Origin of the sequence: Collimonas sp., assembly GCF_035566375.1 — a bacterium.
Taxonomy (GTDB): Bacteria; Pseudomonadota; Gammaproteobacteria; order Burkholderiales; family Burkholderiaceae_D; genus Collimonas.
This window is the reverse complement of sequence record NZ_DATMRK010000084.1, coordinates 112,662-170,332: the sequence shown is the minus strand read 5'-3', so window position 1 is coordinate 170,332 and position 57,671 is coordinate 112,662. Positions and strand designations below refer to the sequence as shown.

The window sequence follows — 57,671 nt, the reverse complement described above, 5'->3', positions numbered from 1 at the left end:
GTTCGAACGCTTTCTCGCGCTCCTGGGCCCAGCGGTTCACTGCCGCTTGCGGCAGGCTGAAACAGGCAAAGCGCTGCAGGCCGGCTTCTATCAGGTGATCGTAGGCCAGCTTGACCAGTTTGAAATTGTCGGTTGCGACATACGGTGTGTCTTGCGGATAGTCGCCATCGTCGGCATACGATCCGCCTACCGCCACCACCGGCAGACTGACCCGTGACAAGGCTTCGCAAGCGGCCGGATCGTCAAAGTCGGCGATGATGCCGTGGCCCTGCCAGCGTTCTATGCCTTGCAGGCGGCAACGAAAATCTTCCTCCAGAAACAAATCCCAGGAAGCGCGCGTGCTGCTCAGATATTCGCCGATGCCGGCGATGATGTCGCGGTCGAAAATTTTGTTGCCGTTGAATAGCAGGGCGATGCGATGCACGGTTGGTATTCTTGTCATCCTGCAGTCTCCTGGGAGAGCCACGCAGCTTGCCGGCTCGTCATTTTGTCAATTTGTCACTACTAGGGACCGGTTCCGGTCCATGCGTCACGATTGTAGCGAAGCGTGCCGCCAGCGTCAGGCCAAATAGCGTTTTGTGCACTTGCAATAGAAAGAATCGCTAGTGCGCCTGGTGGATTTCGTAATTGTGGAGCGCCAGCCGCGGTTGCTAGTATTGCCCTCACCAATTGCCCACAGCAAGCCGCACCACCACCCGACAGGAGATCCGCAATGAGTTATTTCCCTTCCGTTACACCGATCCGCTTCGAGGGAAAACAGGCGCAAACGCCGCTGGCTTTCCGCCACTATGACGCCGATAAGCTGGTGCTGGGCAAACCGATGCGCCAACACTTGCGCATGGCGGCATGTTACTGGCATAGCTTTGTCTGGCCCGGTTCCGATGTGTTCGGCGCTGGAACCTTCCGCCGTCCCTGGCAAGAAGGCGGCGACGCCATGCAACTGGCGCACAAGAAGGCTGACGCCGCCTTCGAATTCTTCAGCAAGCTGGGAGTCGACTATTACACCTTCCATGACACGGATGTAGCGCCGGAAGGCAGCAGCCTGGCCGAGTATCGCAATAACTTCGCGCAGATGCTGGATGTGCTGGAGCGCAAGCAGGAACAAAGCGGAGTACGCCTGCTATGGGGCACCGCCAACTGCTTCAGCCATCCGCGTTTTGCCGCCGGCGCCGCCAGCAATCCCAATCCGGAATTGTTTGCCTACGCTGCGGCACAGGTATGCACCGCGATGAACGCGACTCAGCGCCTGGGCGGCGCCAACTATGTGTTGTGGGGCGGCCGCGAAGGTTATGAAACCTTGCTCAATACCGATCTCAAGCGTGAGCGTGAGCAACTGGGCCGCTTCATGCGGCTGGTGGTGGAGCACAAACACAAGATCGGTTTCAAGGGAACGCTGCTGATCGAGCCGAAACCGCAGGAACCGACCAAGCATCAATACGATTACGACAGCGCTACCGTCTACGGCTTTCTCAAGGATTACGGCCTGGAACGCGAAATCAAAGTGAATATCGAGGCCAACCATGCGACCCTGGCCGGACATAGTTTTCATCACGAAATCGCTACCGCCGCCGCATTGGGAATCCTGGGCAGCATCGACGCCAATCGCGGCGATCCGCAAAACGGCTGGGATACCGATCAGTTCCCCAACAGCGTCGAGGAAATGACGCTGGCCACCTACGAAATCCTGAAAGCCGGCGGCTTCACCAGCGGCGGCTATAACTTCGATTCCAAGGTAAGGCGCCAGAGCTTGGATGAAGTCGATCTGTTCCACGGCCACGTCGGCGCCATGGACGTGCTGGCTTTATCGCTGGAGCGCGCTGCCGGCATGATCGAAAACGACCTGCTGGCAAAGTTCAAGGCCGAGCGTTACGCCGGATGGGATGGTGCTTTTGGGCTGGATGTATTGGGCGGCAAGCTGAGCCTGAGCGACATCGCCGAACATGCTTTTGCCAGGCAGCTCAATCCGCAAGCTGTCAGCGGCCGTCAGGAAATGCTGGAGAACCTGGTCAATCGGGCCATCTTCGGCTGATGTGAAGTGTTGTTGCAGTCGAAGTTAATACGCCGAAGTTAATACGTTTATGCCACAAGCAGCTAAATCAAAACCAATGACAGGAGACGCCGCAATGAACAAGATCATGAGAAAGAGTCTATTGACAGCAATGTCGGTAGCCGTATTTGCGTTGAGCAGCACGGCCGCCATGGCCGATTCCAAGAATCCCAAGATCGGTTTTTCGATTGACGATCTGCGAGTGGAGCGCTGGGCCAGGGACCGCGATTTTTTTATCGCTGCTGCGGATAAACTGGGCGCCAAGGTATTTGTACAATCGGCCGACGCTAGCGAACAGCGGCAGATTGCGCAGATCGAAAACCTGATTTCACGCGGCGTTGACGTCATCGTGATCGTGCCGTTCAACGCCACCGTGCTGAGCAATACCGTCAAGGAAGCCAAGAAGGCCGGTATCAAGGTGGTGTCGTATGACCGCCTGATTCTCAACGCCGATATCGACGCCTATATTTCGTTCGACAATGAAAAGGTCGGCGAGATGCAGGCCGAGGGCGTGCTCAAGGCCAAGCCTAAAGGCAATTACTACCTGCTGGGAGGTTCACCCACCGACAACAACGCCAAGATGCTGCGCGAAGGTCAGTTGAAAGTACTCAAGCCATCCATCGACAAGGGTGATATCAAGATCGTCGGCCAGCAGTGGGTGAAGGATTGGAGCGCCACGGAAGCGCTGTCCATCGTCGAGAACGCACTGACCGCCAACAATAACAAGATCGACGCCATCGTCGCTTCCAACGACGGCACTGCCGGCGGCGCGATCCAGGCGCTGGCTTCGCAAAAGATGGCAGGCAAGGTGCCGGTCTCGGGGCAGGACGCCGATCTGGCTGCGGTCAAACGGGTGATTGCCGGCACGCAGTCCATGACGGTGTACAAGCCGCTCAAGCTGATTGCATCCGAGGCGGCCAAGCTGTCGGTGCAACTGGCGCGCAACGAAAAACCCTCCTATAACGCCCAGTATGAAAACGGCGCCAAGAAGGTCGACACCATCCTGCTGAAACCGACGCCGCTGACCAGCGCCAACGTCAAGCTGCTGGTGGATGACGGCTTCTATACCGAAGCCCAGATCAGCAGCAAATAAGCCCGGACGCATGAGCTGAGACAGCGGAGACGGCGGCTGGCGCTGCGGACTTTGGTTCGTGCGCCGGCTGGCTTTTTCCCATTCGCCCATTCAATTACCGCGAGAGCAAACATGTCCGACTATTTGCTGGAAATGCGCGGCATCGTCAAGGAATTCGGCGCCGTCCGCGCGCTCGATGGCATCGATATCAAGGTCAAGGCTGGCGAGTGCCTCGGCCTGTGCGGCGAAAACGGCGCCGGCAAATCGACTCTGATGAAAGTGCTGTCCGGCGTTTATCCGCATGGCAGCTGGCAAGGCGAAATCCTGTGGCAAGGGCAGCCGTTGAAATCGCAATCCATGCGCGATACGGAGGCTGCGGGCATCATCATCATCCATCAGGAGTTGATGCTGGTGCAGGAACTGTCGGTGGCGGAAAACATTTTCATGGGACACGAGCTGACCTTGGCGGGCGGCCGCATGAACTATCCCGCCATGTACCGGCGCGCAGCAGAACTCATGCGTGCATTGAAAATGCCGGACATCAATGTGGCGCTGCCGGTGATGCACTACGGCGGTGGCCATCAGCAACTGGTGGAGATCGCCAAGGCGCTCAACAAACAAGCCAGGCTGCTGATCCTGGATGAACCGTCGTCATCGCTGACGGCGTCTGAGATTGCGGTATTGCTGGACATCATCCGCGATTTGAAAGCCAAGGGTGTGGCCTGCGTGTACATCTCGCACAAGCTGGATGAAGTGGCCGCAGTGTGCGACACCGTGGCCGTGATCCGCGACGGTCAGCACATCGCCACCACGCCGATGCAGGCAATGAATGTCGAGCAGATCATCACGCAAATGGTGGGCCGTGAAATCAGCGCCATGTATCCGGATCAGGAGCACCAGATCGGCGAGGTGATGTTCGAAGCGCGGCATGTCACTTGCCACGATGTCGACAATCCGCAGCGCAAACGGGTCGACGACATTTCCTTTTCGTTGCGGCGCGGTGAGATCCTCGGCATCGCCGGACTGGTTGGCGCCGGCCGCACCGAGTTGGTGTCGGCCTTGTTCGGCGCCTATCCCGGACGCAGCCAGGCCGAGGTCTGGCTGGAAGGCGTCAAGGTCGATACCGGCACACCGCAGAAGGCGATCCGGCTCGGCTTGTGCATGGTGCCGGAAGATCGCAAGCAACATGGCATCGTGCCGGATCTCAATGTCGGCCAGAACATCACCTTGACCGTGCTCAAGGAGTTTTCACGCCACACCCACATCGACGCCGAAGCCGAACTGAAAACCGTGCAGGCTGAAATCAGCCGCCTCCAGCTCAAGACCGCTAGCCCGTTCTTGCCCATCACCAGTCTCTCCGGCGGCAATCAGCAAAAGGCGGTGCTGGCGAAAATGCTGCTGGCGCGGCCCAAGGTCTTGATCCTGGACGAGCCGACGCGCGGCGTCGATGTCGGCGCCAAGGCCGAGATCTACCGGCTGATGGCGGACCTGGCGCGGCAGGGCGTGGCGATCATCATGGTGTCCTCCGAGCTGCCGGAAGTGCTGGGCGTCTCCGACCGCGTGCTGGTCATCGGCGAAGGCAAGTTGCGCGGCAATTTCATTAATCGCGATTTAAGCCAGGAAACCGTGCTGGCGGCGGCCATCGACCAGTCGGCGCAGTATCTGGCCTCACAGCAGCATCTGCAATAGTCTGGAATTACTTCGGGAATTAATATGCGCACGATCAGCATCAAACAGTTATTCCGGCAATACAAGATCATGGCTCTGCTGATTGCGATCGCCATCATCTGGGCGTTTTTCAGCTGGAAAACCGAAGGCGGTTTTGTGACGCCGCGCAATCTCTCCAATCTGCTGCGCCAGATGTCGATTACCGGCATCCTGGCCTGCGGCATGGTGCTGGTGATTATCGGCGGTGAAATCGATCTCTCGGTCGGCTCCTTGCTCGGTTTGCTGGGTGGCGTCGCCGCCGTGCTGAACGTCAGCCATCACTTGCCCTTGCCGTTGAACCTGTGTCTGGTACTGCTGCTGGGACTGGCGCTGGGTTTGTTCAACGGTTATCTGACGGCGTATATGCGGATTCCATCGTTCATCGTCGGCCTTGGCGGCATGCTGGCGTTTCGCGGGATTCTGCTAGGCGTCACCGGCGGCCTGACCATCGCCCCGGTGTCCAGCGACCTGGTGTATCTGGGGCAGGGTTACCTGCCGCCGCATTTTGGCGTCGTGCTCGGTTGCGGCTTGTTTGCATTGGCGCTGGTGTTGAGCTGGCGCCAGCGCAGCAATCGCCTGTTGCATGCGCTGCCGGTGCCGCCGTTGTGGCGCGATGCACTGCGCGTGCTGCTGATCGGCCTGATATTGCTGGCGTTCGTATCCACCCTCAACACTTACGACGGGATTCCGGTGCCGGTGCTGTTGCTGCTGGCGTTGCTGGGGCTGTTCAGTTACATCACCACGCAGACCGTATTCGGCCGCCGCATCTATTCGGTCGGCAGCAATATGGAAGCGACCCGTTTGTCGGGCGTCAACGTGCAAGCGGTGAAGCTGTGGATCTTCGGCATCATGGGCGTGATGTGCGCGCTGGCTGGCCTGGTCAATACCGCGCGCCTGGCCGCAGGTTCGCCGTCGGCCGGCAACATGGGTGAGCTGGATGCAATTGCCGCCTGTTTCATCGGCGGCGCCTCCATGCGCGGCGGCTCGGGCACGGTATATGGCGCGCTGATCGGCGCGCTGGTAATGGCCAGCCTGGACAACGGCATGTCGATGCTGGATGTCGACACCTACTGGCAAATGATCGTCAAGGGCAGCATCCTGATGCTGGCGGTGTGGGTCGATGTCAGCACCCGTTCTGGCCGTTAGATGCATAGCCGTTTGTCGAATTGTAATCATTTGTAATGCTGGTCAACAGCATCCGCACGGCGGTCGTTTATTGCTCAAGCCCTCGGGAAATTCCTGAGGTAACCAAGACAATTTAAAGGTGCAAAAATGAACAAATTACTCGTTACCCTGATCGCTGGCCTGTTCGCTACTTCCGTTTTCGCTCAAGCCGCAGCTCCTGCTGCACCGGCTGCACCGGCAACTCCAGCCGTAACAACGGCACCTGCTGCAAAGGCGGATGTGAAAGCAAGCACAACCGAGACCACGGCTGCAGCGAAGACTGACGCCAAGGTAACAACTACCAAAGCCAAGGCCAAGAGCAAGAAAGCGAAGGCCCACCACACTGCAGCAAAAGCCAAGGCCGAAGTCCAGCCGGCTGCGGCCAAGGCAGACGTCAAGGAAGCCGCGCCTAAGTAATCAGGTTAGTGCGCATCACGAGAGACAGGGCAACCTGTCTCTTTTGTTTTCAGGTTTCAATGCGGGATGGTCGTGGAGAATCTCTGGCTATGGCGGCTAACGCTCATGCTATGATCGATCGCGCTGTTCTGCGTGGCTGAAAATTCATTTGTTGGATATTTTTCAAGGAGTAGATCATGGGCATACTGGAAGAAGTAATTGGTGCGGTGGTAGCGGTTGAAGGCGTGAAGAAACTGGATCCGAATGCATCCATATTGACCGAGGGCATCGCTGCGGTTGCCGGTTACAAGGGTGTGGAAATGGTAACGGAACGTCTGGAAAACAAAGAAGAAGAGAACAAAGAGGGCGACGACACCCCTCAACAACCAGCTTAAAGTTTTAGGTAAGCGTTTTAAGTAAGTCAGGATATGAGGAGGCTTCTCGATCGGGAAGCTTCCTCTTTTTTTTTCAATTCCCCTAACATTTCGTCACTTTCGCAGGCCTTTTCCGTGACGAACTTGAAAGACAAAATCCGCAAAATATGTCACTGTAAGCCCCGGTCCCGATTTCGTATCTGGATCCAGCCACGGCTGTGCAACACGACCGTGGTAACGACAACAATTCGAATCGACGCAGGGAGAAAAGATGAAGATGACTTATTGGATTGCCGCGAATTTAAGAGGTGACAAGAGCGACGCCATCATTGCTAGAACAAAGCATGACTGCGAACAAAAAGTCATCGCTTACGGCAGCTCTTCCGAGTACGGCCAGCCAGTAAAAAAATCCTTCCTCTACGGCGATGCATTTGATTTGTTTGAGATGGCGACGGCTAAAGATGGCGGACGGGGCATGGGCTAGGCTGGTAGTATCCCTGGCGCCGCAGGAGTTAGTACAACAAACGGATTTTTCTCGCAATCTTTTATCCTATTCCCATGCTCTCCACTCTCGTTACTGTCTTTTTTCTTCATGTTGCGGCAATGATGACTCCTGGCGCCAATGTTCTGCTCATTTCGCAATTGGCGGCAAGTGATCGTTCTCGCAGCGCGGCGTTCGCGGCATTAGGTGTGACGACTGGTGCGGCCATTTGGGCAACTTGCGCAGTGCTCGGGATCAATGCCATATTCAAGGCATTTCCTTGGCTGCATCTTGTGCTTCAGATTGCAGGTGGTCTGTATCTCTTGTATGTTGCCAGTCGTCTGTGGCGATCGGGTGGTGTGGCTTTGAATGGCGGTGCGTCGCATGTGTCCGGTAGGGCTGCATTTCGCCTCGGTTTTTTGACAAACATCACCAATCCAAAATCCGCACTGTTCTTTGGCAGTGTCTTTGCTGCTTCATTCCCGGTCGCGCCGGCGCCGTTATTGCAGGTGGCGGCGGTGACGATGATTGTGCTCAATTCATTGTGCAGGCATTCGCTGCTGGCTTACCTGTTTTCCCGGAATCGGGTTCGGCTTGCGTATTCACTTGCGAGTCGTGGCTTCAATCGTGTTGCTTCAATCGCTGTTGGGACCTTGGGTGTCGGCTTGCTGGCGGCTTCAGTACGAGAGGCCAGGTCGTAGATCACGAAGCCAGTATCAGCCTTCAAACCTGACCGGCTCCGTGCCGCCATTTTTCCGTCGCACCACGACGGTCCCGGCGAGCTTGTCATGCCAGCCCTGCTTGCGCTTATCGATTCCCACCCAGATAAGCCCGAGGCAAAGAGGAATTGTCGAGACGAAGTAGCCCACATAGCGGATCGCATTCTGCTGCAAGCTTGGTGCTGCTCCGGTCTTTGCATCGACGATGCGGGCTCCTATTGCCATCTTTCCCGGCGTTGCTTGCCTTGCATACCAAAATGCGATGACGACGGCCGCCGGCAATATATACGAAATCAAAATATTAGCCGGCCCGCTTAGCGTCACGCCGGATGCCAATTCTTCACGTCCGTAGACGGCGAACAATATCGGGAAAATCACGATCAGCATCAAGACAGTGTCAATCAAGCTGGCCCAGACTCTTAGCCAGAATCCGACATATTCGAATTCGGTCGATTCATTCATTCTCATATCCTGTCTTTGTCCTGTGGGCGCTCTTCTTGATAGATGTATCACGCGTATGTCCAATTGTAATGGATTGTAAGGGAGGTCAACAGCATCATCACAGCAGGCGTTGATAGCACAAGGCCTCAGGAATCTCTTGAGGAAATCAAGATAACCAAGATAACGCAAAGGTACACAAATGAATAAATTACTCGCTACTCTGATCGCTGGTCTGTTCGCAACTTCAGTTTTTGCTCAAGCTACTGCGCCAGCAGCGCCTGCAGCCGCTGCTCCGGCCGCAGTAACCGCACAAGCGGCAAAGGCCGATGTAAAAGAAAGCAAGGCTGACGCCAAAGCCAATGCAAAGGAACTGAAAACCGACGCAAAAGCTGATGCAAAAGTAGCGGATGTCAAGGCCGATGCCACAGCAAGCAAAGCGAAGGCTCACCATGTTGCTGTAAAGGCCAAGACCAAAGCAGCCGCCGCAGAAGCCAAAGTGGATGCGAAAGAAGCCGCACCTAAGTAAGCAGTTCGATGTTGATTCAAAGAGGCAGGCTGGTCCTGCCTTTTTGTTTTAGGAGAATCAAAATGAAAAAATTTCTAGCCGTAGCTGCAGGATTGATCGCAGGCGCTGCACTTATGAGCGCGACAGTCCCTGCCATGGCGCAGGTTGATGTCGGCGTCAATATCCGGGTGCCGGGTGTGTATGTCGCGCCTGCGCCAGTCTATGTTCAACCGCGTCCGGTATATGTGGAGCCGCGCCCGGTATACATAGAGCCGGAACGAGAAGGCGAATGGCGCGAACGTCATGGGCGAGCCCGCGAATGGCGAGAAAATGAAGCGCGCCGTGAACACCACGAGCATGACGAACATCGTGATCATGATCGTGGAGAACATCGCGGCGACCGCCGTGGCCACGATGATTAACAGCGTTAACTGCGCGCATCGTGCGGTTACAACCGGTTACGACAAAAACATTTTGTATTGTAGGCGCGGCGACGCGAGCTGGCGTTAATCGAGGGCGGCACCAGTTAATTCAATGTTCAAAACCAGATACATTCATTCAAGGGGATACATCATGTTCAAGCTTAATCGCTCAGGAAAAGCAGTCGTTCTCACCGCATTGGTCGCTGTGTTTGCCAGTGCCGCCGGCAGTGCAATGGCCGACACAACATGGCAAAAGAATCATCCGCGCCGTGAACAAGTCAACAACCGGCTGAATAACCAGAACAAGCGTATCAAGAACGAAGTTAAAGAAGGCGAAATGAGCAAGGCGCAAGCCAAGACCTTGCACAAGGAAGACCATGCTATCCGCCAGGAAGAACGCGATATGGCCAGACAAAACGGCGGCCACATCACCAAGTCTGAACAGGCAGTATTGAATCAACAGGAAAATGGCGTCAGCAAACAAATCGGCAAGTAATAGACAACTGAGTGACAACCGAGCGCCAACTCGGTGATGTCGGCGGATAGGGCATCGTTGCTGCCCTATCCGCCGTTATTCATTTATGCCTGCAGATCAATGACGCCGCTGATGCCTGGCGCGTATTGATGTGTTTCTGCAACAAGAGACGGATGGTGTCGGCTGCTTTGCGTTTGTCATCCTTTTGTCACATGGCTTGTAGAGAATCCAGGTTTGCAGGGTTTGTTGTGATAAACAATGCGATTGAATCGCAATCTTTTAACAAGAGTGTCGACATGAGAACGTTTTTACATTTGTACCGCTACTACCGGAAGGGTGGTTGCCGCATATTTCCAGCAATGAAAAGAGCGAATCGCGCCTGGAACCACGGATTTTAAAATTCCTTCTATCGAGTTGTTACAGTGTGTAATACCAGTCAACGTTACCCTGATGCCGGTCGTTTATAGCTCAAGCCCTCGGGAATCTCCTGAGCTTTTTAAGATAACGTTAAGGTGCACACATGAACAAATTACTTGCTACTCTGATCGCTGGCCTGTTCGCAACTTCTGTTTTCGCTCAAGCACCGGCAGCTCCGGCTAAACCAGCAGCAGCGCCAGCCGCTGTAACCACCCCGGCTGCAAAGGCCGACGCGAAAGAAGCGAAAACCGACGCCAAGGCGAATGCACAGGAGTCGAAAACCGACGCCAAGGAAAATGCGAAAGTAACGGACGCTAAAAACGACGCGATGGAAGCCAAAACCAAGGCTCACCATAAAGCTGTAAAAGCCAAAACCAAAGCGAAAGCTGCCGCTACAGAAGCCAAGGAAGATGCGAAAGAAGCTGCTCCTGCAGCGAAGTAATCAAGTCGCTCAGTAAAAAAAGACAGGCTCTGCCTGTCTTTTTTTTCGTCCGCATCTATGTGCCGATTTCCCGCTGATTGCAGTTCAAGAGTTTAATGAGATTGCTATCTCGCAGGGCGATGACTATTATGAAACAACGCCAGATTGATGGGTTGCATCGACTTCAACTGACAAGTAATAGCAATGGGTGGCGCCAGCAAAGGTACTTCCGCAGGTGGCAAGCCCGGCCAGGAGTTAGCACTGACAAGACAGCGGGGTGATTGCGATGAAGCATGTATTTCTGTTTCCAGCGTTGTTCCTGGTGGCAATGACAACGTTTGCCGAGGACACGACGTTTCTGAACCCGCAAGACTTGAAATGGGGAACGGCGCCACCGTCAGTCCCGAAGGGGGCGAAGCTTGCGGTGTTGTATGGCGACCCGTCCAAAGAAGGCGCATTTTCGTTTCGCGCCAAGCTCCCTGCGGGCTATGTCCTGCCTCCGCACTTTCATACGAAAGACGAGAATTTGACCGTACTGTCGGGCGCCCTATACCTGGGGATGAGCGACACCTTGGACAAGAAATCGGCGCATGTACTGACGAGCGGCGGATTCCATCACCTGCCGGGCAAAGTCCACCATTATGCCTACACGAAAACCGCAACGCTCATACAGGTTAGCGGCGACGGTCCGTTCGACATCAACTATCTGAATCCGGCAGACGATCCACAAGCCAAAAAATAGCGCAGGGGCTGTGATCCTTCCTCTGTGGCACGGGCGCTGTGGCACCAGGTTGCGCCTTGTCATTGGGGCATGAACCAGCATCCAGAAAATAGAATGCTCCGCTTATCCCCTCGAACCACGCCAATATGTGTCAGGGAGGTTTCATGATTATTCGCCAATTGTTTGAGCCTTTGTCCAGCACTTACACCTATCTCCTTGGCTGCGAGGAAACCGGCCAGGCGGTGTTGATCGACCCGGTGGTTAATGCGATGGAGCGTGACCTGGCAGAGCTTAATCGGCTTGGCCTTACTCTTGCCTATAGTCTCGACACCCACGTTCATGCAGACCACATTACCGCAGCGCTGCACCTGAAGACAGCGGTGGGAAGCAAAATTGCCGCACCGGCCTGTGATCGGCTGCCGTGCACCGACTTCGGCATCGAAGAAGGCAAGCCATTTCAGGTTGGCAGTATTTCGCTGGCTCCCTTGTACACACCTGGCCATACCGACGGCCATTTCGCCTATCTGCTCGGGGACAGGGTATTTACCGGCGACGCCCTCCTTATCGAGGGTTGCGGCCGGACGGATTTCCAGAATGGCGATGCAGAAGCTTTATACAAAAGCGTAAGAGAGAAGCTGTTTACTTTGCCGGATGACGTCCTGGTATACCCGGCGCACGACTATCAGGGCCGGCGCGTTTCCTCGATAGCGCAGGAAAAGAAGCGTAACCCTCGGCTTGGGGCGGAGCGCACTCTGGAGGAATTCAAACAGATCATGGCAAATCTGAAGCTGCCCTATCCGAAGTTCATCGATTACGCCGTGCCAGGAAATAAGCAATGCGGCGTTTGTCCGACCGGTCTGCCAGAGGATCTTGAAAAGTATTGCCGGCATATGACCGTAAGCCCGCAGGGTTAGAAGCCTTCCTAAGCAATATAACTATGTGCCGGCCATCGGCGCCAATTGAAAGGATCACCAATCATGTCCAGACTCCGTGTTCACGCTTTCTCCATATCTATTGACGGCTACGGCGCCGGCCCCAGCCAGAGTCTCGACAATCCGCTCGGCGTCGGCGGCATGGCGTTGCACGAATGGGTCCTCGCCACCCGGACCTTCCAACAGATGTTTGGGAAAGGTGGCGGCACGACTGGCGTAGATGACAGCTTTGCGGCGCGCGGGTTCGAGAACATTGGGGCCTGGATCATTGGGCGCAATATGTTCGGTCCTGTCAGAGGCGCCTGGCCCGACGATACATGGAAGGGATGGTGGGGTAACAATCCGCCGTACCACACTCAGGTCTTCGTGCTGACCAACCACGCCCGGCCGTCGATCACGATGGATGGCGGCACCATATTCCACTTCGTTACCGATGATATCCATGCCGCACTCCAGCGCGCCAGCGACGCTGCCGACGGCCGGGATATCCGGCTCGGCGGCGGAGTCGCCACGATCCGGCAATACCTTCGTGCGGGACTCATCGATGAGCTGCACCTTGCCATTGCTCCGGTCCTTCTTGGCTCTGGAGAGCACCTTCTTGCCGGCATCGACTTGCCAAAACTCGGCTATCAATGCACTGAATACGTCCCCACGCCGCATGCGGCCCACGTGGTCCTGACGAAGACTCAATGACGTACGGGATGTAAGTGAAAGAGGGTTCGCTTAATTTGAAGATGCCCCTGTCGGCATTTCTGCTGACGAGTGGGCCACGAACTAAGAGTCCGTTACTCAAGTAAATAAATCGTGCCATATTTTGGCTCAATTGAGCCAAAATATGGCTCATGAGTAAAATCAGCGAAGCACTTTTCTCCAAGGCGACCAGGGCCATTCTGAGCAATGTATTCGCGCGTCCAGATGGCGTGCACCTGCGTGCGCTCATGAGCCATACCGGACTTGGCTCTGCTTCGGCTCAGCGCGAGTTGGGAAAGCTGACGGAGGCGGGACTATTAACCAGGCAAGAGCTTGGCAAAGTCATCCTTTATAAACCCAACACAAATTCTCCAATTTATCCGGAGTTGAGCGCGATCATCCGCAAGACCGAGGGCGTGGAACAGGTCTTGAAGGAGATGCTTTTACCGTTTGAGAGCCGTATCGAATCTGCCTTCATCTACGGCTCGGTTGCCAAAAATGAGGACACCGCGTTCAGCGATATCGATTTGTTTGTGCTTGCCGATGAGATTGGTAGCGCAGATCTTTATCCGAAACTGGTCGAGGCTGAAGAAAAGTTAGGCCGAAAGATAGGGCTTACTGTCTATCGTCCGATGGAATACCGGAGGAAACTGGAGGGGAGAAATCATTTCCTCGTTTCCGTCATGGACGGGCCTAAGATCCAGCTAATTGGTAAACCTGACTAATTTTCCCGGGCACCCCGACAGATCGGAAATCTGCCTCCGCGTGGAAAAGAGCTCTATTTAAAGTTCAAGAATTATTCTCAAAAAACCCATTCATGCTGACGAGCTTGCCCTGATCGTCATACTCGCCATAACTGATCCCGGTGCCGATAGTTATGTTCTCCTGCGTTTTCATATCCCAGTTAGCGATGCTTTTTTGATGGTGCGACATGAAATAGGTCGTGACGAAATGGGCGCCGGGAATCTGTTGATGCAAATTCTCCATGTAATTGATGAGCTCGTCCCATGACGCCGCTTGCACCAGCGGGTCTGTGTACACGGCGTTATCGGCGAGTACTTCGGAAAATGTCGCCAGCCTTTCCGCCTTGCTTGTCATTTTCCAGGTGGAGGTATATTTTTCCCAGGTGTTTTTAAGATCTGCATTCATGTTTGCTTCTCCTGTCGTGATCAATTGATTGGAATGGCATAGTGCATGACCGATTCATTCGAGCTGGGGTTATAGCTTGCGCCATAGAACTCCAGATCGGCCGCAGCGGAGTGTCTTCTTCCGCTGCGCGGCAGCCAGGTCGAATAAATATAGTTGATGCTGTTGTCGATCAAGCTGACGGCGCCGTTGTGCGTAAATTTGGCATAGGTGCATGCCGGGATTTCAATCGCCAGCATTCCGTCCGGGATATCCGTGAGCGCAGTCACTTCAATCGCACAAAAATATTCCAGTTCGTCGCTGTTCTCCGTTATCTGCCTGACGACGCCGTAACACGTACCGCCAACCCTGTTCTTGATTTCGGACAGCCGTGAAATGAATTGCTGCCACAGAGGCGGAAGTTTTTCGCCGATATTATTTTTCTCTGAATCGGTACCAAAGAAACTTGTCCTTAGCCCTACAAGGTGCATTTCCTTTTGCGTATAAATTTCGGGGACGGTATTCATCCTCTGGTTGATATGTTCAAGATAGTCTTGATCGAACTTTACCTTTTGCGGGAATGGCCGTCTCTTTCCTGCTTTGCGATATTCGGCCGGGGTAGTATCAAACGCGGATTTAAACGCCCGTGTAAAGCTTTCCTGGCTTTCAAAATCCGCTTCCATTGCGATGTCGATGATTTTTTTGTCGCTGTTCAATAACTGCTCTAGTGCTTTCCCGAGTCTTCTCGAACGGATGTAGTCCTTGACGGTATCGCCTGTCAGTCCTTTAAAGATACGTTGAAAATGCCATTGGCTCAGGCCGGCTCCGCTTGCCACTGCACTGATGGAAATCGACTGTTCAAGATTGGCTTCGATATAGTCGACGCCGCGTTGAATTTGATCGAGATAATTCATCGGTTCTCCTTAGTGAATGGATGAATGATAAGAGAATTCAAAGCCGGGGTTTTGATATTTTGTGCTCGATTTTGATCAGCATTGATCAGCATGACGGCCGATAGGAAGTCTTGTTGAAGCGCATTGCCGGCGTTTCTCTGAAGTTGACGGGCTGAACATCACTGAGAAATGTGTGGACGAAAATGCAAGTAATTCGGACCTCAATCTTGCGATTGGAGCATTTCGTCATTTTCCCGGGATTTGCTTTTTCTCTGGCCGATAACCATCATTCAGCGTCTTCAGGAACGCAACAACGTCCTTGATCTCATCATCCGTCAGCGCAGGCGGCGCCCCCGGCTTGCTATCAAACGGCGCGTCGGTCACGTCCACATTGGCGTGATACGCCGCAGGCAAATCGTCGTACTTTTTCAGCTTGCCATGCTGGTCGCGCGAGTACCATTTTTCCGGCTGGGTTTCGCGCTCGACGTAAAAACGCACGACCTCTTCCAGCGAATGAAACACCCCATTGTGAAAATACACCTGGCGGGTGGCGACATTGCGCAAGGTCGGTGTCTTGAAGTAGCCGCAGTAGTTCAACTGTTCGGCCATATCCTTGCGCCACGGGCCGCACATGCCCAGGTCAACATACCTGGGATCGCGGTTGGCCAGGATGGCCTGGTTGCGCGGCGCCGCCAGCGCTTCAAACTGATAATCGGTAAACACCGGCGGGAAGCGGCCGTTGTGCGATGGTTTTTCGCTATGGCAGGTCGCGCAGTTACCCTTTTTAGTATCCTTGAATAGCTTGAGCCCACGCATTTCCTGCTCGCTCAGCTGCACTTTCTCTGCCAGGTAGTAGTCGTATTTGCTGTCGTAAGGATGGAAGCTGCGATCCTCTTTCTGGTACAGCGCCAGCGCGTAATAAGCTTCGCCCAGCGCCAGATTGGACGAGGTGAATACGGCGGGACCAAACAATTGCAGCATGTCGCTGGCATAGGGCGCAGCCTTGAGTTTCGCCAGCAGTTGCGCCGCGCTCTTGTTGGCCATTTCATTCGCGGCTAGCAAAGGACCGCCAGCCTGGTCTGTCAGGTTGCTTGCCCGTCCGTCCCAGTCGAAGCCGCCTTGCGGCACCACTTCCTGCACTGCTGCGGCCGGCTGCAGCGTCGCCTTGGCTACCGCTGGCGCCGCAGGGCTGACCTTGGCCGCTGCCACTTGCAGGAGGGCGCCTTTATCGTCTTCATCAGGTTTGCTGTCCGGGCCGATAGAAAATGCCGGCGCGTGTTCGTGATAGCGCAGCGACGGCACAGCGCGGCCTCCTTGGGCTTGCAGATGCATGCCGCCGAGCTGTACTGCGAGGCCGTTGGCCGGCGCGTGGGCGTTATCCGGGTTATGGCAGGATGCGCAGGAGAGCTTGCCGGACGCAGACAGGGATTTATCGTAAAAGATCTTTTTTCCGATCTCGGCCACGGCGCTTAAGGGCGCCACCGGCGCATTCAGGCGCGCCAGCGCTGCCTGGGCAGTGGTTGCCGGCAGCGGCGTTACAGGTGCAGCTGCTGGCGCAACTGTTGGTGCAACCGCAGCTGGCGCAATACCAGTACCTGCCTTGTCTTGACGGTTACAAGCGCTCAAGAGAAACATCAGCGTTGCGAGCAGCAGGATCGCTGTATGCGGCGAAGCTGGGACAGCGCGAGCAGGGTGCGGCTGAAACCGGATTTTCATAGAGGCTCAAGGACGTGCGACGGTGAAGTTTTCGTTGCGATGCATTGCGCTGATAACGCCTGCGAACGTGGTTGCGCATCTGGATGAAAACAATAACCCGACACAGTAGCGCTGAAATATTTCAACTTGATGAAATTGAGGGCTTTGTAATTAGAGTCGATGCGTCAGGTGAGGAGGCCGGCAGGTCATGATGCGGTAACAAGCCGACCCTACAATCCAGCTCCGAATGTTTCTCTTGGGAACTATCTCTGTGTCATTTCTCGACTGCCGGACGGTATCCGGCAAGCTGCCAGTCGAGCGCAAGCGCATTCATCACTAAAAACTACAACAGGAGCATCAATGAAACTGTATTCCAGATCTGCGAAGCATCGTTTCGCGAAGCCGGCGCTTGCGCTGGCCATCACAGCCGGCCTGCTGGGCGGCTGCAACTCCGGCAGCTCCGGCAGCTCGTCGTCAGCTCTCAACAACGGCTCGACGGCGGCAGCGCAAGCCGCCACGCCGATCCAGCACGTGGTTGTCATCTTCCAGGAAAACGTCTCATTCGATCACTATTTCGGCACCTATCCAAATGCCGCCAATCCGGCCGGCGAGCCGGCATTCACGGCCGCAGCCAATACGCCGGTGGTCAATAATCTGCAAACGCCGTTGGATGTCACCCAGAAATTCGCGGCACTTAGAGTGCCTAGCCTGCTGACAGCCAACCCGACGACGCTAAACGCCGGCAACGGCGTCAACGCGATCAATCCTTTCCGTCTTGACCGTTCGCAGGTCGTTATCGCCGACCAGGATCATGATTACCAGGTCGAGCAAATGGGCTTCAACGGCGGCGCCATGGATCTGTTCCCGGCATCGCTGGGCGCCGGCAACTCGGCGCCGCCGCAAGTGCTGACGCCGCCGCTCAACACCAATGGCCTGACCATGGGTTACTTCGACGGCAATACCGTGACGGCGCTGTGGAATTATGCGCAGCATTATGCGCTCAACGACAATTCGTTCGGCACCACTTTCGGCCCGTCGGCGCCGGGAGCGATCAACCTGATTTCCGGCCAGACCAACGGCGTCATCGCTACCAACCTGTCGGCCAGCCAGGCTGGCAACTATGCGGCCGGCGACGGCTATTACGGCGAGCTGTCCGGCGACAGTATGGGCGGTATCAACCTGGCCGGCGACGCTCAGCCTTTGAACGACGCTTGCATGACACGCGATGCGGCGCAGCTGAGCGGCAAGAATGTCGGCGATCTGCTCAACGCAGCAAATGTCAGCTGGGGCTTCTTCGAGGGCGGATTTGATTTGACCGTGACCAATGCCGACGGCTCGACCGGCTGCAATCGCACCAGTACATCGGCAATTACCGGTGTCACCAAGAAGGATTACATCCCGCATCACCAGCCGTTCCAATACTATGCGAGCACTCAGAACCTGAAGCATGCGCGTCCGAGCTCGGTATCGGCTATCGGCAAAACCTTGCAGGCAGATGGCAAAACGCCGGATCCGGCCAATCACCAATACGACATCCACGACTTTTTCGATGCGGTATCGGCTGGCAATTATCCTGCAGTCAGCTTCCTGAAAGCGCCGGCTTACCAGGATGGCCACGCCGGCTACTCCGACCCGATCGATGAGCAAGCCTTCGTCACCAAGGTAATCAACTTCCTGCAGCAGCAACCAGGCTGGAGCAACACGCTGGTGGTGATTGCCTATGACGATTCGGACGGCTTTTACGACCACCAGGCCAGCCCTATCCTGAATCCGTCGTCCAACACCACGGCCGCCGCCGCTTTCAGCAGCAACGGCCTGACCGCGCCAGGCGTGGCGGACATGCTGAACGGCCCGGGCGTATGCAAAACCAATGGCCCGGGTTCGCTGCAAGGCATGCCGACCGTGTTGTCCGGCGTTTCCGGCAAGAGCGGCGCCCAAGGCCGCTGCGGCTACGGTCCACGCTTGCCGCTGCTGGTGATCTCGCCGTATGCGAAAACCAACTATGTCGACCACACGCTGACCGACCAGACCTCGATCCTGCGCTTCATCGAAGACAACTGGCTGTCCGGCCAGCGCATCGCCGGCTCCTACGACGCTATTGCCGGCACCCTGAACAATATGCTGAACCTGAGCGACGCACCGAGCACATCGCTGCTGATCCTCGATCCGTCGACCGGCCAGCCGATTGCTTGCCCGACCTGCAAAAAAGCGCTAGTTGCAGCTGCATCAAAAACTTAATAACGAAATACCGCCAACTATCTTGATCGATCTGCACTATGAGAGCGATCGATCAAGCTGGCGTGCGGAGCCTGACCGTAGATCACCTGTCCCGTGCCTGCTATAGCGGCAAGGGACAGGTTTTTTTCTGCTGCGCACGCAAAGCTAATCATCGACTGGAGAATATGATGAGTTTAAAGAAAAATGATTTTTCGACGCAGTTTGCCGCACGCATTCTGAAACCGGCGTTGGCCTGTGTGGCCGGTGTAGCGCTGCTTGCTTGCGCAGGCGCCGTCCACGCCACCGGCAGTGGCAATCTTATCGTCAACGGCGGCGGCGAAACCGGCCTCTGCGCGACCGACTGGAAAGCTGTTAAAACCGTGCCGGGCTGGCAGGTATTGCTGGGTAGTCCGACGCTGGTGTGCTATTCCGTCGCAAGTTTCACTACGCCGTCCTCACCGGCAGCCGGCAATGCCTTCATCGCCGACGGCCCGTATGGCGACTCCGCCTTGATGCAAACCATCAACGTGTCTGCCGCCGGCAGCGCGATCGATACCGGTACGGTGACTTACTCCTTGTCCGGCTGGCTGGGCGGCTATGCCGGGAATGCGGGGCAAGCCGTCGTCACGGCTACTTTCCTCGGCGCTGCGGGCCAGGTACTGGGCAATCCGGGCGAACTGTCAGGCGTCACGGCCAGCGCGCGCGGCAATGCCAATGCATTCATCGTCAAGTCGAACAACGGCACGGTGCCGGCCGGCACGCGCTCGATTGCGGTGCAGCTGCAGTTCATCAATACCTCGGGTTCCTACAACGTCGGCTACGCCGACAATCTGTCGCTCACCTTGTCGACTCCCGTGCCTGCGCCTGCCTTGGTAGCGCCGGCATCCACGGTGCCGGCCTTCGATCATGTGTTCTTCGTGATGATGGAAAACACCGACTATTCGCAAGTAATCGGCGATACCGCCAATGCGCCATTCATCAACTCGCTGGCGCAAAGCGGTACCCTGATGACCAACTATAGTGGCGTCTACCATCCCAGCGATGAGAACTACCTGGCGGTCTCGGGCGGCGACACCTTCGTAACCGGAGCAATCTACTTCCCGAACATCAAGGTCAGCGCCAGCCACATCGGCGACCGCCTGGAAGCGGTCGGCAAAACCTGGAAAGCCTACGAACAAGGCATGGGAACCCCGTGCAACACCAAGAACAATTTCGACAGCTATTACCAGCCGGATGACGCGCCGTTCATCAACTACACCAACATCTCGGGCAACCCGACGCGTTGCGCCGCCCATCTGTTCGACACCACGCAGCTCACCACTGACTTGCAGTCGGCATCGACCACACCGAATTTTTCGTGGATAGCTGCCGACGACAACGCCGACGGCGAAGCATCGGGCAACGGCTCTGCCAACAGTCTGCAGGTGCAGGACGGATGGCTGAAGCAAACCTTGCAGCCGATATTCGCGTCGCCGGCATGGATCAATGAGCGCTCGTTGCTGATACTGACCTGGGATGAATCTTCCGGTAGCGTCGCCAACCACATCGGCGGCATCGTCTACGGTTCGCAAGGGCTGGTCGGAAGCGGCGCCCTCAGTACTGCAAGCTACAACCATTACAGCGTCGGCCGCACCATTGAAAACGCGCTCGGAATAGGGCCACTGACCGCCAACGATACCTACGCTCAGCCCATCAACGACGCTTTCACGCCGAACGCAAAAGCCGCGGCCTCTTCGTTTAGCGTCGCCATGCCCAATGTGAAGCAGGGAGAAAACATCGCCTTCAATTTCAGCACCACGCCGGCCAACACCAATTCGTCCAACTGGGTCGGCATCTACGCTGCCGGCGCCAGCCCGGGCACCAACAGTTCCGCGCTTTGGCAATACGTAGCGGCCGAAGGCGGCGTGACTTCGTTCAGCACGGCATCGCTGGCGCCCGGCACTTATACGGCCTGGTATTTATACAATGGCGGTTATGTCAAGCTGGCTGGACCGGCTACCTTCGTAGTTAGTCAGTAAGCGTTTCTCTTGGCAGTAGGGAAAAAAGCACTTCCGATAAGCGGAAGTGCTTTTTTTTTCTTAAAACAGTCTCAGCAGGCTTCTTTGAGCCGCTTACATATTTCCCCAGCAGCCCATCAAAGATGAACGCCTCAGGTGGCGCGGCGGGCCGCCGCTTCATGGACGTTGCGGACGCTACCCTCGCTGATGGACACGCCCAGCAATTCCACGACACCGCGCTACGTGCTGTGGCAGGTCAGGGCCAGGTCCAGTGTCAACTCAACGAATAAATAGTCATCGATTTCTATTATTTTCCGCATCGCGCGGCATTTTTCCGGTAATATTTTGCCGAAACCGAGCAAATAGTCGGTTTTAGTGTTTTTACGGGTTGGCGCCCAAGCATGAAATGCTGCTGCGTTTCCCTGTTTGCGCCTGCCCCAGAGTGGCGCCCAGATTTAGCCCTCCGGTCAACCTGGCCGGCGGGGCAATAACTAAACGAAAAGGAGCAGTACCATGAAAAAGAAGGCAACCATCGCCATCCTTGGCGGCGCAGGCATGATGGGGCAGGGCATCATCCGCGACCTGCTGTCAGACCGGGCAATCATCGATATCGCCGAAGTGCGGCTGTTCGATAGCCATCGCGCAAGGATGGTGGCGCTGCGCGAGCAGCTCGACGATTCCCGCCTCACCCTGCATGACCTGGATGTGGCCGATCCCGCGGCGCTGGCACGCTCGCTCGCCGGTGCTGACATTTGCATCAACGCCGTTCCCACCTTGGCCGGGCACCAGATGGAGATCTTCGCCGCCGCTCTGGCTGCAGGTGTCGACTATGTGGACCTCGGTGGGCTGGGTACCTACACCGTCAAGCAGCTGGAATGGCAAGAGCGTTTCCGCCAGGCTGGTGTGGTGGCGGTGCTGGGAGTGGGCGCCGATCCCGGCATGTCGAACGTGATCTGCCGCGCGGTGGCGGACCAGTTCGACGAGGTCGACAGCATCAACCTCTATTGGGCCGCCACCCTGACCGGTCCGGAAAATCCGGTCCTGGTGCCGCCTTACAGTGTGTCGACCGTGCTGGCCGAATATGCGCATCCCTGCATCCAGTTCCTCGATGGCCGTCATGTGGAATGCCAGCCCCTGACCGGCGTCGAGACGATCGACCTGCCGCAGCCTTGGGGGCGCTGCGAGTTCATGTACTCAGTGCATTCCGAGCAGCTGACCGTGCCGTTGGCCGATGGCATCCGCCAGAAGGGCATCAAGGAGTTCACCTGGAAGCTGCACCTTCCGCATCGCGAGCACGAGGCCTGGGTCGGCCTGGTCAAGGCCGGCTTCGGTGATTTCGACCGGCCGGTGGAAGTCAATGGCGTGCCGGTGCGTCCGTTGGATGTGCTCAATGCCGTCATCCACCGCAACATCGCCGAGAAGCAGGACCAGATCCCGCAGCAGCAGAGCCATGAGATCCACTTCGCCATCGGCCGCGGCCGGATCGGCGGCAAAGCTGCCAGCGCGCGCTGCGAAGTGTTGGTCCGCCCCAATCCTATGTACGACGGTTATGTGGACGCGGCTACCTCGATGAACGCCTCCATCGCGGTCCAGCTGATCCTGAGCGAGACGCGCCGGCCCGGCGTGTACGCGCCGGAGGCGTATTTCGATGTGCAGTCCTATTTCAGGGAAGCCGAGAAGCGCAAATTCGCCATCACCCTGACGCTGGACATGGCTTGATCGGGCAGGGGGAAACCATGCGCAACTTGCTCTATATCGACGGCGCCTTTGTTGCGCCGGCGTGCGGCGGCTTCCTGGAGGTGGTCGACCCGGCCAGCGAGGAACGCTTCGCCGAGATCGCGGCGGGTACCGATGCCGATGTGGAGGCCGCCGTGCTGGCCGCGCGTCGCGCCTTCGATCAAGGCCCGTGGCCACGGATGCCGGCCGCCAGCCGCGCGGCCGTCTTGCGCCGTGTGGCGGCCGAGATCCGCGCCAATCTCGAGCAGCTCGCGCTGCTGGAGGTACGCGACAACGGCAAGCCGCTGAAGGAGGCGCGCTGGGACATCGGCGATGCGGCCTTCTGCTTCGACTACTACGCCGACATGGCCGAGCAGGTCGAGGCGGAGGGCGAGGCGGCAGTCGATGTCGGCGACTCGCGCTTCACCTGCCGGGTGCGCAAGGAGCCGCTCGGCGTGGTGGGCGCCATCACGCCATGGAACTTTCCCTTGCTGATGGCGGTATGGAAGGTGGCGCCGGCGCTGGCGGCAGGTTGCAGCATCGTGCTCAAGCCGTCCGAATTCTGTTCGCTCAGTTGTGGTGAACTGGCGCGCTACTTTCATCAGGCCGGCCTGCCGCCCGGGGTCTTCAACCTGGTGACGGGCCTTGGCCAGCAGACCGGTGCACCTCTGAGTGCGCATCCCGGCGTCGACAAGCTCGCCTTCACCGGTTCCCAGGCCACCGGCTCGCAGGTGATGCAGGCGGCGGCCCGCGACATCCGTTCCGTCAGCCTGGAGTTGGGCGGGAAATCCCCCTTCATCGTGTTCGCCGATTGCGACCTGGACAAAGCGGTCGAATGGATCCAGTTCGGCGTCTTCTGGAACCAGGGGCAGATCTGCTCGGCGACCTCGCGCCTGCTGGTCGAGCGGTCGGTCCATGACACCCTGCTGGCGCGCTTGAAGGCGGCGGCGGAGCGGATCGTGATCGGACCGGGTGATCAGGATGGCGTCCAGATGGGGCCGATAGTCTCGGCCTTGCAGCACCGCCGGGTCATGGAAGGCATCGAGCGCGGCCTCGCCAGCGGCGCCCGCCTGGTCACTGGTGGCGGACGGCCGCCACACCTCGCGCGCGGCTATTTTGTCGAACCCACCATCTTCACCGATGTGCCGCTCGACAGCTGGATCTGGCGCGAGGAAGTGTTCGGACCGGTCCTTTGCATCCATGCCTTTGACACGGAACAGGAGGCGATTGCACTGGCCAACGACAGCCGCTTCGGCCTGGCGGGCGCAGTGATGTCGGATGATTTGGCGCGCTGCGATCGGGTGGCCAGGGCGCTGCGTGCGGGTGTGGTCTGGGTTAATTGTTCGCAACCGACCTTCACCCAGCTGCCGTGGGGCGGCTACAAGGCTTCGGGCATCGGTCGTGAACTGGGGCGCAATGGCTATGAAGCCTTTCTGGAGGTGAAGCAGATCACCAGCTTCGACCATAGCCAGGACTGGAATTGGTACCAGTCGACCGGAAATCCGGATTGAGCGGGCCGGCAGCAGCGGCCTGCCGGTAATACCGTGCCCCTGCCTCCGGGACTTTTTATCTAAAGTCACAAATATGTCAAATATCGCTTGAAAACCGAACAATTACTCGGTTATAGTGATTCCGGTAAGCATCAACGTATGACAAAACTAAAAAGTGTCTTGTCGGAATAACCGGCCAGGGCACGCCCATGATCAGATTGGAGACAATGAAAATGGCTTACCCAAATACTTACTTTCGACCACAGCGGTACACATCAGCATGGGGTGCCCTAACATGACGACCGCATCCCCGATTGAACAAAACGGCAAACTCAAGCGTCAGCTGAGCTACCGCGATCTGGTGTTCTACGGCCTGGCTTATACCGCGCCGGTGACACCGCTGACCATGGCCGGATTCGTCTGGGCTGTCTCGGGCGGCCTGCCGGTGCTGGCCTACCTGCTCGCTGCGTTATGCCTGTACTTCACCGCCAACAGCTATGCGGTGATGACGTCGGCGATGCCCAGCGCTGGTTCGGTGTACAGCTTCGCGAGCAATACGATGGGGCCGTTCGCCGGTTTCATTTCAGGCTGGATGATCCTGCTTGACTACCTGCTGGTGCCCGCCTTCATCTACATCCTGAGCGCGGTGGGCCTGGAAACCCTGATGCCGCAAGTCGATCGCGCAACCTGGATCGTGATCACGGTTGGCGCCACGTCCGTCGTCAACTGGTTCGGCGTCAGCGTCACCTCGTGGGTCAGCAGCGTCTCGGTCGTGCTGCAACTTCTGCTGGTGGCCGTCGTGGTGACGCTGTTGCTGTTTGCCCTGCACGGAGGCATGGGCAGCGCGGCGTTGACGATGGCGCCGCTGTTTGAAGCGAGCAAGTTCCATGTCAGCAGCGTATTGGCCGCCACCGCGGTCTGCGTGACGGGTTACCTCGGCTTCGATGCAGTCTCGACCCTGGCCGAAGAAGTCAAGGATCGCGACACCAGCCTGATCGGCAAGGCGATCCTGACCAACCTGGCCCTGACCGGCGGCACTTTTGTGCTGGTCACCTGGGTGATCGGTAACATCCTAGCCGGTTTCCCGATACACGATCCGGCTACCGTGATCTACGAACTGGCGGCCGCCATTGGCGGCAAGGGAGCCGCCATCGGGCTGGCCTGGTTCCTGACACTGGTGGTGGGCGTGCCGAATGTGCTGCCGATGCAGGTCGGCGTGGCGCGCGTGCTGTATGCGATGGGCCGTGACCAGACCTTGCCCTCGATTCTGGCCAAAGTGAATCGGCGTCACGGCAATCCGTATGTGGCGATGATCGTCTCGACCAGCATCTCGCTGGCCATCGCGCTGTTCATGAGCGAGCGGATCAGCGATCTCGCGATCCTTATCAGCTTCGGCGCGCTGACCGGCTTCGTGTTCGTGCATCTTTCCGTGTTGGCTCACTTTGGCCGTCGTCCCGGCCACAGCTGGCGGTCTCACGTGGCCATGCCGCTGATTGGCATCTGGGCGGTGGTGATGATCCTGTCCAGCCTGAACGCCATGGCTCTGACTGTCGGTACCTGCTGGTGCGCCACCGGTATCGTCTACTGGCTTGTGAAGCGCTATTGGAATGGCGCCGTGAACGCATCTTCCAGCCAGATCCGTTGCGAGTCCGGCAGCAGTCCCGACGTATCCGAACCACCTCAAGCCACCTAATAAAATATAAAAGCCTGAAAGAGACAACATGGCACACTCTCCCTTGAAGCGTATCCTGGCCTCGGTGATGGACGTGGCGCGCCTGCGCAACGAACATGGTGTATCGACCGAAGCGGCGCTGGCGCTGCAGCACGAGCGGCGCCAGCTGCTCAAGATGTCGGCCGCCGGTTCGGTGGCGATGCTGGCGTCAAGCCCGCTGCTGTCGGCGGCGGCCACGCTCGGCAGCGGTGGCAGCAAGGGTAGCAGGGGTAGCAATGTGCGCGTCGTCGTTGTCGGCGCCGGCCTCGGTGGCCTGGCCTGCGCCTACGAGCTCAAGAAGGCCGGTCTGTCTGCCACTGTGTACGAAGCGTCGGACCGGCTTGGCGGACGTTGCTTTTCCAATACCACCAGCTTCCCCGGACAGGTGGCCGAGAACGGCGGCGAACTGATCGACACCGGACACGTCGAGCTGCGCAAGCTGGCGGCCGAGCTCGGACTGACCCTGGACGACCTGGCTGCCTATGACAAGGAGCAGGGCGGCGCGATGACTTTCTGGATCGGCGGCGAGCGCTATACCTATGAACAGCAGGTCAACGACTTCGCCGCCGTCGCCGGCCAGTTCGACGCCGACAACCGCGCGGCGCCCTGGCCGCAGACCTACGACAAACATACCCAGCGCGGCCTGGAGCTCGACCACATGTCGAGCACCGACTACATCAGCCGCTATGTACCGGGTGGGCTAGGCTCGAAGTTGGGCCAGTTGTTCAAGCTGCTGATGGACACCTCGGCCGGCATCGCCGCCACCGAGGCCAGCGCACTGAACCTGGTGGGCTTCTTCGCCGAAGACGGTTCTGACGAGCGCTTCCACATTCGCGGCGGCAACGACCAGCTGGTCAGCGGCATGGCAGCGCGCCTCGACAGCAGCCAGATCGTCAAGGGACATGCCCTGACCCGGCTGGTCAGGAATGGCGACAACAGCTACACGCTCACCTTCAGCAATACCGTCAGCAACACCGTCAGCAACACCAGCGGCAGCGTCAATGTGGTGGCCGATCATGTGGTGCTGGCGCTGCCGTTCTCAATCCTTCAGAGCGCGGTCGACTACAGCAACGCCGGCTTCGACAGCATGAAGGTCGCGACTATCCGGAATTTCAGGATGGGCATGCATGCGAAGTTCCAAATGCAGTTCAAGCGCCGCATCTGGCGCGAGCAGGGTTACACCGGCCTGACCGACAACGATACCGGCTACCAGATCAGCTGGGAAGTGACGCGCGCCCAGCCGGGCGCCGAGGGCATCCTGACCTGCTTCTCGGGTGACAAGGTGGCGCTGGCGATGAACGACAAACCGACCGATCAGAAAGCTGCGGATGCACTCAATGGGCTCGATCTGCTCTTCCCTGGAATCAAGCCCTTGTGGAACGGTCGTGCGCTGCTGAACTACTGGCCTGGCTACGAATGGACCAAGGGCGCCTACTCCGCCCATCCAATGGGTAGCCTCACCAGCTACCACGGCTATCAGGGGGTGCGTCAGGGGAACTGCCACTTTGCCGGCGAACATACGTCGGTCAAGCACGCCGGCTTCCTCAACGGTGCGGTCGAGAGCGGTCAGCGCTGCGCCAGCGCGATCATCCTCGCGTTGAGTGGCAAATGAGTGGCTGGCAGTTTTGCCGCATGTGCGGTTTTATGAATTCTTTAGATAACTGGATATACCATGCTTGCGAATCTTTCCTGTTTTGACCCGCTGCACCCGCAGATTTACCTCGATGGCGCCTATGCGCCGGCGCTTGCAGAACAGCACAAGGACTCCATTAATCCGGCCACGCTGGCGCTAGTCGGGCGCTACCCCTTGTGCGGGCAAGCCGACGTCGAGCGCACGGTGGCCGCTGCCAACCTGGCCCAGAAGCAGTGGAAGAACACCGATACCCAGAGCCGCGCCGCGCTGCTGCATAGCGTCGCCCATGCGATCGAGAATTCGACTATCCGCAGCGAGCTGGCACAGCTGATTTGCCGGGAGATGGGCAAGCCCTACCCGGACGCGGTGGGCGAACTGTCGATCTGCGCATCGGTGTTCCGCTATTACGCCGAAATGGCGCGCGACGATGGCGGCACGGTCGCCGGTTCCAACCTGGCCGGTTCGTTCCAGCACATGCGCTATGAGCCGTACGGCGTCAGCGTGCACATTTTGCCGTTCAACTATCCGATACTGTTGCTGTGCTGGACGGTGGCCGCCTCGCTGGCCGCCGGCAATGCCTGCATCATCAAGCCGGCCGAGGCGACAGCGCTGTGCACCCTGCAGTTCATGGCGCATTTCGCCGCGCTGCCCGCCGGCCTGGTTGCCTGCCTGCCCGGCAATGCCGACACTGCTCAGTTGCTGATCCAATCGCCCGGCACGCATGCGGTGGCATTCACCGGCAGCGTTGCCGCGGCGCGCGCGGTGGGCGTCGCCTGCGCGCAGCAGATGATGCCTTGCGTGCTCGAGGCCGGCGGCAGCGATCCGATGATCATCTCGCGCCACGCGCCACTCGAGGTGGCCGCCGCTGGCTGCGTCAATTCCGCCTTCCTGCTCAGCGGGCAAGTGTGCACCTCGTCCGAACGCTTCTTCGTCGTCGACCAGATCCACGACGCCTTTGTCGCCGAGTTTGCCCGCCGCACCCGCCAGCTGCGGGTCGGCGACGGCATGGGCATGGCCGAGATCGGCCCGCTGGTCAGCAAGGCCGCGCGCGACAAGGTGGCGCGCCTGGTGCAGGAGGCCATTGAGCAGGGCGCACAATTGGTCTGCGGCGGCCGCATTCCGCCCGATTGCCCGCCCGGCTGGTTCTATGAGCCGACCATCCTGACCGGCGTCACCCCGCAGATGGCCATCATGCGTGAAGAATGCTTCGGGCCGGTCGCAGCCATCTGCCGCGTCGCCGACTTCGACCAAGCGCTGTGGCTGGCCAACGATTCGGAATTCGGCCTGGGCGCCTCGGTCTTTACGACCGACCTGGCCGAGGCGATGGAAGCGGCCAGCCGGCTTGAATCCGGCATGGTCTGGATCAACAACCCGCTGATCGACAACGATGCGCTGCCTTTCAGCGGCAGCAAGATGTCCGGCCTCGGATGCGAGCTCGGACGGCGTGGACTGGATGCATTTCGCCGCACCAAGATGGTCATCCTCGATCACCAGCCGCGCATCCACGACTGGTGGCTGCCGCGCCCCGACGAATCTTTTTATCCGGCCCAGATGGCCGCACCTCAATGATCACTCTTAGACCAGAAACCTGCATGCAAGACACTACCTATCTCTCCGCCACTGATCTGCTAACGCGCTTTCGCGACGGCAGCCTGAACCCGGTCGACTACTTCGAGGTGCTGGCCGCAGCCGCCGAACGCCAGCAAGCCACAATCAACTGCGCCGCCGGTTTGTTCCTGGAGCAGGGGCGCGCCATGGCGCGCGAGTCGCGGCGCCGCTATGCTGAAGGCACTGCCCGGCCGCTGGAGGGCGTGCCCGTCATCATCAAGGAAGAGACCGGCGTCAAGGGCTGGCCATGCCCGCAGGCCTCGCTCGTGTTCAAAGACAAAGTGGCGGTCGAGAACCATCCGATTGTCGACAAGCTGCTCGACGCCGGCGCCATTCTCTATTTCCAGGCAACCAATCCGGAATTCTGCGTGCTTGGGCACACCTGGAGCAAGATGTATGGCGTCACCCGCAATCCATGGGCTCCGGCATATTCCGTCGGCGGTTCCAGCGGTGGTTCCGGTGCGGCATTGGCCGCCGGCGTCGCGCCGCTGGCCACCGGCAGCGACATGGCCGGCTCGATCCGCCTGCCGGCATCGCTGTGCGGCGTGTATGGTTACAAGCCGCCATCCGGACGACTGCCCTGCGCTCCTGGTGCTGAATATATGACGCAGGCAGTGGTGGGGCCGATGACGCGCAGCTTTGACGACCTGGTGCTGATGCAGAACGTGCTGGCCGGCCCCCATCCCACTTCCTTCACCACGCTTCCTTACACCGCACTGCCCACAGAATACGGCGACCTGAGCGGCATGCGCATTGCCTACAGCCCGGCCTTCGGTCATCCGGCGCTGGCGAGCGACATCGAGCACAACCTGCTGCAGGCGCTCGAGGGCCTGCGCCGGCGTGGCGCCATCGTCGAGGAAGTCGCGCTGCGTTGGGATCTCGATGAAATCAACCAGGTGCTGCTCGATGGCCTGAACGCGTTGTTCGTCGACGAATTCATGACCGATATCGCGGACGCTGACGCAGACAAGCTGTGCAGCTATACCGCCCACATGCGCCAGAAGGCCGCCGTGCATCATCCTTCCATCATGCCGAGCGCGGCGCTTGGCCAGCAATTGCACCGCGACATGCATGAAAAGGTCTGGGGCAAGGGCTATACCGCCTTTATTTGCGCCTCGATGCTGACGACCGACTTGGCGGCCGACCAGGATCCGGTGGCCGAGCCCTTCATAAAGGTGGGAGCCCATCAGGTCGAAGCCAACCTGGGATGGTGTCTGACACCGCCTTTCAATTTGCTCAATCGCTATCCGGTGCTGGCAGCGCCGACCGGCTTGTCGGAGCTGGGTGTGCCGACCGGGATGCAGATTGTCGCCAATGCGTATGACGATGAAACGGTGTTCCGGGTTGCCTCTAATCATGCGCGGGCGGGCACGTCGCGGCTCTTCATCGAGCAGTTCCCTGCACTGGGCCAGCAAGCATGAAGCCGTGTGGCATAATCGGCACGTTACCTACAGACACGTTACCTGCAACTACCAAACTGAAGCAACTCAGCATGCCCAATAAGAAATCTCTGGTCTCGTCAGAGTCGCCCGCCACCGGCAAGGCCAAAGCCAAGCCGGCTGCCAAGCGGCGCGTTCCGCAACAGGAGCGTGGACACAAGACGATTGAAGTGATCCTGCACGCCGCGGGCGAGGAAATCGCGCGCGGCGGGTTGGCCAAGCTGACCACCAAGCGCATTGCCGAAGCCGCCGGCCTGTCGGTGGGCGGCCTGTATGAATACTTCCCCAACAAAGAAGCGGTGATCCATGCGTTGGCCAGCCAATGGCTCGAGCGCGTCAAGGACGGGATCGCGGTCATCCACCCGAGCAAGACAGGCTGCGTGGACTTGGTCCGTTACATGGGCATGGTGTATGACGCGGTGCGGCCGCAGTACGAACAGGTACCGGGCGTGAGCGTCCTGATTTCCTTGCTGGCGTCGGTGCCGGCGCTGCATGCGCTGGAACGCCAGATCGACCTGCAGGTCAACGCCTTGCTCACCGATGCGATTTCCCACCTTCTGCCGTACGTCGGGAAAGAGCAGTGCAGCGCCTTGGCGCGGACCATGACCATCCTCGACCATTACCTGTTGATCGAATCGATCATGCGCGATCCGGCGCATGCCGCGCTGTTTGATACACACCATCGGATCTGCGTGCATGCGCTGGCGGGCCACCTCATCTTGATGAATGAACAGGCGCGGCCGGCGGCAGCCGCAGTCAGTGCAGCACCCCAGTCAGATCCCCGGCCAGCATCCTGGCCAGCTCCGCGGCCGGAAGCGCCGCCGGACGTCACCTAAGTTCCATCCCTTCCCCTGGCGGACAGCCGGCGTCGGTGTGTACACTGCGCCGCGCCGTCCCGCCACAGACACCTCCACTCAACATCCGATTGCCGGCAACGCCCATTGGCGGCGGCGAACGCCGCGCCATGCGGTCGTATCACCAGAATTGAGACAAGATCATGAACTCCAGCCACACGATTGCCTTCTCCAAAGACCAGCTCGCCAGCGAGACGTATGCCCGCTTCATGGTCACCGACATCGACGGTGTCTGTCGCGGCAAGCAACTGTCAGGCGAAAAGATCGCCAGCATGCTCGACGGCGGCGGCACCATCGCCAGTGCCGTCTTCGGCTGGGATATCCAGGACCAGTTATACGACAACGTCAGCTTCACCGGCTTTCACACCGGCCTTCCCGATATCGGCCTGCTGCTCGATCCGACTACTGCGCGCCGTCTGCCATGGGACAACAACTGCTGGCTGATCCTGGGCGAACACACGCGGAACGATGGCTCACCGTTGCCGATCTGTCCGCGCCAACTGTTGAAACGGGTGCTGGCCAAGGCCGATGCGATGGGCTATTCGGCACAGGTGGGCGCCGAATTCGAATGGTTTGCGCTGGCCGAGACCGAGCTGTCGGTACGTGCCAAAAACTATCGCAATCTGCAAAGCGCCACCCAAGGCATGACCAACTATTCACCGTTTCGCATCGATGCCCAGCAGGCGTTCGTGCGCGACCTGTTCACTAACCTGAACGCCATCGACGTGCCGCTTGAGGCCATACATACCGAGGCCGGACCGGGCAATTTTGAAGCAGCGATCCGCTATGGCGATGCGCTCAAGACGGCCGACCGCGCGGTCCTGTTCAAGGAGTCGGTGCGCGAAATCGGCCGCCGCCACGGCCTGCTCAATACCTTCATGGCCAAGTATTCGGAGGCGTACGCCGGCTGCGGCCAGCACCTTCACCAGAGTCTGTGGCGCGATGGGCGCAACTGCTTCTACGACGAGCAGGGCGAACACCGCATGAGTGAGACCATGCGCCACTTCATCGCCGGCCAGTTGCATTGCCTGCCGCACTTGCTGCCGATGGTTGCCCCTTTCATCAACAGCTACAAGCGCCTGGTGGGTAATAACCTGGCCCCGGTAAAACCGACCTGGGCGGTGGACAATCGGAACGTGTCGCTGCGCGTCATTCCCGGCAGCCGCCACGCCATGCGGCTCGAGACCCGCACCCCTGGCGCCGATGCCAATCCCTACCTGGCGATTGCGGCAGCGCTGGCATCCGGACTGTACGGCATCGAGCAACAGCTGGCGCTTGAGCAGCCGCCGGTTTCCGGCGCCAACTGCGGCGCTGAACAGCTCGAACGCCTGCCGCGCACCTTGGCCGAGGCGACGGCGGCGATGGAGCGCTCGCCGTTGGCGCGCGAGTTGTTTGGCGAGGAGTTCGTGCGCCATTTCGTGCAAACCCGGCAATGGGAGATCGCCCGTTTCAACCAGAGCGTGACCGACTGGGAACTGGAGCGCTACCTTGAACTCGCGTGATGCGCGCAACCCGGACCGTTTGCAAGGGAAAACCAACATGAGCAGCCAGCGTATCCAACGTATTGACTCGTACTACAACGCCACCGTCAACAGCAGCCATTGTTTCCCGCAGCTGGAAGGTGAAGTCAAGGTCGATGTCGCCGTCATCGGCGGCGGCTTCACCGGCCTTGCCAGCGCCTTGGAACTGGCGGAGCAAGGCAAGAAGGTCGCCCTGGTCGAAGCCAACCGGATTGGTTGGGGCCAGTCCGGGCGCAACGGCGGGCAGGTTACAGGCAGCCTGTCGGGTGACGGCGCCATCCTGCGTCAGCTTGCTCGCCAGGTCGGTCAGGACGACGCCGCGGCGTTCATCTGGTACCTGCGCTGGCGCGGCCATGACATCATCCGCGAGCGCATCGAGAAATACGGCATCGCCTGCGATCTCAAGTTCGGCCATCTGCACACCGCTTACAGCCCCGGCCACATGCGCGCGATGCGCGCCACCTACGACGACATGGCCCGGCGCGGTATGGCCGACATGGTGGAACTGGTGGAGGGAAAGGACATCGGCCGCTTCCTCGATACGCCTCTCTACCATGGGGGTATTTACAACCGGAAGAATATGCACCTGCATCCGCTGAACCTGTGCCTGGGCGAGGCCCGCGCCCTTGCCAGCCTCGGTGGCCTGGTGTTCGAAGATTCGCCGGTGCTGGAGATTATCCACGGCGCGACCCCGGCGATTCGCCTGCCCAAGGGCCGCATCGTCGCCGGCCAGATTCTGCTCGCCGGGGATGTTTACCACAAGCTGGAACGGCGCAAGCTGGGCGGCATGATCTTTCCCGCCGCCGGTGGAATTGTGACGACCGTGCCCCTGGGGGATCTTGCGCGCCAGCTCAATCCGCAGGACGTTGCGGTCTATGACAGCCGCTTTGTGCTCGATTATTACCGCATGACTGCCGATGGACGCTTGCTGTTTGGCGGGGGCGCCAATTATTCAGGCAAGCCGTCACGCGACATTGCCGCCGAACTGCGCCCGTGCATCGAACGCACTTTCCCGCAGTTGCGCGGAGTAGAGATTGGATTCGAGTGGAGCTGCGATATGGGCATCGTGATCAACCGGATTCCCCAGCTTGGCAAGCTGGCGCCGAATGTCTGGTATGCCCAGGGTTATTCGGGGCATGGCCTGGCCACCTCGCATATCGTGGGGGAGGTGATGGCAAAAGCTATCGGCGGGACGATGGATAAGTTTGATGTGTTTCAGCGCTTCAGCCATGTGCGGGTGCCGATGGGGGATTGGATGGGGCGGCAGTTATTGGCGCTGGGGATGCGCTATTTCCTGATGATGGAGAGGTTTCGATGAGGTGGGGGATTCCGCTTTGGTTTCGCCTGGAACCGATCTGGAATCTGCGGCCGCTGCCCTCGCCAAAAAATGGTTCCAGATAAATTCAATAACAAACAATTCGATAACAAACCGATTACAAACCGATTACAAACATGATGCATCGTCCAATTATCATTCTTCCCGCATGCGCCCTCCAAATCGGAGTTCAGCAGAGTCATGCCGCCCAGTCCAAATACGTCGACGCGGTTGTTCTCGGCGCGGACTGCGCACCTTTGATCCTGCCTGCGCTCGGGGACTCGAGTGACCTTGAGGCTGTTCTTTCCGTCTGCCACGGCATCATGCTGACGGGGTCGCCTTCCAATATCCATCCTCGTCATTACGATCAGGATGTACTTGACCCTAAGCTGCCTCAAGATGCGGCGCGCGACGCGACCACGCTGCCGCTGACTCGCGCCGCGCTGGAACGCGGTCTGCCGCTGCTGGCCATCTGCCGCGGTTTTCAAGAGATCAACGTGGCGCTGGGCGGCAGCCTGCATCAAGCCGTTCACGACGTAGCGGGAAAGCACGATCACCGCGAAAACAAGGCAGATACATTGGAGCGGCAATACGCGCCGTCCCATGCCGTAGTCGTCGAGGCCGGCGGGCGCCTGGCGCAGATTTTTGGCGGCGCCGGTGAACTCAGCGTGAATTCACTGCACGGTCAGGGCATCGACCGACTTGCCGACGGCCTGACCGTGGAGGCGCGCGCTGCCGACGGCCTGGTGGAAGCCTTTTCCGTCACCGCTGCGCCCGGTTTCACGATGGCGGTGCAATGGCATCCTGAATGGCGAGTCGCCGATAACCCCGAAGCTATGCGCCTGTTCGGGGCTTTCGGCCAGGCTTGCCGCGATTATCAAGCCGAGCGCGGACGACCGTGAGCGCCGACGGTAATTCGGCGCCGTCAGGCCTTTCCTTGACGGTGCGCCTGCCTTGTTATTTCCGTTAATATTTTACCAAAGCCGAGTAAACAATCGGTTTGATGAGGAGGTGCTCAGGAGTTCACCTGGGAGCTGTACCTTCCGCAACATCGGCCTGACGCTGGGTATGGCGTGAGCGGGTAGGGGGCAGGCAGGGGACATATAGGCAACTTGCTCTGTTATCGACGACACCTTCTTAAGCTGGCGTGCAGCGGCTTCCTGTGGGTGGTCTGCCCGGCCAGCGGGGAGTGTTTTGCTGAGATCGCGGCCGGCATCGATATCGACGCGGAGGTTGCTGTGTGGCGGTCTCCGAGGCTTTTTTGCTTAAATTCACAGGGATGGCAAATATCGCTTGAAAGCCGAACAATTACTCGGTTATAGTAATTCCAGTTTCACTGAATTAAGAAAAAATGAAGAATAAATTATAAAAACTAAAAGGAGATGGGAATATGCGTCGGAAAAATGCATGGATTTTCGCCGGAATATCGGCGCTTGCGGTTAGCGAGGCAGCGGCGTTGGAATTCGACACCGGGTCGATACAGGGCAGTGTTAATTCAAACGTGACGGCCGGTCTTGGGATGCGGACCAAGGATCCGAGCTGTTCTTTGATAGGCGTGCCGGATGCCTATGGCTGCGGAGCGAATGTCAACACGGATCAATGGGCAAACGGCGACAACGGGAACCTGAATTACAAGAAGAACCAGTTGTTCACCGGATATCTGAGCCTGACAAGTGAGGTACTGTTAAAGATGCCGTCCGAGGGTCTGAAATTCCTCGCCCGCGGCACTGCATTTTTGGATCCTATGGCGCAAAAAACGCAGACGACTCCCTTGGCCAGCGATGCACGCGCACAGATGGATCACCGGGCGAAGATACTCGACTTGTGGCTCCAAAAAGACTTCTCTATCGATGACCAGGCCGCGCACTTGCGACTCGGGAATCAGGTAATCAACTGGGGCGAGAGCATTTACGCGATCGGTGGCATCAATGCTACCAATGCGGTGGATGTGCAGACTTTACTGACTCCGGGAACACAGCTTAAGCAGGCATTGCTGCCTGCCCCAATGCTCAGTTTCGCGAGTAGTTTGCCGGCTGGTTTTTCCACGGAAGCCTATTACCAGTTCCAATGGATGGGCAATATTTATCCCGCAGTTGGTAGCTACTGGTCTATTTCCAATAGTACCGGGCGCGGCGCCATACCAGCCTTGTCTAATCCATCCAACTTTAATGTTGGCGGTCTGGATCCCACAACGGCGTTCCCGTATACCAACGTAGTGGCCAACAACAGGCCGCAATATGGCTTGAAGTTTGCTTATAGTCCCCAGGGCGCACAGGTCAATTTTGGCGCCTATTATGAAAGCTATACGGACAAGTCGCCGGTATTGAGCACCGTGGGCAACGGCACCGCTGGTCAGTATTCGTATCAGAAAAATCGTGACATGTTCGGTGTCAGCATGAATTTCCCCTTGGGACATTGGGCGGTCTCTTCCGAGCTTTCCTATCGGCCGCGTGATGCCGTTTCCATGTCCTCATGCTTCCTGGCCGGCGGGCCGGCTGATCTGAATACGAATGGCGCGTCAGGTAATTGCACTATGTTCAAGGATAACAAGAGGTACCAGTTTACCCTTAACGGCCTGTTATCCATGACGCCGTCCAGCCATCCTGTGGTGAAGTGGCTGGGTGCTGATCAGGCACAGTTTACTGCAGAGATGTCGGTGATTTACTACCCGGGCATTGATTCGAACAAGCAGTATACAAGCACGGCAAATGGACAAGCTGTATATCAATTGCCGGCCGCCGGATACAACACGTGGCTGGACTATAACTCTGGTAGTGGCTATCCGATCGCGACGGGGCAAGGTACTTCGAAGTCCGCCGGCTACACGCTGGACTTCAACTGGACCTATGACGGATCCGTTCTTAATGGCTGGCAAGTGACGCCTGGCGTCACGTTCTCCAACTCGTTTTCAGGGTACACGCCAAACTTCACCGCAAATTACGCGCGTGGTGCGAAATCAGCCAATTTTTACGTGCTATTGACGCAAAACCCGGCAACCTGGCAGGCCGGAATTAACTATACGGCGTTCTATGGCGGCAATAGCGGTTTTGCTCAGCCGTATGCAGATAGAAATTTCCTTGGCCTTTACGCCACCCGGAATTTTTAATCCCGGTGCTCCAGGCCAAGCTGAATGATGTTTCAAACCTTTAAATAAATAAAAGGAAAATAAAATGAAGATGGAGATGAAATTGAAAACTGCCGCCGCCATGATTGCCATGTGCATAGCGAGTGGTGTTTTGGCTGCTGATGCCGATAAACTTGGCACGGAATTGTCACCGGTTGGCGCAGAAAAAGGCGGGAATAAAGACGGCTCCATTCCGCCACTCGGAGCCAAAAGTGCGCCTAAGGATGGCTGGGCTTATGGCAAAAACCGCGAAGACTATTGGGAGTACGGCAAAGAGAAGCCGTTGTTCTCTATCGATGCCTCAAACGTCGAAAAATATGCTGACAAGCTGTCGCCTGCGCAGACAGTACTGATCAAGCAGACCAAAGGATATCGGATGGATATTTATCCGAGCCACCGCAACTGTGGATATCCGGACTTCGCTCAGGCCAACACCAAGACCAATGTGGCACACGCGAAGATTGGGAGCGACGGCTGGTCGCTGGAGGACGTGGTTTTGCCTGGCGTACCGTTTCCGATCCCAAAAAGGGGGATCGACGTGATCTGGAATTATCTTGCTCTCTACATTGGCGTCGGTATGGAAATACCGAGTGGATGGACTTACGTCTCTCCACGACCAGGCTCAACGGAACCGATTAAAGCCGGTTGGGAATCAGCTCTTTACACGCCGTCCGGCAAAAAGGGGGCGAATTCCCTGGAAGACATCAAAGGACTCCTGTTCGGTTTGTACTATAGCTATACCAGTCCGGCTGCCTTCGCTGGTCAGGGGCTGGTTGCGAGTGCCTACTTTAAAAACGACGATGAAACGTTCTACTATTTTACCGGCCAACGTCGGGTGCGACGTCTGCCTGCGTACACCTATGACGCGCCCGTCATCGGTTTTGAAAACCAGTACCCGGTCGATGCAACCAACCTGTATAGCGGCACCCCGGACCGTTTTGACTGGAAATTGGTGGGCAAGAAGGAGATGTATATCCCTTACAACAATTTCAAGTTCAGCGACGGAAAAATCAAACTATCGGACGCCTTTCAGGACCACATAATCAACCCGGCTCTCGGCCGTTATGAATTGCATCGCGTCTGGGTTGTCGAGGGAACCCTCAAGCAGGGCTTCCGCCATTCTGCGCCGAAGAAAGTGATGTATTTCGATGAAGATAGCTGGATTGCTGTGGCTGGCGATGACTATGACGCTCAGGGAAAAATCTGGAAATACAAAGAAAACCAAAACATCCCGTCTTGGGAAGTCGGTGCATGTGTTCCGACTGTGTTGGATATGTACGACCTGAACAACGGTCGCTTTGTCGCAGATAACGTTGTTTTTGGGACCGGGAAGGACGCTCACTGGCTCGTAGAAGCAGGAAGCAATCCTCATATGAAGCAAAGCTTTTATACCGCTGAAAGTCTGAGAGCGATCAGCGAGCGTTAATAGCTTTAACACACTAGCTTTAACACACAAGCTTTAACACACGCCGGAGGCAAACCTCGCCACATAGAGAATCTCTAGCATGGCAAGGTTTGTCGCGGCTTGTGCCGGAATCATCAGCATCAAATGGTTGGTTTTTCGAGAAAAAAATTCATAAAACATCCGAAAAACCAGGCAACAACCAGCAACACGGAGGAGATCGTAGTGCTAAACAAGTTAGTCACCAGGTTTGAAAACTGGCTTTTCTCGCATCGCGCGTTGACGTTGAGCGTCTTGGCCGTGATTACGGCAGTGATGGCGGTTTTCGCTGTTCAGTTGCGTATGGAGGCAGGCTTTGAAAAGCAGATGCCTGTTGGTCACGAATACATTGAGACCTTTAATCATTATCGGGAAGAGCTCTTCGGGGCAAATCGCATTACCGTCGTAGTTCGCGCACGCGCTGGCACGATCTGGACGAAGGAAGGCCTGACACGCTTGGAGGATGTCACCCAGGCAGTGCAGTTCCTGCCAAGCGTTGATCGCGTCAACGTAAAGTCGTTATGGACGCCGAATAGTTTTGTGAATGAAATTACCGAGGATGGTTTTAAGGCTGAGCCTGTGATTGCGGGAACCATCACGCCAGGGAATCTGACTCCTGACAGCATTGAACAAATTCGTAAATTGACAAGCGAGGGTGGATATATCGGCTCGCTGGTCTCTCGTGACCAGCGCGGAGCGATGATTACCGCAGAGCTCAATGAAGTAGCGCCGGACGGCAAAAAGCTGGACTACATCGATTTCAACCGGCGTCTGGAAAAAGACATTCGCAGCAAATTCGAGGACGGTAAATACGAAATTCAGATCATTGGATTCGCGAAGCAGATTGGCGATATCGCAAAAGGTGCTTCAGGCGTACTCGTGTTCTGTGCCATTGCATTGCTTCTGACTGCCTTGGCGGTGTTTTGGTACTGTCATTCCTTGCGCCTGACAGTCTTGGTCATCATGTGCTCGCTGACATCGATGATCTGGCAATTTGGCGCTTTGAGACTGATCGGATACGGACTTGATCCGCTGGCGGTGCTGGTTCCGTTTCTGGTATTTGCCATCGGCGTGTCGCACGGTGTCCAGCAAATCAACTTCTTCGTTCGCGGCATTGGCAACGGAAAGTCGGTCATGACCGCCGCCCGCGCAAGTTTCAGTGGACTCCTCATCCCGGGTGTCCTGGCGCTTATCACAGCGTTTGTTTCATTTATGACGCTGTTGCTGGTACCGATACCCATGATTCGTGAGCTTGCCATTACCGCTTCGCTCGGCGTCGGATTCAAGATCCTGACCAACCTGGTGATGCTGCCGGTCGCGCTTTCCTGCCTGAAATTTGACGAGACCTTTGCCAAGAAAGCGGAGAGAAAGCGCGCTCAGCGAATCCGTTGGACAAAGATGCTGTCGTTTGTCGCGGAACCAAAGAATGCGATCATCACACTTTGCATTGCGTTGCTTGTTTTCGGTGTGTCTTTGTACGAGAGCCGGGATCGGGTGGTTGGTACGCTTCAACCCGGGGCGCCGGAACTTCGTGCAGACTCGCGCTTCAATCTCGATGCAGTGTCAATTGCACAGAATTTTGACATCGGACTCGACTGGCTTTCCATCGTGGTCGAATCGCCGCCCGACTCCTGCGTTAATCCCGCCATTGGAACGTTTGTCGACAACTTTAGCACCCACATGCGCGACGTCCCCGGCGTGGCGTCGGTGTCGTCGTATTCCACCATGCTGCGTACCTATAACCAAGGCTATAACGAAGGCTACCCAAAAATGAATGTGGTGCCGGTTGATGGGGGCACCGACGCCAGCCTGAGTACCGAAATTGGACGCATTCGGGGATATGCAAATGCAGACTGCAGCATGACGGCAGTTCACATGTACCTGACCGATCACAAGGCAACAACCATCAAGAATGTCATAGCCGACATCAAGCAGTACAGCGCGGAAAACGCCATCCCCGGCGTAAAAATCCGCCTTGCCGCGGGTAATGCAGGCGTGCTGGCGGCCACCAATGATGTGCTGGAAAAGAGCGAGCTGCCGATGATGCTGTATGTGTATTTAGCGATCATCTTGCTGGTCTTCTTCGTGTATCGGGATTTCCGCGCCATGATTGCATGCTGCTTCCCGTTAGCGATCGGCACTTCGATTGGATATTGGTTCATGGAGAAGTTTCAGATCGGCCTGACTGTAGCGACGTTACCCGTGATGGTGCTTGCGGTGGGCATTGGTGTTGATTACGCCTTCTATATCTACAATCGCCTGACGTTGCATCTGGCAATGGGTGAAGATATTCACAGCGCGATGGAACACGCATTGGAATTCGAGGGAATGGCGACGATTTTTACGGCACTGACGCTAGCGATCGGTGTGGCGACATGGTCATTCTCAGCGCTGAAGTTCCAGGCGGATATGGGTAAGTTACTGGCTTTCATGTTCATGATTAATCTGATCATGGCACTGACTGCATTACCTGCGCTAGTTGTTCTGCTTGAAAAAATATTTCCGCGTACCAGTCCGGTCCGTGCGCCTGGTCTTTTCAGTCATTAATTCAAGGAGCTCACGGTGAATATGGTCTGTCTATTTTTACTCCGCATGGTTCGAAGTCACGCATTGTTGCTTCGCATGTCATTGGCATGCGCGATGTATCTTGTCGCCGATACGGTCTTTGCGCAGGCTGCTCAGGAGGCGGCTCCTAGCTCCGCAGAGTTAGCGTTGCCAAGCATCAAAATCACTCCAGCCAGAATTGGGCCGGGGGCGAAAACTTCAATGATGCTGGCGGCAGCCAGGGCGGGGAATCGCATTGTCGCAGTGGGAGAGCATGGCGTCGTCTTGTTGTCCGATAGCGACGGGCAGGTATTTCGCCAGGCAAAATCGGTGCCTGTTTCTTCGACGCTGAATTCGGTAAATTTCGTTGATGCGAAGGTCGGCTGGGCTGTCGGGCATTGGGGCGCGATTCTGAAGACTATCGACGGTGGTGAAACATGGAAGTTACAGCGCAGCGATGTCAAGGTTGATCAGCCATTGTTTTCCGTCTATTTCAAGAATGAACATGAGGGATGGGCTGTCGGCCTCTGGTCGCTGTTATTGAGTACGCGAGACGGTGGCGCCACTTGGAACAGCGTGAGTCTTCCCAAGCCCCCGGGCGCTTCAAAGGCGGACAGGAATCTTTTTTGCATCTTTCCTGATCGCAGTGGAGGACTTGCAATCTCAGCGGAGCGTGGGACGATTGTCCGCTCGGAGGATGACGGTAAAACCTGGGCATATGTTGATACAGGTTACAAGGGATCGCTATGGGCAGGTACTGTGCTCGATGAAGGAACATGGCTCGCGGGAGGATTGCGCGGATCAATTTTGCGCAGTACTGACCAAGGTCAAAGCTGGCAAGCATCCCAAACCGGGACAAAAAGTTCGATAACCCAAATCATTCAGACGGAAGACGGCGCCGTCATGGCAACTGGTCTCGATGGTGTTGTCCTGACCAGTCGCGACAAGGGCCTCACGTTTTCAACCGCGCAGCGTCCGGATCGTGCGGACATTACAGCGGCGGTGATCGCGCCAGGTGGCAAATTGGTGGCGTTTTCAATGGGTGGGCCACTCAAATCCGGCAGCGCCGCCAGCGAATAATATCCAAAGGACTTACGCAAAAAAATCCCGGTTTTCTATTTATGGAGTTCCCTGTTATTTGATCTTAGCTCACGTAATCAACCAACTAAAATGAAATGGAGCAAGTGATGAAAAAAATTTCCGCCATACCGACCCAGCCCGCAGAAATCACGCACGCAGATCAGGTCAGCACCGCCAAAACCAAGGGGGTAACCCGTCGACAAATTCTCGGCACGGGCGCTGCCGCCGCGGTGACGCTTGCCGCTGGCTGGAGTGGTGTGGCGCACGCGATGGGTAGCGCGCCGCGCGTGGTGATCGTCGGTGCCGGGTTGGCCGGACTGCGCTGTGCTCACAGCCTCTGGAATCGCGCCACGCCCGTGGCGGCGACGGTGTATGACGCCGATACCAGCCATATCGGCGGCCGTTGCTGGTCGTTGCGGGGATTCTTCGATAACGGCTTGATCAGTGAGCAGGGTGGGACTTTCATCAGTACCACGGATACCAATATCCTGGCGTTGGCCAAATCACTGGGACTTCAGACGGAGACCGTGAATGGTGGGGCGCTCACCAAGGGTAACTACGTTGGCTGGATTAACAACACTGTCTACAAAGGCTCCCAGGAGCAAACCGACTGGGTCAATCTGGCCTGGCCGGCCTTCAACGCGACCTACAATCTGGTCGGTCCGACGACAAGTTATAACAATTACACGCCGGAGGCCTACCGGATAGACAATATGTCCTGCCTGGATTATTTTGCGGAGATCGGGCTCGATCCGAATTCGAGACTCGGGCAGCTCATTCAGACGGTTCAGGTGGGCGGCGGCGGCACGGCGGCACTGAGTTCGGCTCTGGGTATGGTGCAATTTCTGGGTAGTGCGCAGACCTTCGACACCGGCGGCTTCGACGAGGCGCTGCACATCAAGGGCGGGAATGACCAGCTTATCAGCGGGATGGTCAGCCAGCTGCCCGCGAATACGATCAAGCAGGGCTACGAACTGACTGCACTCAGTCGCAACAACGATGGAACGTATTGCTGCACGTTCAAGACCGGCGGCACAACTGTGAACGTGACAGCCGATCATGTGGTTCTCGCGCTGCCGTTCAGTACCTTGCGCCTGGTCGACCTGACGGGCGCCGGTTTGTCGGTGCTGAAGCGCAAGGCGATCAATGAGCAGGGAATGGGGCAGGGCGCCAAGATTACGTCGCAGTTCTCGACCAAGACCTGGCCGGCGCTCGGCTATAACGGCATCACCAATACCGGTCCGTCCGGCTATCAAACCGCCTGGGACGAGTCGGTGCCTTTGGGGGCGAACGGCCATCCGGCGCTGATGGTGACGTTTCCGGCCAATTCCAGTCTCACCGGGCCGCTACGCGGGCCGACGCCCGTCGCTGATGTCAACTGGTTTCTCGGCCAGATCGAGCACGTGTACCCGGGGACGACGGCCGCCTACTCCGGGAAGTCCTACGAGAACCGCTGGTCGCTCAGTCCTTGGCAGCGAGGCACCTACCACTATTACAAGGTCGGCCAGATGACTTCCTTTGCAGGCTATGAAGCTGTACAGGAAGGGAAGATCCACTTTGCCGGGGAACATACGGTCATCTACGACTCCACGATGCAAAGTGCGGTGCTCTCAGGAGAAAGAGCTGCAGCGGAGGTTGCTGCACAGGTGTAGTTCGCGCTCCTCCTGGATGGCGGAACCTATTTAAGGATATTCAAATGACGAATACAAGTTGGCATGACCGCGCTGCGGAATTGAAGTTTGACGGGCGCGCTTTCATCAACGGTCAGCGTGTCGGAGCGCAGTCCGGCGCAAGCTTCGACTGTATTTCTCCCGTCGATGGCCGCAAGCTGGTTGACGTCGCCCGCTGCGATGCGCTCGATATCGACGCCGCGGTGACTGCCGGGCGGGCGGCCTTCGAAGACCGGCGCTGGGCCGGGCTGGCGCCAGCGCTGCGCAAACGCACCATGATCAAATTCGCCGATTTGCTGCTACAGCACCGGGATGAGCTGGCCTTGCTGGAAACGCTTGATATGGGCAAGCCGATCAAATACAGCCGTAGTGTGGACGTGCCGTCGGCGGCCAACTGCATCCGCTGGTACGGCGAAGCGATCGATAAGATTTATGACGAGATTGCGCCGACACCCGACACCGCTCTGGCGTTGATCACGCGCGAGCCGGTCGGTGTGGTCGCCGCCATCGTGCCGTGGAATTACCCGATGCTGATGGCCTCCTGGAAAATCGCACCGGCGCTGGCGGTCGGCAACAGCGTGGTGCTGAAGCCATCGGAAAAGTCACCGTTGTCGGCGTTGCGGATGGCTGAAATCGCGCTGGAAGCCGGTATTCCGCCAGGCGTGTTCAACGTGGTGCCGGGTTATGGCCATGAGGCCGGCAGCGCGCTGGCCCTGCACATGGATGTCGATTGCATCGGCTTTACCGGCTCCACGCGGATCGGCAAGCAGATCATGCAATATGCCGGACAGTCCAATCTGAAACGGGTCTGGACCGAGCTGGGTGGCAAGTCGCCCAACATCGTGTGTGCGGATTGTCCCGACCTGGATGCCGCCGTGCAAGCCGCGGTGGGTTCGATCTACTTCAATCAGGGCGAGAGCTGCAACGCACCGTCGCGCTTGTTCGTAGAGGAATCGATCAAGGAACAATTCATTGCCAAAGCGCTGGCGCTGGTACCGAATTTCCAGCCGGGCGACCCACTGGATGAAGCTACCGAAATGGGGGCCATCGTCGACAATATCCAGCTGAACTCGATACTGGGCTTTATCGCATCGGGCAAGACGGAAGGCGCACAACTGCTGGCAGGCGGGCAGCAGGTGCGCGCCGCGACCGGTGGCTATTACATCGAGCCAACCTTGTTCGATAACGTCAACAGCACGATGAAGATCGCCCGTGAAGAAATCTTCGGGCCTGTGTTGTCGGTGTTCGGCTTCACCGTTTTGGACGACGCGATCCGCGAAGCGAATGCCAGCGCTTTCGGCTTACAAGCCGCAGTCTGGACCTCGGACATCCGTAAGGCGCACCAAGCTGCGCGGGCGCTACGGGTCGGCACGGTGCACGTCAACCAGTACAACGACGATGACATGACGGTGCCGTTCGGTGGCTACAAGCAATCCGGTAACGGGCGCGATAAATCTTTGCATGCTTTCGATAAATATACGGAGCTGAAAACCATCTGGATCAACATCACGTAAAACGGTCTGGTCTAATCAACTCAAGCCCGCTTCTATGAGGAGAACCCGGGTTTTTGTTGACAACTTACTTTCCGCCACCATTCCTGACAAGCGGGGCCACCTCTCAATCGCAAGCCTTTCATATTTTTAGGTATCCATGCAGAGACTATGAAAGATTTATTCTTGAAAAGTTTTGGATGGTGGCAGCGTCTTTCTTCTTAGTGAACCCAGCGTTCAGCGAGAGCGTCGTAACCGTCAATCTCATGGGCTGTTGATCTGGACAAAAGAAAAGGGGCCATATTTGCATGTGGCCCCTTAGAATCTTGGCTCCCCAAGAGCGCGTTACTGCGAACCATTTTCCTAAAAGTAAGATTGCCGGATCGGCTTAAGGTAGGAGCATCTCGTAAACAGATTTGTTCGTCGCAGCTGGTGACTGGCTGACGAAGTCGATTCGCTCTAAGCCGTCAAAATTGAAGTAGGGGTCGTCTTCCGCCTCATATGCGTCTGGAGTAAGCAGCTCAAATTCTATCCCTACGTCGGCCAGTTGCTTCTTTGCTGCTGTCAGATTAATTGCTGGTCCGGCTCCCACCCCCATCACTGCAAGTAGCGCAATATCAGGGCGAAGTCGAATAGCAAAGCGACGAATTCCTCGATGTGGATGAGGCGAAGGCTGCGCCACGATGATTTGATCTCACAAAGTACAGCACGACCGTCGCCGAGCAGCAGGGCGCCGTCACCACCCAAACCATCATCCAATACGTCAACCGTGACCGCATCGTCCACGTCCAGGGCGCAACCATAACCAAGCAGGTACCCATCTATGTCACCGCTCAAAATAATGCTGTCTGCACTATCAATAACGGGTTTGTGCGCCTGTGGAACGCCGCAAACACTGGTGTGCAACTTCCCCCCGGCTGCCGGCGGAACTGATGGTGCGCCCAGCAGGGTTGTCCTTTCAGACGTTGTGAGCCAGCACAGTACCGAGTCCGCCTACATTCGAGGCCTCGAAGTCCAATTGAGTAGCCTACAGGATTGGGTCGAAGGGAAAAAAAAGGCAAGCGGTACTATTGGCGCAACTGCTTTGGTTTCACCTGTGACTAAGTAACGTATCGAAACGGTTTAATCTTTCTTGCGATAAAAATTACGACAAACGAAACCAGAAATACTCCTACGGTGGTCGTCATTGAAGTTATCCAAGGATTGCCCACCGTTGCGGAAATGCCGTGGCTCTTAAAGATAGGGTCGATAACGATCACGTGAACACAATAGATGCCGAGCGAGCAGTCGGCAAGTGCTGCCAGGGGTTTCGACGGGACAGCATTCGGAAGCGCCATGATTGCCATAAAGAGTCCGCATGCAGCGAGGACGACGAACGGCGACAAATAGGTGTAAAGGTATTCGCACGGCGCCCCTAAGTGTGTCGAAAGAAAATAAGTCCCGGCTATTGTTCCGGCCGTCCCAGCAGAAAACAGGGCCAGACCAACCTTGACGCTCGAGCGTCCTTCGACGATGAATGCGCCTAACAATAGATATCCGGCATAGCCGCTGAGATAGAAAAGATGATATGTTTGTGGCAGGGTACTTAGCCACATGTCGACGCATTGCATATTTTGGTACAACGATTGTCCTAGAGGATAGACGGAAGCGACCAACAGCCAAAGTCCAATAAACGATGCCTGTTCTGCCCTGGTACTGTTTTGATAGAACTTTCTCAGGATTGGCGTAATTGCATACAGTCCGATGATTGCGTAGAAGTACCAGAGATGGAACATGGTCGGGCCAGATAGAATCGCCACGATCCAGTTGCCTGTTTGGACCCCATTGTGTTCAAGCCACCAAAGATAAAAGACCGACCAAAAGATTAAAGGCGGAAGGGTCTTGACGAATCTCTTCCTAAAGAAATCGCCAAGAGATTCACTTTTTGAAAGAAGGGTCGCGCCCGAGATCATGAAGAAAATCGGGACGCAAGCACGCGCCAGCGAGTCAAAAAAATTTGCGGCCCACCATTTGTTACCGAATGTGTGGAAATTTTCTGCGGAAACGTGCAGTAGTATCACCATGAAGCATGCAACGACCCGTAGCAAACTGATTCGTCGATCCATTCGTGCCTTCGTTAATTATTTGGCAGTAAGTATAAACCATGACATGCAGCATCAACGGGGGGAATTATGCTGTAATTACCATCGTAGCGTGGGGGCTTATTGACCGACTGAAAGAGACGTAATGACGACTGTCGCTGATCTGGTGGAAAAAATCAGGAGTGGAGTGATCCACATTGAATATTCAAGTCACGGTAAGCTAGTCGGGTCTGGGACAGGTTTCATGTGCCGAGATCATTTGATTACAAACAATCATGTGTACCAGATTGCCCTCCAATCAATCGTGACCTTGGTTAAATTAGCTTGGCAACCTGATGCCGACGTCGCGAGTCGCCAGGAAGTTCAGATGAGGATCGTCGAATTCAAACGCCAGTTCATAGGTGGGTCTGACGTCAATAATTATGATTACGCCATTCTCAATGTCCCACAATTGGTGGCTCGCGGCCTTTACCAGTTCGAACCGGCTGACCACATGGCGAAACGCATCAGTGATCCGATCGTTATTCTGGGTTTCCCGTTTGATCACCAAAACTTGGTGTGCCACTCCGGCACGATTTCGTCGTTTTATAGGAACAACGGCGTCGACATCATCCAACTTGACGCCAGTGTCAATCCTAGCAATTCCGGTGGTCCGTTGGTAGACCCTGAGACTGGCGCGGTGGTTGGAATCGTCACGCGCAAGGGAACTGGGCTGACTTGTGTGTTCGACGAACTGGAAGCTGCATTGCGACAAAACATTCAATATCTTGAAGCAACACGTGCCCGCACTGAAGGGGCCATGGTTTGGAACATGCATCCCGTCGCCCCCGCTCTAGCCAGTCAAAAACAAATTTTCCACCTAGTGCAAGAAATTCGGCGTTCCGCCAACGTCGGTATTGGGTACGCCTTTTCTATCCAACATCTCTTGCGGGATTTGCCGGGCGCTGAATAATACAATGAACATCAACCCAACCCATCACTTTTTGCATAAGCTATGGATGCTCAGGGTTGGGTTATTTGTCCGCACATTTGGATATTTTTTACCTTCAATAACTCGTCATGAAATCTTGCGCGCCAATAATTTGATTCAAGTAGCATAAGAATTTTATTGTCGGGAGCCTCAAATGAATGGCAATAACCATCAGGCGTATGTATTCCATTACACGACGGCTAGTACGGCGCTAGATTTCATACTTCCTTATCGGACGCTAAGGCTTTCATCGCTTTTAGGGGTAAATGATCCGAAAGAGGAATTGCGTCGCAACTTCACTTTTTATGCGAGGCATCCTGCTTCTGTATTGAATTTCTCAAGTGACTCCTTTAACGAGATTAGCAAAGATGTGGCGGCGCACAGCTATGTGCTTTGCTCATCGATCAATCAAGTTGGCTATGAACCATTGCATGGCCAAAGTGGCATGTCTGGAGCGTTGAAGCCGCGGATGTGGGCCCACTATGGCGGAAATCATGGTGGCATTTGCTTAGTCTTGAATAAAGAGCTATTGCATGCGCGCATTATTGAATGCGCTGGTGACGATAATTTTTACTACGGGGACGTGGCATATTTTGGTCCAGGCGAACTTCCACCTTCGATTGCGGCGGCAGCACATGTGTATCTTGATGACTGGAAAAGCGATCCACATGCGTATGTGGATTGGCATATTGAAAATTTCAATCGCGGCTTATTTTTTTCAAAAAGTAAAGATTGGTGTCAGGAGTCCGAATATAGATGGATAATCCGGTCGCGTAAGCGAGGACCATTTTATGTTGATATTTCCGATTGCATTGTCACAATCGTACTTGGCAGCCGTGTCACTCCAGAAACGACAGCAGCCACTCGATCTATATGCGAGATGCATAAAATACCGCTGGATTTCGTTAATTGGTTGCCTGACCACGGTACGCTCGTCGCTGATTCAAAAGATCCATCACAGTTCAATCTGGATGGGATTTCTTTTTCTACTAATGTACCTTGTCTTGCGGTGATTGCCAGAGGGGCCGGAGGTGTCAATGGACCACTTGTCGTATGTATAGACGCAAAAGGTGGGGGAAGGATTTGTCCGGACGGTGCTCAGGAAGATGTGGACTCCCGGAAAAATCGATTGTCTTGGGTCACTGAAGTATTTGGTGAAGTGGATGAAGAAGTTGCACCGACTAAGTGTGCAAAGTTTTCAGCGGCGAGATTGTCGCAACAAATACCTTTCAAAATAACGATGGTGGATGGGCATCCAAAATTTCGCGATGACGAGGAGATGCCATTGCATGGCAGACCGGAAATTAAAGTCGACTAGAGTTTGAGTAATTTTTGGTTATTCGTTCGCAAATTATTTTGATTGCGATTTGGCGATCGTGTATGCGGAATTCGGCCGAGACGTAAATCCGGATTTTGTGATTTTTTAGATGGTGTATCGAGCGGCAAATTTCAGGTTTGTTAGACAGTGTCTAACAAAACGTCTAAAAGAACAAAAGAAAAGGGGCTGCATTTGCATGCAACCCCTTATATATCTTGGCTCCCCGACCTGGACTCGAACCAGGGACCTGCGGATTAACAGTCCGTCGCTCTACCAACTGAGCTATCAGGGAATTGAAAGAAGCAGAATTATAGTCTTGAGTCGGCTGAGTTGTCAAAGCTTTTTCTAAACTTTTCTGCATCTCCCGGAGCAGTCGTTACAACTTCTCCGGGAGCCGAATATTACAGGACTTTTGCGATTGCGGCGACAACATTATCAATATTTTTTGTATTGAGTGCGGCGACGCAGATGCGGCCGGTGTCGACGGCGTAGATCGAGAACTCATCGCGCAGGCGGTCGACCTGGGCTTTGGTCAGGCCGGAGTAGGAGAACATGCCACGTTGCTTGGTGACGAAATCGAAATCGTGGCCTGGGGCTTGTTCTTTCAGTTTCTTGACCAGCAGATGGCGCATTTCGCGGATCCGTACGCGCATGCCGGCCAGTTCTTCTTCCCACAGTTTGCGCAGCTCTGGCGAGGACAGGGCGGTGGCGACTACCTGGCCGCCGTGGATCGGCGGGTTGGAGTAGTTGGTGCGCACCACGCGCTTCAATTGCGACAGCACGCGGCCGGCTTCTTCTTTGCTGGCAGCGACGATGCTCAACGCGCCAACCCGTTCGCCGTACAGCGAGAACGATTTCGAGAAGGAGTTCGATACGAACAGCGGGCCGCCGGCTTCGGTGAAGCGGCGTACTACCTGGCCGTCGGCTTCGATGCCGTCGCCAAAACCTTGGTAGGCCATGTCGAGGAAGGGAATCAGGCCGCGCTGGGTCACGACTTCGATGACCTGGGTCCATTCGGCATCGCTCAGGTCGGCGCCGGTCGGGTTGTGGCAGCAGGCGTGCAGCACTACTACCGAGCCGCTGGCCATGGTCTTCAATGCATTCAGCATGCCGCTGAAATTGACGCCGCGTGTCGCCGGGTCGTAGTAAGGATAGTTGTTGACGGTGAAGCCGGCCGATTCAAACAGTGCGCGGTGGTTTTCCCAGCTTGGATCGCTGATCCAGACTTGCGCATCGCTGGCGGCGAAGCGCTTGAGGAAATCTGCGCCCAGTTTCAATGCGCCGGTGCCGCCGATGGCTTGCACGGTGATCGCACGTTTCTCTTGAACTACGGCGCTGTCGGCCCCAAATACCAGCTCTTGCACAGCCTTGTCGTAAGCGGCCAGGCCTTCGATCGGCAGGTAGGTGCGCGGCGCCAGTTTTTCAATCAGCAGCGCTTCAGCCTTTTGCACGCATTCCAGCAGCGGCACCTTGCCGTTGTCGTCGTAATAGACGCCGACGCCGAGGTTGGTCTTGCCTGGATTCTGATCTGCGTTGAAGCCTTCGGTAATGCCGAGGATGGGATCGCGTGGCGCCATTTCGATGGCGGTGAAGAGGGAGGCTGAAAGAGGTGCGTTCATCGTGATAACATAAAAAGTTGGCTGCAAAGCGGATTTTGCAGTCGGGTTGAATGCTGTGCCGGGTCACGAGATAAATCGCTAATCGGCGCGGATTTACTACCGCTTATTCTACCAAAGGTCGAGGCCCATGGCTGACATATCACAGGTTTCCAGTAGTGTTGACGAGTCTAAAATCGTCACTTTTCCTAATTCGCCATACAAATTATTCCAGCCGTTTCTGCCGGCCGGCGATCAGCCGAGCGCCATCGCCAAACTGGTGGAAGGGGTGGAAGACGGTCTGTTTTACCAGACTTTGCTGGGAGTTACCGGCTCTGGCAAGACCTATACGATGGCCAATGTGATCGCTCGCATGGGCCGGCCGGCGATCGTCTTTGCCCCCAATAAAACGCTGGCGGCCCAGCTGTACAGTGAGTTTCGCGAGTTTTTCCCGCAGAACGCGGTGGAATATTTCGTTAGTTACTACGATTATTACCAGCCGGAAGCCTATGTGCCGCAGCGTGACTTGTTCATTGAGAAAGATTCGTCGATCAATGAGCATATAGAACAGATGCGGCTGTCTTGCACCAAATCCCTGATGGAACGGCGCGATGTGGTGATTGTGGCAACGGTGTCGGCGATTTACGGTATCGGTAATCCCAACGAATACCACCAGATGATCCTGACCTTGCGCGCCAAGGACAAGGTCAGCCAGCGCGACCTGATCGCGCGCCTGATCCAGATGCAATACACCCGCAATGAAATCGATTTCGGGCGCGGCACTTTCCGCGTGCGCGGCGATACGGTCGATGTGTTTCCGGCCGAGCACGCCGAGCTGGCCTTGCGCATCGAAACTTTCGACGATGAAATCGACAGCCTGCAATTGTTCGATCCGCTGACCGGCCGCGTGCGGCAAAAGATTCCGCGCTTCACCGTCTATCCCGGTTCGCACTATGTGACGCCACGCGCTACCGTGCTGCGCGCCATCGATACCATCAAGGAAGAGCTGCGCGACCGGCTAGAATTTTTCCGCAAGGAAAATAAATTAATCGAGGAGCAACGCATAGAGCAGCGCACTCGTTTCGACTTGGAAATGATGCAGGAAATCGGTTTCACCAAGGGCATCGAAAACTATTCACGCCATTTGAGCGGCGCCTTGCCGGGTGAGCCACCGCCGACGCTGGTCGATTATTTGCCACAGGATGCGCTGATGTTCCTGGACGAATCACATGTGCTGATCGGGCAGTTGAACGCCATGTACAACGGCGACCGCTCGCGCAAGACCAATCTGGTGGATTACGGTTTCCGGTTACCGTCGGCGCTGGATAACCGGCCGCTGCGTTTCGATGAATTCGAAGGCAAGATGCGGCAGACGATTTTCGTCTCGGCGACGCCGGCTGACTACGAAAACCAGCATGCCGGCCAGGTGGTGGAGCAGGTGGTGCGGCCGACCGGGCTGATCGATCCTGCGATCGAAGTGCGTCCGGCCTTGAGCCAGGTCGATGACCTGATGACCGAAGCTAACGCCCGCATCAAGAAAAATGAAAGGGTGCTGGTCACTACATTGACCAAACGGATGGCGGAGCAGCTCACCGAATTTCTCAGCGATAACGGCATCAAGGTGCGCTATCTGCACAGCGATATCGAAACCGTCGAGCGGGTCGAGATCATCCGCGATCTGCGCCTGGGTACCTTTGACGTGCTGGTCGGGATTAATCTGTTGCGCGAAGGCCTGGATATCCCCGAAGTGTCGCTGGTGGCGATCCTGGACGCCGACAAAGAAGGTTTCCTGCGTTCCGAGCGCAGCCTGATCCAGACCATAGGCCGCGCCGCGCGTAACCTGAACGGTACCGCGATCCTGTATGCGGACCGGATGACCGATTCCATGCGCCGCGCAATTGACGAAACCGAGCGCCGCCGCAACAAGCAGATTACCTTCAATACCGCCAATGGCATCACGCCGGTCGGCATCAGCAAGCAGATCAAGGAATTGATCGACGGCGTCTACAGTCCGCAAGAAGCGCGCGAAGAGTTGCATGCGGCGCAGGACCAGGCCAAGTACGAGGCGATGAGCGAGAAGCAGGTAAGCAAGGAAATCAAGCGCCTGGAAAAACTGATGATCGATCACGCCAAGAACCTGGAGTTCGAAAAAGCTGCGCAAGTGCGCGACCAGCTGCATGTGTTGAAGACGCAGTTGTTCGGTGCGCCGGGAGCGGACAATATTGTTTTGTAGTTGCAGGCCGATTAACTGCCTGCGTGTTTTATCAATCTGGTTTGTGTTTTTTAATGGCTTATGACTGATTTTCTTCCTGCTTCAATCCGTGCTGCTTTAGATGGTGTGCATGCTTCCTGGCTGACTATTGTGGAGGATGGCTTGCGCGCCGTAGCGCAGGCTAATCCGGCCTATTTGCGGGATCTGGCCGCGGCCGATTACCTGCCTACCGACGGCCGTATGTTTGCCGCCTTCACCCAGCCGTTGGATGCGGTGCGTTATGTGCTGGTGGGCGAGGGGCCTTATCCGCGTGCGGCGAGCGCCACTGGGGTCTGCTTCATGGATGGTGCAGTCGGTTCGCTGTGGTCGGAGAAGGGCTTGTCCAAACAAGTCAATCGCGCCACCTCCCTGCGTAATTTCATGAAGATGCTGCTGGTGGCGGATGGCCAGCTGGCGCTGGAGAACACCACCGGCGATGCGATGTCGGAAGTGGCGCAGCGGGCGCAACTGGAGAGCTCGCCGGCGATCCAGCTGCTGGCCGATTTGCAGGCCAATATGGTGGGGCAGGGTTTCTTGTTGTTAAACGCTTCGCTGGTGTTTCGTGCGGATGTGCCGCCGGTCAAGGATGCCAAAGCCTGGCAGCCCTTCATGCAAGCTGTGTTGCAAGGTCTGGCCGATGCTGCAGACAAGCGCGACGCGAGTTTGCCGACGCTGGTGTTGTGGGGGAAAATCGCCGAGCAGTTGAACGCCTATCCGGTGACAGCGCGCTTCCCGAAAGCGGTCGCCGAGCATCCCTACAATCTGAGTTTTATCGGCAACGCCGGCATGCAAGCCTTGTTCGGGCCGATGCAATTGTTGCGGCGCGTAAATTAATCGCGAGGAGTTTAGATCAAGCTCATTTGCCGTAAATCGATTTCCGCTTGAGTCAGCGGTTTTTCGACTGCAGGCGCGGCCGGACTGAGATCCAGTTCCGGCTCAGCGGCAGGCGCTACGGCTTTTGGGGTTGGCGTAGGCTTGGCACGTTTGCTGCCGCCCGGGCTCGCGCTGCTGCTTGCCAGCCAGCGTTTCAGCATATCGTCAAACAGCGTTAGCATCGCCTCCGGCAATTCCGGCGTGTAGGCTTGCCGGATCACGATGCCATCCCACATGGCGGTCAGCAGCAGCGCCGCCGCCTGTGCATCCAGCGCAGGGTCGATCTGGCCGCGTTCCTGGGCGGTGCGCAACATGTCTGCCAAACCGTCTACCCATTCAGTCTCAGCCGTCTTGATTACTGCGCCGACCCGCTTGTTGCGCAGGCCCTCGGCGTAGATTTCGGTCATCAAGCCGGCGTCGCTGATGGCGGCGTAGCGGCGGGCGAAGGCGCGGGTGATGGCCGACAAGGCTTGCGGCAGGTCGTCGGTATCGTGAAATTCTGACAATAGTGTGCGTGCCTGGCGTCGCTCGTCCTCCGCCATGGCCGCAATAATCGCATCCTTGCTGGTGAAATAGCGGTACACCGCGCCTGGTCCCAAGCCCACTTCGGTGCAGATTTCTTGCATCGAGGTCTGGTGAAAACCGGTCTTGCGGAAACACTTTCCTGCGGATTTCAGGATGTCGACGCGCTTCTGGTCAGCTCTCTGCGTCGGTGATTGCGGTGTCTTGGATTTGCGAATGGCCATACTGAGTGCTGCTCAAAAGAGGACTGTGCGGGAGGGTCGGTATTATAGGTTTAAGCGCCGCTTCCTTGAATATATTTTTACATTTGCCACTATTCCTGTTGCTACAGCTCGTGGGCTAGGGGCAATTTTCTGTGACGAATCCAGTCCCCGGCCATACCCTTATTTGTTGTAATTGTTTAAATGGCAATCTGCCTGAAAGCCACGCCGGGCGCGGGATTCCGGGAATCTGGCAATACCTGACGGAATCACTCAAGTTTGGTATACTGGCGTCACACTTCGTAATCCAGCATAAAGGGATACACGGATGATAGGTTTGAGAGCGGAGATTACATGCGTCTGACGACTAAAGGCCGGTTTGCGGTAACTGCGATGATTGATCTGGCGTTACGCCAGGGCAATGGTCCGGTAACCTTGTCCGCCATCAGCGAGCGGCAAGAGATTTCCTTATCATATCTGGAACAATTGTTCGGTAAATTGCGTCGTCACCAGATCGTTGAATCCGTACGCGGGCCGGGCGGCGGTTACAACCTGGCGCGCAAGGCTGAAGACGTCACGGTGGCGGACATCATCATCGCGGTCGACGAACCGCTGGATGCGACCCAATGCGGCGGCAAGGAAAACTGCCATAGCCCGGATCACGCGGGCGGCAGCCGTTGCATGACACATGATCTGTGGTCGACCTTGAACGCCAAGATGGTCGAATACCTGGATTCTGTGTCGCTGAAGGATTTGGTAGACCAACAACATGCGCAGCAGCAAGCGCAGCAGAAGAAGACCCTGGAACAAAATGTGGTGGTGATGCATAGATCCCACCTGGTTGCTTGATTGGAGCTCGAAAAAGTATGAACGCACCCTTGGAAAAAAGCCTGATAGACACATTGAAGGCGCCTCACTTCCCGATTTACATGGACTATTCGGCCACCACGCCTATCGATCCGCGTGTTGCCGACAAGATGATTCCCTATTTGCGCGAGCAGTTCGGCAATCCGGCTTCGCGTAGCCACATGTATGGCTGGTCCGCTGAAAAAGCGGTGGAAGATGCGCGCGAGCAGGTCGCCAAGCTGGTCAACGCCGATTCGCGCGAGATCATCTGGACTTCCGGCGCCACCGAAGGCAACAACCTGGCGATCAAGGGCGCAGCCAATTTCTACAAGACCAAGGGCAAGCACATCATCACCGTCAAGACCGAGCACAAAGCGGTGCTGGACGTGGTGCGCGAACTGGAGCGGCAGGGCTTCGAAGCGACTTATCTGCAACCGCAAGACAATGGCCTGATCACGCTGGAGCAACTGGAAGCTGCGATCCGTCCCGACACCATCCTGATCTCGGTGATGCTGGTCAACAATGAAATCGGCGTGATCCAGCCGATCCCGGAAATCGGCGAGCTGTGCCGTCAAAAGGGCATCATTTTCCATTGCGACGCGGCGCAAGCCACCGGCAAGGTCGAGATCGACCTGGAAAAATGGAAGGTCGACCTGATGACTTTCACTGCCCACAAGACTTATGGTCCGAAAGGCGTCGGCGCTTTGTACGTGCGGCGCAAACCGCGGGTCCGTCTGGAAGCCCAGATGCATGGCGGCGGTCATGAGCGCGGCCTGCGTTCGGGTACTTTACCGACCCACCAGATCGTCGGCATGGGTGCAGCTTTCGAAATCGCACGCGAAGAAATGGAAGCTGAAAACATCCGCATCAAGGCGTTGCGCGATCGTCTGGCAGCCGGCCTGCAAAGCATGGAAGAGGTGTATATCAACGGCGACATGGCGCACCGCGTGCCGCATAACCTCAACGTCAGCTTCAATTACGTTGAAGGCGAATCGCTGATCATGGCGATCAAGGATATCGCGGTATCGTCCGGTTCTGCCTGTACTTCGGCCAGCCTGGAGCCTTCTTATGTGTTGCGTGCGCTGGGCCGCAACGATGAGCTGGCGCATAGCTCGATCCGCTTCACCATCGGCCGTTTCACCACCGAAGAAGACATCGATTTCACGATCAGCCTGATCAAGACCAAAGTGGCCAAGTTGCGTGAGCTGTCGCCGCTGTGGGATATGTACAAGGACGGGATCGACATCAGCACGATCCAGTGGGCGGCACACTAAGAATTCTTCTGCAATAGCAGGATCAAAATCAAGGAGTAGCAAAATGTCTTATTCAGCAAAAGTTTTGGACCACTACGAAAATCCACGTAACGTCGGCGCCTTTGAAAAGGGCGACGAAACCGTGGGTACCGGCATGGTTGGAGCGCCTGCATGCGGCGACGTGATGAAATTGCAGATCAAGGTCGGCGCTGACGG

At 56.7% G+C, this 57,671-nt stretch carries 50 protein-coding genes and 1 tRNA gene (2 of these 51 cut by a window edge); 41 read left to right on the top strand and 10 right to left on the bottom strand.

All coding sequences use genetic code 11. The features are described from left to right. Positions 1-442 carry the 5' end (the start) of a XylR family transcriptional regulator gene (locus VNZ60_RS25130; RefSeq protein ID WP_325664125.1) on the bottom strand. 773 nt of this gene lie to the left of the window's left edge, so 442 of the gene's 1,215 nt are visible here — the first part of the coding sequence; the start codon lies at positions 440-442; its stop codon lies off the left edge, out of view. Between the two features lie 270 nt (positions 443-712). Here VNZ60_RS25130 and xylA point away from each other — a divergent pair, with 270 nt between their 5' ends. From xylA to VNZ60_RS25090, 8 genes are all read left to right on the top strand, one after another. Beyond that, positions 713-2,029 (top strand): xylose isomerase, encoded by a 1,317-nt coding sequence (gene xylA / locus VNZ60_RS25125; RefSeq protein ID WP_325664124.1) that lies wholly within the window; start codon positions 713-715, stop codon positions 2,027-2,029. 130 nt (positions 2,030-2,159) lie between these two features. Further along, the gene (gene xylF, locus VNZ60_RS25120) at positions 2,160-3,140 is read left to right on the top strand and encodes a D-xylose ABC transporter substrate-binding protein (RefSeq protein WP_414648975.1); all 981 of its coding nucleotides are present in this window, start codon (positions 2,160-2,162) and stop codon (positions 3,138-3,140) included. 111 nt (positions 3,141-3,251) lie between these two features. Next, positions 3,252-4,808: a D-xylose ABC transporter ATP-binding protein gene (gene xylG, locus VNZ60_RS25115; RefSeq protein WP_325664120.1), complete on the top strand. Its 1,557-nt coding sequence runs from the start codon at positions 3,252-3,254 to the stop codon at positions 4,806-4,808. Positions 4,809-4,832: 24 nt separating this feature from the next. Next, entirely contained in the window at positions 4,833-5,972 is a 1,140-nt protein-coding gene (locus tag VNZ60_RS25110; RefSeq protein ID WP_325664118.1) for a sugar ABC transporter permease, read from the top strand. 126 nt (positions 5,973-6,098) lie between these two features. Beyond that, positions 6,099-6,407: a hypothetical protein gene (locus VNZ60_RS25105; RefSeq protein WP_325664117.1), complete on the top strand. Its 309-nt coding sequence runs from the start codon at positions 6,099-6,101 to the stop codon at positions 6,405-6,407. A 176-nt stretch (positions 6,408-6,583) separates the two neighbouring features. After that, positions 6,584-6,781, top strand: coding sequence for a hypothetical protein (locus VNZ60_RS25100; RefSeq protein WP_325664115.1), 198 nt, complete (start codon positions 6,584-6,586; stop codon positions 6,779-6,781). Between the two features lie 250 nt (positions 6,782-7,031). Further along, the gene (locus tag VNZ60_RS25095) at positions 7,032-7,244 is read left to right on the top strand and encodes a hypothetical protein (RefSeq protein ID WP_325664113.1); all 213 of its coding nucleotides are present in this window, start codon (positions 7,032-7,034) and stop codon (positions 7,242-7,244) included. Between the two features lie 74 nt (positions 7,245-7,318). Continuing rightward, the gene (locus VNZ60_RS25090; protein WP_325664111.1) at positions 7,319-7,942 is read left to right on the top strand and encodes a LysE family transporter; all 624 of its coding nucleotides are present in this window, start codon (positions 7,319-7,321) and stop codon (positions 7,940-7,942) included. Positions 7,943-7,957: 15 nt separating this feature from the next. Here VNZ60_RS25090 and VNZ60_RS25085 read toward each other — a convergent pair whose 3' ends face one another. After that, complete coding sequence (locus tag VNZ60_RS25085) at positions 7,958-8,422, bottom strand: RDD family protein (protein WP_325664109.1); 465 nt, start codon at positions 8,420-8,422, stop codon at positions 7,958-7,960. Positions 8,423-8,600: 178 nt separating this feature from the next. On the opposite strand from VNZ60_RS25085, the gene VNZ60_RS25080 reads away from it, so the two are divergent. From VNZ60_RS25080 to VNZ60_RS25045, 8 genes are all read left to right on the top strand, one after another. Next, entirely contained in the window at positions 8,601-8,927 is a 327-nt protein-coding gene (locus VNZ60_RS25080; RefSeq protein ID WP_325664107.1) for a hypothetical protein, read from the top strand. Between the two features lie 62 nt (positions 8,928-8,989). Further along, positions 8,990-9,328, top strand: a complete 339-nt coding sequence (locus VNZ60_RS25075) for a hypothetical protein (RefSeq protein WP_325664105.1) — start codon at positions 8,990-8,992, stop codon at positions 9,326-9,328. Between the two features lie 151 nt (positions 9,329-9,479). Next, on the top strand, positions 9,480-9,824 hold the full coding sequence (locus VNZ60_RS25070) for a hypothetical protein (RefSeq protein WP_325664103.1): 345 nt from the start codon (positions 9,480-9,482) through the stop codon (positions 9,822-9,824). A 499-nt stretch (positions 9,825-10,323) separates the two neighbouring features. After that, positions 10,324-10,662: a hypothetical protein gene (locus tag VNZ60_RS25065; RefSeq protein ID WP_325664101.1), complete on the top strand. Its 339-nt coding sequence runs from the start codon at positions 10,324-10,326 to the stop codon at positions 10,660-10,662. Between the two features lie 265 nt (positions 10,663-10,927). Beyond that, positions 10,928-11,383 carry a cupin domain-containing protein gene (locus VNZ60_RS25060; RefSeq protein ID WP_325664099.1) on the top strand — a complete coding sequence of 152 codons (456 nt, stop codon included), beginning with the start codon at positions 10,928-10,930 and terminating at the stop codon, positions 11,381-11,383. 143 nt (positions 11,384-11,526) lie between these two features. Then, the gene (locus VNZ60_RS25055; protein ID WP_325664097.1) at positions 11,527-12,276 is read left to right on the top strand and encodes an MBL fold metallo-hydrolase; all 750 of its coding nucleotides are present in this window, start codon (positions 11,527-11,529) and stop codon (positions 12,274-12,276) included. A 63-nt stretch (positions 12,277-12,339) separates the two neighbouring features. Next, on the top strand, positions 12,340-12,987 hold the full coding sequence (locus VNZ60_RS25050) for a dihydrofolate reductase family protein (protein ID WP_325664095.1): 648 nt from the start codon (positions 12,340-12,342) through the stop codon (positions 12,985-12,987). A gap of 149 nt (positions 12,988-13,136) precedes the next feature. Continuing rightward, positions 13,137-13,709 (top strand): nucleotidyltransferase family protein, encoded by a 573-nt coding sequence (locus tag VNZ60_RS25045; RefSeq protein ID WP_325664093.1) that lies wholly within the window; start codon positions 13,137-13,139, stop codon positions 13,707-13,709. Between the two features lie 64 nt (positions 13,710-13,773). Here VNZ60_RS25045 and VNZ60_RS25040 read toward each other — a convergent pair whose 3' ends face one another. From VNZ60_RS25040 to VNZ60_RS25030, 3 genes are all read right to left on the bottom strand, one after another. Beyond that, a complete protein-coding gene (locus VNZ60_RS25040) occupies positions 13,774-14,133 on the bottom strand; it encodes a nuclear transport factor 2 family protein (protein WP_325664091.1) in 360 nt (119 codons plus the stop codon). Positions 14,134-14,153: 20 nt separating this feature from the next. After that, positions 14,154-15,023 (bottom strand): AraC family transcriptional regulator, encoded by an 870-nt coding sequence (locus tag VNZ60_RS25035; RefSeq protein WP_325664090.1) that lies wholly within the window; start codon positions 15,021-15,023, stop codon positions 14,154-14,156. A 225-nt stretch (positions 15,024-15,248) separates the two neighbouring features. Then, a complete protein-coding gene (locus VNZ60_RS25030; RefSeq protein ID WP_325664088.1) occupies positions 15,249-16,718 on the bottom strand; it encodes a cytochrome-c peroxidase in 1,470 nt (489 codons plus the stop codon). A 339-nt stretch (positions 16,719-17,057) separates the two neighbouring features. Here VNZ60_RS25030 and VNZ60_RS25025 point away from each other — a divergent pair, with 339 nt between their 5' ends. The 18 genes from VNZ60_RS25025 to VNZ60_RS24940 all read left to right on the top strand — a co-directional run bounded on the left by VNZ60_RS25025 (position 17,058) and on the right by VNZ60_RS24940 (position 45,570). Continuing rightward, positions 17,058-18,935 (top strand): phospholipase C, encoded by a 1,878-nt coding sequence (locus tag VNZ60_RS25025; RefSeq protein WP_325664086.1) that lies wholly within the window; start codon positions 17,058-17,060, stop codon positions 18,933-18,935. 167 nt (positions 18,936-19,102) lie between these two features. Beyond that, the gene (locus tag VNZ60_RS25020; RefSeq protein ID WP_325664084.1) at positions 19,103-20,932 is read left to right on the top strand and encodes an alkaline phosphatase family protein; all 1,830 of its coding nucleotides are present in this window, start codon (positions 19,103-19,105) and stop codon (positions 20,930-20,932) included. A gap of 492 nt (positions 20,933-21,424) precedes the next feature. Then, positions 21,425-22,630, top strand: coding sequence for a saccharopine dehydrogenase family protein (locus tag VNZ60_RS25015; protein WP_325664082.1), 1,206 nt, complete (start codon positions 21,425-21,427; stop codon positions 22,628-22,630). 17 nt (positions 22,631-22,647) lie between these two features. Beyond that, positions 22,648-24,138, top strand: a complete 1,491-nt coding sequence (locus tag VNZ60_RS25010) for an aldehyde dehydrogenase family protein (protein WP_325664080.1) — start codon at positions 22,648-22,650, stop codon at positions 24,136-24,138. A gap of 274 nt (positions 24,139-24,412) precedes the next feature. After that, a complete protein-coding gene (locus VNZ60_RS25005; RefSeq protein ID WP_325664078.1) occupies positions 24,413-25,810 on the top strand; it encodes an APC family permease in 1,398 nt (465 codons plus the stop codon). Positions 25,811-25,838: 28 nt separating this feature from the next. Continuing rightward, entirely contained in the window at positions 25,839-27,440 is a 1,602-nt protein-coding gene (locus VNZ60_RS25000; protein WP_325664076.1) for a flavin monoamine oxidase family protein, read from the top strand. 60 nt (positions 27,441-27,500) lie between these two features. After that, entirely contained in the window at positions 27,501-29,030 is a 1,530-nt protein-coding gene (locus VNZ60_RS24995) for an aldehyde dehydrogenase family protein (protein WP_325664075.1), read from the top strand. Between the two features lie 23 nt (positions 29,031-29,053). Then, entirely contained in the window at positions 29,054-30,490 is a 1,437-nt protein-coding gene (locus VNZ60_RS24990; RefSeq protein ID WP_325664073.1) for an amidase, read from the top strand. Beyond that, a complete protein-coding gene (locus VNZ60_RS24985; protein WP_325664071.1) occupies positions 30,487-31,344 on the top strand; it encodes a TetR/AcrR family transcriptional regulator in 858 nt (285 codons plus the stop codon). Before VNZ60_RS24990 ends, VNZ60_RS24985 begins: the two co-directional genes overlap by 4 nt. Positions 31,345-31,505: 161 nt before the next feature. Beyond that, positions 31,506-32,864 (top strand): glutamine synthetase family protein, encoded by a 1,359-nt coding sequence (locus VNZ60_RS24980; protein WP_325664069.1) that lies wholly within the window; start codon positions 31,506-31,508, stop codon positions 32,862-32,864. Further along, positions 32,851-34,200: an NAD(P)/FAD-dependent oxidoreductase gene (locus tag VNZ60_RS24975; RefSeq protein ID WP_325664067.1), complete on the top strand. Its 1,350-nt coding sequence runs from the start codon at positions 32,851-32,853 to the stop codon at positions 34,198-34,200. The genes VNZ60_RS24980 and VNZ60_RS24975 overlap by 14 nt, the downstream gene beginning before the upstream one ends. A 134-nt stretch (positions 34,201-34,334) precedes the next feature. Then, on the top strand, positions 34,335-35,099 hold the full coding sequence (locus VNZ60_RS24970) for a gamma-glutamyl-gamma-aminobutyrate hydrolase family protein (protein ID WP_325664065.1): 765 nt from the start codon (positions 34,335-34,337) through the stop codon (positions 35,097-35,099). A gap of 488 nt (positions 35,100-35,587) precedes the next feature. Beyond that, positions 35,588-37,303 carry a DUF1302 domain-containing protein gene (locus VNZ60_RS24965; RefSeq protein ID WP_325664063.1) on the top strand — a complete coding sequence of 572 codons (1,716 nt, stop codon included), beginning with the start codon at positions 35,588-35,590 and terminating at the stop codon, positions 37,301-37,303. A gap of 64 nt (positions 37,304-37,367) precedes the next feature. Beyond that, positions 37,368-38,747 carry a DUF1329 domain-containing protein gene (locus VNZ60_RS24960; RefSeq protein WP_325664061.1) on the top strand — a complete coding sequence of 460 codons (1,380 nt, stop codon included), beginning with the start codon at positions 37,368-37,370 and terminating at the stop codon, positions 38,745-38,747. A gap of 201 nt (positions 38,748-38,948) precedes the next feature. Continuing rightward, on the top strand, positions 38,949-41,309 hold the full coding sequence (locus VNZ60_RS24955) for an efflux RND transporter permease subunit (protein WP_325664165.1): 2,361 nt from the start codon (positions 38,949-38,951) through the stop codon (positions 41,307-41,309). Between the two features lie 21 nt (positions 41,310-41,330). After that, positions 41,331-42,386, top strand: coding sequence for a WD40/YVTN/BNR-like repeat-containing protein (locus VNZ60_RS24950; RefSeq protein ID WP_325664163.1), 1,056 nt, complete (start codon positions 41,331-41,333; stop codon positions 42,384-42,386). Between the two features lie 107 nt (positions 42,387-42,493). Next, on the top strand, positions 42,494-44,038 hold the full coding sequence (locus VNZ60_RS24945; protein ID WP_325664059.1) for a flavin monoamine oxidase family protein: 1,545 nt from the start codon (positions 42,494-42,496) through the stop codon (positions 44,036-44,038). A gap of 44 nt (positions 44,039-44,082) precedes the next feature. Beyond that, positions 44,083-45,570 (top strand): aldehyde dehydrogenase, encoded by a 1,488-nt coding sequence (locus VNZ60_RS24940; RefSeq protein WP_325664057.1) that lies wholly within the window; start codon positions 44,083-44,085, stop codon positions 45,568-45,570. Between the two features lie 573 nt (positions 45,571-46,143). On the opposite strand, the gene VNZ60_RS24935 is transcribed toward VNZ60_RS24940, so the two are convergent. Together VNZ60_RS24935 and VNZ60_RS24930 are read right to left on the bottom strand one after the other, a co-directional pair. Further along, positions 46,144-46,452 carry a hypothetical protein gene (locus tag VNZ60_RS24935; RefSeq protein ID WP_325664055.1) on the bottom strand — a complete coding sequence of 103 codons (309 nt, stop codon included), beginning with the start codon at positions 46,450-46,452 and terminating at the stop codon, positions 46,144-46,146. A 194-nt stretch (positions 46,453-46,646) separates the two neighbouring features. Continuing rightward, entirely contained in the window at positions 46,647-47,651 is a 1,005-nt protein-coding gene (locus VNZ60_RS24930) for an acyltransferase (protein ID WP_325664053.1), read from the bottom strand. Between the two features lie 121 nt (positions 47,652-47,772). Here VNZ60_RS24930 and VNZ60_RS24925 point away from each other — a divergent pair, with 121 nt between their 5' ends. Continuing rightward, positions 47,773-48,579 carry a S1 family peptidase gene (locus tag VNZ60_RS24925; protein ID WP_325664051.1) on the top strand — a complete coding sequence of 269 codons (807 nt, stop codon included), beginning with the start codon at positions 47,773-47,775 and terminating at the stop codon, positions 48,577-48,579. 172 nt (positions 48,580-48,751) lie between these two features. After that, entirely contained in the window at positions 48,752-49,915 is a 1,164-nt protein-coding gene (locus VNZ60_RS24920) for a DUF2971 domain-containing protein (RefSeq protein ID WP_325664049.1), read from the top strand. Between the two features lie 216 nt (positions 49,916-50,131). Here VNZ60_RS24920 and VNZ60_RS24915 read toward each other — a convergent pair. Both VNZ60_RS24915 and VNZ60_RS24910 read right to left on the bottom strand, forming a co-directional pair. Next, positions 50,132-50,207: transfer RNA gene (locus VNZ60_RS24915), tRNA-Asn, on the bottom strand. A gap of 109 nt (positions 50,208-50,316) precedes the next feature. Further along, a complete protein-coding gene (locus VNZ60_RS24910; RefSeq protein ID WP_325664048.1) occupies positions 50,317-51,534 on the bottom strand; it encodes an amino acid aminotransferase in 1,218 nt (405 codons plus the stop codon). A gap of 127 nt (positions 51,535-51,661) precedes the next feature. Here VNZ60_RS24910 and uvrB point away from each other — a divergent pair, with 127 nt between their 5' ends. After that, positions 51,662-53,743, top strand: coding sequence for an excinuclease ABC subunit UvrB (gene uvrB / locus VNZ60_RS24905; RefSeq protein ID WP_325664046.1), 2,082 nt, complete (start codon positions 51,662-51,664; stop codon positions 53,741-53,743). A 60-nt stretch (positions 53,744-53,803) separates the two neighbouring features. Next, positions 53,804-54,595: a uracil-DNA glycosylase family protein gene (locus tag VNZ60_RS24900; RefSeq protein WP_325664044.1), complete on the top strand. Its 792-nt coding sequence runs from the start codon at positions 53,804-53,806 to the stop codon at positions 54,593-54,595. An 11-nt stretch (positions 54,596-54,606) separates the two neighbouring features. Here VNZ60_RS24900 and VNZ60_RS24895 read toward each other — a convergent pair whose 3' ends face one another. Beyond that, positions 54,607-55,380 (bottom strand): TetR/AcrR family transcriptional regulator, encoded by a 774-nt coding sequence (locus VNZ60_RS24895; RefSeq protein WP_325664042.1) that lies wholly within the window; start codon positions 55,378-55,380, stop codon positions 54,607-54,609. 330 nt (positions 55,381-55,710) lie between these two features. Between VNZ60_RS24895 and iscR the strand changes: the two genes are divergently transcribed. The 3 genes in view from iscR to iscU are tightly spaced (at most 43 nt apart) and all read left to right on the top strand, a layout consistent with a single transcriptional unit that may run on beyond the window. Next, the gene (gene iscR, locus VNZ60_RS24890) at positions 55,711-56,205 is read left to right on the top strand and encodes a Fe-S cluster assembly transcriptional regulator IscR (RefSeq protein WP_325664041.1); all 495 of its coding nucleotides are present in this window, start codon (positions 55,711-55,713) and stop codon (positions 56,203-56,205) included. Between the two features lie 17 nt (positions 56,206-56,222). Then, positions 56,223-57,476 carry an IscS subfamily cysteine desulfurase gene (locus tag VNZ60_RS24885; RefSeq protein ID WP_325664039.1) on the top strand — a complete coding sequence of 418 codons (1,254 nt, stop codon included), beginning with the start codon at positions 56,223-56,225 and terminating at the stop codon, positions 57,474-57,476. A gap of 43 nt (positions 57,477-57,519) precedes the next feature. Next, on the top strand, positions 57,520-57,671 hold the 5' end (the start) of the coding sequence (gene iscU / locus VNZ60_RS24880) for a Fe-S cluster assembly scaffold IscU (protein WP_038486996.1). Its footprint extends 247 nt past the window's final position; the window shows 152 of its 399 coding nt (coding positions 1-152); it begins with the start codon at positions 57,520-57,522; its stop codon lies beyond the right edge, outside the window.

Bases quoted from the DNA above. Each gene is read 5' to 3' on its own strand.
- xylA (WP_325664124.1), top strand. From the start codon at position 713: ATGAGTTATTTCCCTTCCGTTACACCGATCCGCTTCGAGGGAAAACAG.
- xylF (WP_414648975.1), top strand. From the start codon at position 2,160: ATGTCGGTAGCCGTATTTGCGTTGAGCAGCACGGCCGCCATGGCCGAT.
- xylG (WP_325664120.1), top strand. From the start codon at position 3,252: ATGTCCGACTATTTGCTGGAAATGCGCGGCATCGTCAAGGAATTCGGC.
- VNZ60_RS25110 (WP_325664118.1), top strand. From the start codon at position 4,833: ATGCGCACGATCAGCATCAAACAGTTATTCCGGCAATACAAGATCATG.
- VNZ60_RS25105 (WP_325664117.1), top strand. From the start codon at position 6,099: ATGAACAAATTACTCGTTACCCTGATCGCTGGCCTGTTCGCTACTTCC.
- VNZ60_RS25100 (WP_325664115.1), top strand. From the start codon at position 6,584: ATGGGCATACTGGAAGAAGTAATTGGTGCGGTGGTAGCGGTTGAAGGC.
- VNZ60_RS25095 (WP_325664113.1), top strand. From the start codon at position 7,032: ATGAAGATGACTTATTGGATTGCCGCGAATTTAAGAGGTGACAAGAGC.
- VNZ60_RS25090 (WP_325664111.1), top strand. From the start codon at position 7,319: ATGCTCTCCACTCTCGTTACTGTCTTTTTTCTTCATGTTGCGGCAATG.
- VNZ60_RS25085 (WP_325664109.1), bottom strand. From the start codon at position 8,422: ATGAATGAATCGACCGAATTCGAATATGTCGGATTCTGGCTAAGAGTC.
- VNZ60_RS25080 (WP_325664107.1), top strand. From the start codon at position 8,601: ATGAATAAATTACTCGCTACTCTGATCGCTGGTCTGTTCGCAACTTCA.
- VNZ60_RS25075 (WP_325664105.1), top strand. From the start codon at position 8,990: ATGAAAAAATTTCTAGCCGTAGCTGCAGGATTGATCGCAGGCGCTGCA.
- VNZ60_RS25070 (WP_325664103.1), top strand. From the start codon at position 9,480: ATGTTCAAGCTTAATCGCTCAGGAAAAGCAGTCGTTCTCACCGCATTG.
- VNZ60_RS25065 (WP_325664101.1), top strand. From the start codon at position 10,324: ATGAACAAATTACTTGCTACTCTGATCGCTGGCCTGTTCGCAACTTCT.
- VNZ60_RS25060 (WP_325664099.1), top strand. From the start codon at position 10,928: ATGAAGCATGTATTTCTGTTTCCAGCGTTGTTCCTGGTGGCAATGACA.
- VNZ60_RS25055 (WP_325664097.1), top strand. From the start codon at position 11,527: ATGATTATTCGCCAATTGTTTGAGCCTTTGTCCAGCACTTACACCTAT.
- VNZ60_RS25050 (WP_325664095.1), top strand. From the start codon at position 12,340: ATGTCCAGACTCCGTGTTCACGCTTTCTCCATATCTATTGACGGCTAC.
- VNZ60_RS25045 (WP_325664093.1), top strand. From the start codon at position 13,137: ATGAGTAAAATCAGCGAAGCACTTTTCTCCAAGGCGACCAGGGCCATT.
- VNZ60_RS25040 (WP_325664091.1), bottom strand. From the start codon at position 14,133: ATGAATGCAGATCTTAAAAACACCTGGGAAAAATATACCTCCACCTGG.
- VNZ60_RS25035 (WP_325664090.1), bottom strand. From the start codon at position 15,023: ATGAATTATCTCGATCAAATTCAACGCGGCGTCGACTATATCGAAGCC.
- VNZ60_RS25030 (WP_325664088.1), bottom strand. From the start codon at position 16,718: ATGAAAATCCGGTTTCAGCCGCACCCTGCTCGCGCTGTCCCAGCTTCG.
- VNZ60_RS25025 (WP_325664086.1), top strand. From the start codon at position 17,058: ATGAAACTGTATTCCAGATCTGCGAAGCATCGTTTCGCGAAGCCGGCG.
- VNZ60_RS25020 (WP_325664084.1), top strand. From the start codon at position 19,103: ATGAGTTTAAAGAAAAATGATTTTTCGACGCAGTTTGCCGCACGCATT.
- VNZ60_RS25015 (WP_325664082.1), top strand. From the start codon at position 21,425: ATGAAAAAGAAGGCAACCATCGCCATCCTTGGCGGCGCAGGCATGATG.
- VNZ60_RS25010 (WP_325664080.1), top strand. From the start codon at position 22,648: ATGCGCAACTTGCTCTATATCGACGGCGCCTTTGTTGCGCCGGCGTGC.
- VNZ60_RS25005 (WP_325664078.1), top strand. From the start codon at position 24,413: ATGACGACCGCATCCCCGATTGAACAAAACGGCAAACTCAAGCGTCAG.
- VNZ60_RS25000 (WP_325664076.1), top strand. From the start codon at position 25,839: ATGGCACACTCTCCCTTGAAGCGTATCCTGGCCTCGGTGATGGACGTG.
- VNZ60_RS24995 (WP_325664075.1), top strand. From the start codon at position 27,501: ATGCTTGCGAATCTTTCCTGTTTTGACCCGCTGCACCCGCAGATTTAC.
- VNZ60_RS24990 (WP_325664073.1), top strand. From the start codon at position 29,054: ATGCAAGACACTACCTATCTCTCCGCCACTGATCTGCTAACGCGCTTT.
- VNZ60_RS24985 (WP_325664071.1), top strand. From the start codon at position 30,487: ATGAAGCCGTGTGGCATAATCGGCACGTTACCTACAGACACGTTACCT.
- VNZ60_RS24980 (WP_325664069.1), top strand. From the start codon at position 31,506: ATGAACTCCAGCCACACGATTGCCTTCTCCAAAGACCAGCTCGCCAGC.
- VNZ60_RS24970 (WP_325664065.1), top strand. From the start codon at position 34,335: ATGATGCATCGTCCAATTATCATTCTTCCCGCATGCGCCCTCCAAATC.
- VNZ60_RS24965 (WP_325664063.1), top strand. From the start codon at position 35,588: ATGCGTCGGAAAAATGCATGGATTTTCGCCGGAATATCGGCGCTTGCG.
- VNZ60_RS24960 (WP_325664061.1), top strand. From the start codon at position 37,368: ATGAAGATGGAGATGAAATTGAAAACTGCCGCCGCCATGATTGCCATG.
- VNZ60_RS24950 (WP_325664163.1), top strand. From the start codon at position 41,331: ATGGTCTGTCTATTTTTACTCCGCATGGTTCGAAGTCACGCATTGTTG.
- VNZ60_RS24945 (WP_325664059.1), top strand. From the start codon at position 42,494: ATGAAAAAAATTTCCGCCATACCGACCCAGCCCGCAGAAATCACGCAC.
- VNZ60_RS24940 (WP_325664057.1), top strand. From the start codon at position 44,083: ATGACGAATACAAGTTGGCATGACCGCGCTGCGGAATTGAAGTTTGAC.
- VNZ60_RS24930 (WP_325664053.1), bottom strand. From the start codon at position 47,651: ATGGATCGACGAATCAGTTTGCTACGGGTCGTTGCATGCTTCATGGTG.
- VNZ60_RS24925 (WP_325664051.1), top strand. From the start codon at position 47,773: ATGACGACTGTCGCTGATCTGGTGGAAAAAATCAGGAGTGGAGTGATC.
- VNZ60_RS24920 (WP_325664049.1), top strand. From the start codon at position 48,752: ATGAATGGCAATAACCATCAGGCGTATGTATTCCATTACACGACGGCT.
- VNZ60_RS24910 (WP_325664048.1), bottom strand. From the start codon at position 51,534: ATGAACGCACCTCTTTCAGCCTCCCTCTTCACCGCCATCGAAATGGCG.
- uvrB (WP_325664046.1), top strand. From the start codon at position 51,662: ATGGCTGACATATCACAGGTTTCCAGTAGTGTTGACGAGTCTAAAATC.
- VNZ60_RS24900 (WP_325664044.1), top strand. From the start codon at position 53,804: ATGACTGATTTTCTTCCTGCTTCAATCCGTGCTGCTTTAGATGGTGTG.
- VNZ60_RS24895 (WP_325664042.1), bottom strand. From the start codon at position 55,380: ATGGCCATTCGCAAATCCAAGACACCGCAATCACCGACGCAGAGAGCT.
- iscR (WP_325664041.1), top strand. From the start codon at position 55,711: ATGCGTCTGACGACTAAAGGCCGGTTTGCGGTAACTGCGATGATTGAT.
- VNZ60_RS24885 (WP_325664039.1), top strand. From the start codon at position 56,223: ATGAACGCACCCTTGGAAAAAAGCCTGATAGACACATTGAAGGCGCCT.